Raw genomic sequence first — 55,530 nt, 5'->3', positions numbered from 1 at the left:
CCCTTCCCTTCCCCCGCTTCGATCCCCATAGAGATCAGCCATGACCGACCAGCCTGCGCAAGCCGCCATCGAGATCCGCGACCTGACCAAGGTCTATAAGGGCGGCAAGCGCGCGCTCGACGGGATCAACCTCACCATCCCGCGCGGCCAGATCTATGGCCTGCTCGGCCCCAATGGCGCGGGCAAGTCGACCACGATCAACATCCTCGCCGGCCTCGTCAACAAGACCAGCGGCTCGGCCAGCATCTGGGGCTTCGACATCGACGCCAATCCGCGCAATGCGAAGAACAGCATCGGCATCGTGCCGCAGGAGATCGTCTTCGATCCCTTCTTCACGCCGTTCGAGACGCTGGAGAACCAGGCCGGCTATTATGGCGTGCCCAAGGACAGGCGCCGTTCGATGGAGCTGCTGCGCGCGGTCCATCTGGAGGACAAGGCCAATGCCTATGCCCGCACCCTGTCGGGCGGCATGAAGCGCCGGCTGCTGGTGGCCAAGGCGATGGTCCATTCGCCGCCGATCCTGGTGCTGGACGAACCGACCGCCGGCGTCGACGTGCAGCTGCGCCAGCAGCTCTGGGCCTATGTGAAGGAACTGAACGCGATGGGGGTGACGATCGTCCTCACCACCCATTATCTCGAAGAGGCCGAGGAGCTGTGCGACCGCATCGGCATCATCAACCATGGCCGGGTCATCACCGACAAGCCGACCCGCGAGCTGATCGCGATGGCGCAGGAAAAGGTGGTGCAGGTCACCGTCGACCGCGACATCGTCACCCCGCCGAGCGATCCCAGCTTCGAGAAGGTCGAACTGACCGACGAACGCACCCTCACCATCACCTATATGAAGAACCGCGCCAATGCCGGCCAGGTGCTGAGCGCGGTACAGGCCGGCGGCCTCGCCATCGTCGACGTCGTCACCCGCGACCCCGACCTGGAGGATGTCTTCCTCAACCTGACGGCGGCTGCCTAAAGAGACCCCGTTCGGTTCGAGCCTGTCGAGAACCGGTGCGCAGGGTTCTCGACAAGCTCGAACCGAACGGGATAGGGCAAAAGCCCGGAGAGTGAATATATATGCCCACCATCACCCATGACGTCGTCATCATCGGTTCCGGCGCGGCCGGGCTGACAGCCGCCATCAACCTCGCGCAGGACCGCAAGGTGGTGGTGCTGGCCAAGGGCGCGCTGGATGGCGGATCGACCAACTGGGCGCAGGGCGGCATCGCCGCGGTACTCGATGCGGGTGACAGTTTCGCGGCCCATGTCCATGACACGATGGTCGCCGGTGCCGGCCTCAACGATCAGGACACGGTCGAATTCGTCGTGTCCGAAGCCCCCGCGGCGATCGAGCGGCTGGCGGAACTGGGCGTGCCCTTCAATCCCAACGAAGAAGGGGATGGCGACGAGTTCGGCGAACGCTGGCATTTGACGCGCGAGGGCGGTCACAGCCATCGCCGCATCGTCCATGTCGACGACGCCACCGGCCACGCCGTGCAGGTCGCATTGCTCAAGGCCGCGCGCGCCAATCCCAACATCACCCTGATGGAGGATATGGTCGCGGTCGATCTCATCACCTCGCGCCATGGCGAGCGCTATTCGGGCGATGGCCATGTCTGGGGCGTCTATGCCTTCAACAAGCAGACCGGCCATGTCGACACGATCCTCGGCCGCGCGACCATCCTGTGCACCGGCGGCGCGGGCCGCACCTATCTCTTCTCCACCGCGCCAAGGGGCGCGACCGGCGATGGCATCGCCATGGCCTGGCGCGCGGGCTGCCGCGTGTCGAACATGGAGATGAACCAGTTCCACCCCACCTGCCTCTATAATCTGGAGGTCAAGAATTTCCTGATCACCGAGGCGGTGCGCGGCGAAGGCGGCCACCTGAAGCTCCCGCCCGGCGTGCCGGGCGGCGGCGAGCGCTTCATGCCCCGTTTCGACGCCCGCGCCGAACTGGCGCCGCGCGACGTGGTCGCCCGCGCCATTGACCATGAGATCAAGCGCCTGGGCCTCGACTATGTCCATCTCGACATCAGCCACAAGCCGCCCGAGTTCGTGAAGCAGCATTTCCCGACCATCTATGCCCGGCTGCTCGATCTCGACATCGACATCACCAAGGAACCGATCCCGGTCGTCCCGGCGCAGCATTATACCTGCGGCGGCGTCATCATCGACCTGGACGGCCGCACCGACCTGCCCGGCCTCTATGCCGCTGGCGAAGTGACCGAAAGCGGCCTGCACGGCGCCAATCGCCTCGCCTCCAACTCGCTGCTCGAATGTTTCGTCTTCGGCGAGGCGGCGGCCAAGCATATCCGCGCCCATTGGAACGAACTGCCCGCCCCGCCGCCAATCCGGCCGTGGGACGAAAGCCGCGTCACCAATGGCGACGAAGAGGTCATCGTCCAGCATAACTGGAAGGAAATCCGCCGCTTCATGTGGGACTATGTCGGCATCGTCCGCACCACCAAGCGGCTGGAGCGCGCCCAGCATCGCATCGACCTGCTGTCGAAGGAAGTCGATGAATATTACGGCAATTTCCGCGTGACGCCGGACCTGATCGAACTGCGCAACCTGCTGGAGGTCGCCCGGCTGGTGGTCCGCTCGGCGCTCCATCGCAAGGAAAGCCGGGGCCTCCACTACACGCTCGACTATCCCGAGACGCTGGCGCAAGCCGTCGACACGGTGCTGGCACCCTGACCCAAAAAAGAGGCGCGGCCGGGCAGCCGCGCCTTTGAAGGGAGGAGGAGCAAACGCCAGGGGCGTCGTCTCGCCGACCAAATTAGCGCCGACGCAGGCCGGCGCTTTGATCGAGGTCAAACGCCTTTGAGGAAATTGCCGAGCGCCGCATTGAACCGGGTCGGCTGGTCGGCCATCACGACATGGCCGCTCGGCCCGATCGGCATCAGCTTCGCGTCCTTCTTGGCCGCATAGGCAGCCCGGAAGCGCCGGGTGATCTCGACCGACTGGGCCTGGTCCGTGCCGACGGCATAGACCACCGACATCGGCACCCCGATCCGGCCGAGCTGGGGGCCAAGATCGGTATTGGCCAGGTCACGCAGCGCGGTGGCGATCACCTCCGGATTGCTGCCCTCCGCCCCCGGCGCCTGCGCGACGATCTGGGCGAGATAACGGCGCCCGGCCGCCGTGCCGGTGAAATATTGGCTGAGCTGGTCGGCCAGATAGCCCATGCCATTGGCGGTGCCGCCGACCATCGCCGCCCCGGCGGGTAGCATGTCGACCACCATCACCCGGCTGGCGAGGCCTTTTAGGCCCTGCATCATCGCCAGCGTGCCGCCCATGCTGTGCCCGACCACCGCCGGTCGCCGCAGTCCGGCGGCGGCAATATAGCGGGCGATCTCGTCCGCCACCGGCTGCACCACCGGCCCGCTGCCATTGGCGTCGGCGGCAAGGCCCGCAAAACCGCGGACATGGATCAGATGCCAGCGATAGCCCGGCATCTGCCCCGTCACGCCGTTCCAGATGCCCGGACCGCTGGCAAGGCCGGGGATCAGCAGCACGTCCCGGCCGCTGCCGCGCACCGTCACCGTGATCCGGCGCGAGGCAAAATCCGCCGCCAGTGCCGGCATCGCCCATCCCGCCGCCAGTGCGCCCGCGCCGCAGAGCAGGCTGCGTCGATCCATCAGTCCGTCCGTCATCCGCTCCCTATTGCCGCCCCGCCGCTGAACCGCAACTGAGCGCCGCTCCGCCGTTCAGACTCCTTACATCGCAATTGTGGAATCATTCGTCGCATCGTCCTTGCCTACAATGCGGGTCGCCGCGCCTTGTAACGGCTTGAAGCGCGGGGTTAGTGATGAGTTCGAATGATAGCAGGCGCGTCTCGTCGCGCCTTGTGCTTGCGGTGGTTGCCTTGTCCGCCTGCGTCGGCGCGCCCCCCCAGCCGGGTGCCCAGGCCAGCAGCGCGCGACCGAATAATCCGCCGCGCCAGACGGTGCAGCCCACGACCAACACATGGCCGATCAAGCAGGTCGCCAATCCCCCCGCCCCGTTCAAGGATATCGACCAGCGCGAGCAGCCCTCGCCCGCACTCGTCAGCGTGATCCAGAATCTGGGCCAGAGCTTCCGTGGCAAGGTCGGCATCGCGGTGCGCCGGGTCGGGGCGGACTGGACCGTCGCCTATAATGGCAATGCCCTGTTCCCGCAGCAGAGCGTGTCGAAGCTGTGGGTATCGATGACCTTCCTCGACGCGGTTGATCGCGGCAAGATCCGTCTCGCCGATTCGACCACCATCACGAAGAAGGATCTGACCCTGTTCCACCAGCCGAGCGCGGCGATGGTGGGATCGAGCGGCTGGACCACCACCTATTCCGACCTGATGCGCCGCGCGATGACGCAGAGCGACAATACCGCCAACGACACGCTTCTGCGCGCGGTCGGCGGGCCGGATGCGGTGCGCGGCTATCTGGCGCGCCGCCACATCGCCAATATCCGCTTTGGTCCAGGCGAACGCCTGCTGCAATCGACCACCGCCGGCCTCGACTGGCGGCAGGATTATTCGATCGGCCGCAATTTCTACGCCGCCCGCGCCGCGCTGCCCATGTCGGTGCGGCAGAAGGCGCTCGACAATTATCTCGCCAGCCCGCCCGATGGCGCCGCGCCGGCATCGATCGTGCAGGCGCTGGCCAAGCTGAAGGAAGGCGACATGCTCTCTTCCGCATCGGCACGCGTGCTGATGAACTTCATGGAGGAAGCCAAGACCGGGCCGCAACGGATCAAGGGCGGTGTCCCCCATAGCTGGACCTATATGCACAAGACCGGCACCGGGCAGGATCTGCCGCCGCGATCGACCGGCTATAATGATGTCGGCATCATGACCGCGCCCGACGGCACCAGCTATGCGGTTGCGGTGATGATCGGCAGCACCACCGTGTCGATCCCCGAACGCTGGCAACTGATGCAGGCCGTGTCGCGCGCGGTGGTCGCCAATCATGAGAAGCGCTAGAGCATTTTGAAGAAAATTAGAGCATCCTCCGATTCACCCTAATCGGAGGACGCTCTAAGGGTCAGAAGCGCCTGACGACGCCGACATAGAGTTCTGCATCGGGACTATCGTGGTTGAGGCCCAGATTGCCTCCGAAGTCGAACTGCATGTCGTCGCCCGCCTGCCAGCCCAGCGACAGCCCGGCCAGCGCCTGGGTGGCATGGCCATCGGGATCATCGTCGCGCATCAGCGACGCTTCGATCGATCCGGACAGGCTGTCGCTGATATCGAAGCCCAGCCCGGCGACGCTGCCATAGGCGAGATGCCTGCCGTCACCATCCTCATCGACCGCCGCATCCACTTCCGGCGTTGCCAGCAGGCTGAAACCCTGCCCCAGATCATAGCTGATCGGTACCAGCATCCCGGCGCCCCAGTCGCCATCGCCGATCGCGTCGCCGCCGGTCGGCAGGCTGGCATAGGGCATGACCGCGATCGAGAAGCCCGAACCATCGGGATTGCGCAGATTCTGCCGCAATGCGACGCGCATGTCGCCGATGCCGCTGTCCTTCTCGACCGCGCCGGTTACCCGATCGCGCGTGCGCACATGGCCAAAGGCGGTCCAGCCCAGTTGCGCTTCCAGGCTGTCGGTCAGGCCGATGCGCAGCAGCGCGTCGCCGAAGTTCACAGTGTCGATGCGGTTCTCCGCATCCTGCTCGCGGGTCCAGTCGCCCAGCCCCAGTTCGACCTGTACCTTGCCCGGCGCCATGGTGCAGGGCGGGGTATCAAGCCCCGGCCGGTCGGCGCAGAATTCCCGCTGGTCCTGCGCCCAGGCCGCACCACCCTGCGCCGCCATCGCCATCAGGATCGCCGCGCTCCATGCCCGCATCACATGCCCTCCCCTTCCCAATCTGTTTCCAGCGCAACGAAACGGATAGGAAGCAGCAAATATCCCGCACTGGCCTTTACTGTCCCGCTGCGGCACTAAGTCCCTAAGCCGCGCCCCTTTTCCTCGCTGCTCGACCGCGTGACGCCGCGCACCATCGATGAACTGGAATGCGCGCTGTCGGTGCTGGGCGCGATCCTGCTCGCCCATCTGCTCGGCGCCACCCATGTCTCCTGGGCCGCCTTTGCCGGCTATATGGTGATGCGCGGCCATGCCGCCGAAACATTGGCGCGCGGCGTGCTGCGGATTATCGGTACGGTCGCGGGCGGCCTGATCGCGCTGGGCAGCGCGCCCTTCATTGTCGGCTACTGGCCCGCCGCCGCCGCGGCGCTGGCGCTGATGGGGACGATCAGCCTCTATGCCGCGATCACCTCGCGCCGTTCCTATGCCTGGCTCTTCTTCGGCCTGACCTATGCCATGGTCGTGCTCGACAAGATCGAGCATCCCGCGATCGCCCTGCCCGAATTCGTCCAGACCCGCGTGCTCGAAACGCTCGCCGGTATCGCCGCCAGCCTGATCGTCAGCCTGGCCTCCACCCTGACTCTGCGCCGCCGCTGGCCGGCCAAGCGCACGCCCGCCGCGACCGGCGCGGGCTGGCACGGGGATTCGCTGCGCCACGCGCTGCAAGCCGGCGTGGCGCTGGCGCTGCTGGTGGCGCTCAATGCCTGGATTCCTGTGCCCGCGCTGGCGCAGGGCGCGATCATGATCATGGCGGTGATGCTGCTGCCGGTCACGGGCATCGGGTCGAGCGGCCTCGCCCCGGTCAGCCAGCGCATATTGCAACGGATGATCGGCTGCATCGGCGGCGCCCTGTTCGCGGCCTTCTTCCTGGTCGCGGGTGCCGACAATATGGCGCTGCTGCTCGGCGCCACCGCGATCGGCGTGATGCTGGGCCGGCATCTGGAAAATGGCGATCCGACCCATCGCTATGTCGGCACCCAGTTCACCCTGGCGGTGCTGGTGATGCTGGTGCCCGACCGATATGACCAGCTGGTGCTGGAACCCGGCGTCGAGCGGCTGATGGCGATCTTCATCGGCATGGCCGTGCTGATGCCGGTGCTGCTGGTCGGCCATCTGCTGAGCGGCCGGCGCGCCGACGAAGTGACCGCCCCGGCCAGCGGCGAGAGCGGCGGGGTATAAGCGGCGGCGGGCACTGGAGCGGCGGACCAATCCCCGCTATCCCCTGCCCCATGTCTCAGCAGAATCATCTCTATCTGGTCGACGGCAGCGGCTATATCTTTCGCGCCTATCACCAGCTTCCGCCGCTCACCAACCAGCATGGCCAGCCGGTCGGCGCGGTCTATGGCTATACCACCATGCTGTGGAAGCTGGCCGAGGAACTGGGCAAGGCCGAAGGGCCGACCCATCTGGCCGTCGTGCTGGACAAGGGCAGCCACACCTTCCGCAACGACATGTATGATCAGTATAAGGCGAACCGGCCGCCCGCGCCCGAGGATCTGGTGCCCCAGTTCCCGATGATCCGCGACGCCACCCGCGCCTTCTCGCTTCCCTGCATCGAGGAAGCCGGGTTCGAGGCGGACGACATCATCGCCAGCTACACCCAGGCCGCCGTGCGCGCCGGCTGGCATGTCACCATCGTGAGTTCCGACAAGGATCTGATGCAGCTGATCCAGCCCGGCGTCGACATGTACGACACGATGAAGAATGAGCGGCGGGGCGCCGACTATGTCATGGGCAAGTTCGGCGTGCTGCCCGAGCAACTGGGCGACGTGCTGGCGCTGATGGGCGACAGCGTCGACAATGTGCCGGGCGTGCCGGGCATCGGCCCCAAGACCGCGGCCAAGCTGATCACCGAATATGGCACGCTGGAAGCGGCGCTGGATGCGGCCCCTGCTATGAAGAAGTCGAAGATGCAGGAAAACCTCATCGCCCATGCCGACCTGGCGCGCCTGTCGCGCCGGCTGGTCGCGCTGCATGACAGCATGGACCTGCCAGAGCCGCTGGACGACCTGACCTTGAAGGGCATTCCCAAGGAGCCGTTGCAGGCCTTCCTGTCGCATCACGGCTTCAAGACCCTGCTCAACCGCCTCGGCGCGCCGGCCGCAGCGGTCGCCGTCGCCAGTGCAGCGGCTGCGACCAGCAGCGCCGACGCGCCGCCCCCCGCGGTAATCGAGGTCGAGCATCCGCCGATCGACTGCGCCCTCTATGAAACCGTCACCACGGTCGAGGCGCTGCAGGTCTGGATCGACGAAGCCCGCGCGCTGGGCGTGGTCGCGGTCGATACAGAGACCGATGCGCTCGACAGCATGGAATCGGGCCTGGTCGGCATCAGCCTGTCCACCGGGCCGGGGCGCGCCTGCTACATCCCGCTCGCCCATCGCTCCGCCGACGACATGTTCGGCGAAGTGCCGCAGCAGATCGCGCTCGACGACGCGATCCGCTTGCTCAAGCCCCTGCTCGCCGACGATGCGGTGCTCAAGGTCGGCCATAATATTAAATATGACCTCAACGTCCTCGCCCGCGTCGGGCTGGAGGTGTCGCCGATCGACGATTCGATGGTGATGAGCTTCAACCTCGACGCCGGCAAGTCGCTGGGCGGCCATGGCATGGACGAGGCGGCAAGCGTCCACCTCAATCACACCTGCATCAGCTTCAAGGAGGTGACCGGCACCGGCAAGAAGGCGATCAGCTTCGCCCATGTGCCGCTCGACAAGGCCACCGCCTATGCCGCCGAGGATGCCGAGGTCACCTGGCGCCTGTGGCACAAGCTGTCGGGCCGCCTGCCGGCCGAAGGCGCGACGCGGGTCTACCAGCTGGTCGACCGGCCGCTGATCCCGGTGGTGGCCGGCATGGAACGGCAGGGCATCAAGGTCGACCGCGAAGCCCTGTCCCGCCTGTCGGGTAGCTTCTCCCAGTCGATCGCTGGCCTCGAAGCCGAGATATACGAACTGGCCGGCCATCCCTTCACCATCGGATCGCCGCAGCAATTGGGCGTCGTGCTGTTCGATGAAATGGGCCTCAAAGGGGGCAAGAAGGGCAAGAGCGGCACCTACTCCACCGACGTCACCGTGCTGGAGAAGCTCAAGGCGGAAGGCTCGGCCATTTGCGGACTGGTGCTGGAATGGCGCCAGCTTTCCAAGCTCAAATCGACCTATACCGACGCGCTGCAGCAGCAGATCAACCGCGACACCGGCCGGGTTCATACCAGCTACTCGCTGACCGGCGCCCAGACCGGCCGCCTGTCCTCGACCGACCCCAATCTGCAGAATATCCCGATCCGCACCGAGATCGGCCGGCAGATCCGCCACGCCTTCGTCGCCGAACCCGGCAATGTCATCCTGGCGGCGGACTATAGCCAGATCGAGCTACGCCTGGCCGCGCACATGGCCGACGTGCCCGCGCTCAAGGATGCGTTCGAACAGGGCGAGGATATTCATAACCGCACGGCCATGGAATTGTTCGGTGAGGTCAATCGCGACACGCGCGGCCGCGCCAAGACGATCAATTTCGCGATCCTCTATGGCATTTCGCGCTGGGGCCTGGCCGGCCGGCTGGAAATCAGCGCCGACGAGGCGCAGGACATGATCAGCCGCTATTATGAGCGCTTCCCCGGCATCAGCGTCTATATCAACGAGACGCTGGAAAAGGCACGCGCCAACGGCTTCACCGAAACCCTGTTCGGCCGCAAGACCTGGTTCCCGCGCATCAAGGCGCCGGTCCAGCACGAACGGCAGGGCGCCGAACGCGCCGCGATCAACGCGCCGATCCAGGGCACCAGTGCCGACATCATCAAGCGGGCGATGGCGCGCATGGGCCCGGCGCTCGAAGCCGCCGGCCTGCCGCGCGTGCGCATGCTGTTGCAGGTGCATGACGAACTGGTGTTCGAACTGCCCGAAGCCGATGTCGAGGCCGCCAGCAAGGTGATCCGCCAGGTCATGGAAAGCGCGGCGGAACCGATGCTCAGCCTGTCCGTGCCGCTGGGCGTGGAAATCGGCACCGGTCCGAGTTGGGGCGCGGCGCATTGAGATATACCGCCCTCGCAATGCTTATGATGACCGCCTGTTCAAAAAATTCGGGCGATCCATCAGACGCTGCGAAGCAGGTATATACCGATTCCATCAAAGCTTTGGGTTGCGAGCTTGAGGATGTTAAGGCTGGGGCAGATCCACATCGTGAGGCTGATTTGGCGGCCAAGACCGGCGACAGGCGGTTTCTGGGCATAAACGGGATCACTCTCCTCGTTTCCACGCACAGAATTGGGCAATTGGACTTCGATCGCACATACGGCGAACTCGTCAGGAGAAACGGGATACGTGCGATTGAGGGCACATCCGATGTCTACGGATCGGATCGGCGCTGCTTTCAGTTGGGATCATATGAATATACGAAACATTACAACGAGCGCATGATCGAACTATCTGGTCTGGCGGACAAATGAGATCACCGATCTGGATAGACGGCTTGCAACGTTATTATTCATAGAAAAAGGCCGGCCCCATCGGGACCGGCCTTTTGCTCAATCGAACAGCTCTTCCAGAAAGCTCTTCCGGCGTTTCTTGGGATAGCCGCGCCCGTCGTCGCGATATTCGCGGTCCGGGCGGTAGCTCATCTGCGGCGCGGCGGGCGCCGGGGCCGGGGCCGGCTGGGCGGAACGCTCGATGATCTTGTCGAGTTCACCCCGGTCCAGCCAGACGCCGCGACATTGCGGGCAATAGTCGATCTCCACCCCCTGCCGGTCGCTCATGTGGAGCCCCACATGGCAGACCGGGCAGAGCATGGCCGACACGGTGGCCTGGTCACGCATGCTTATTCGCGCTCGCCGGTCAGGCTCAGCAGCATCTGGAACAGGTTGACGAAGTTGAGGTAGAGCGACAGCGCGCCCATCACCTGCATCTTCTGCGCCACCTCATGGCCGGCATAATAGAAATATTCCGACTTGATGCGCTGCACGTCCCAGGCGGTGAGGCCGGTGAAGACCACCACGCCGATGATCGAGATGACCATCGCCATGGCCGACGAGCCGATGAAGATGTTGATCAGGCTGGCGACGACGATGCCGATCAGGCCCATCATCAGAAAGCTGCCCATCTTGGTCAGGTCACGCTGGGTGGTATAGCCCCAGAGCGCCATGGCGAGGAACATCACCGCCGCCGAGAAGAAGGCCTGGGCGATGCTGCCGCCGGTGAAGACCAGGAAGACGCTGCCCAGCGACACGCCCATCACCGCCGCGAAGGCGTAGAAGGCGGTGCGCGCGCCAGCCGTCGTCATCTTGTCGATGCGGAAGCTGAAGAAGAAGACAAAGGCCAGCGGCGCGAAGATCGCGACCCACTTCAGCGGCGTACCATAGATGGCGGCGGCCAGCGCGGGGGTATTGCCTACCAGGGCGGCGACCAGGCCGGTAATGACCAGGCCGATGCCCATGTTGCGGAAAACGCCGAGCATGTGCGCGCGCAGGCCAGCATCGGTCTGCGCCGTCTGGCTGGCACCATAGCCCGGCATGCGTACGGGATTGTTCACGGCTTCACTCACTCCATCATAAATGTGGTTCGAGTGAGCCCGGTGCGGTCTCCTGCGGCAAAAAGAGGGGGGAATTGCCACAAAACCTGCACCGGGCGCACCCGATGCGGTCCGACATCGCGACCTGGATCAAGGGGGAAGAGATCCATGTCGCCAGAGGGGCCCGGTCCGCACAGCCAATATCGGGTCGCCCGGACGATCGCGCAAGGCGCCACCGCCCAAGCAACAATTTATTACATTTGCCGCGCCGCCCCGACGCTGCGGATGAAGTCCCACACGGCCGATGCGAAGGGCGGCTGCCGCTCGTCCTTCCACTCATCGACATGATCGTACATCCGCGTCACCCCCTCCATCATCGCCGGCGTGGCGATGGCGGTGAAGGGCGCGAGCAGCGCCTGCCATTCGTCATAAAGGGCCCCTGCCGCCGCGCTCGCCGGATCGAGCGGCAGCGCCGCCTCTATCCGGGTGGTGAGGTCAGCCCATTGCGCGCTATAGGCCGCCTGATCGAAATCGGCCGGCATCCTGGGCATCGTCTCGGCAAAGTCGGCCTCGGCCTGGGCGCTGATATAGCGGCCACTGACCGCCTTCCATTCTTCTTGCATGGTCATGCTTTCTCCACTGCGGATCAGCGAGCAAAGGGTCGCGGCATCGAGCGGCTCGCCACGGTCGATGCGGGACAAGGCGGTTTCCAGATGGCTGCGCGCCTGCGCCAGTTCCTGCGCCTGCGCGTCGATCGCCGCGACCTGCGCGCGCAGCAGCGCGCCAAGGTCGATCGGCCGGCCGTCGAACAAAGTCTTGATCTGGGCAAGGCTCAGCCCCGCCCGCTTGAGCGCCAGCAATTCGTGCAGCCGCGCCAACTCGGCCGGGCCGAACAGGCGCCGCCCCGACGCGGTGCGCAGCGGCGCGATCAGCCCGCGCGCCTCATAGAAACGCAGCGCCCGGCTGGTGAGGCCGGTGGCGCGGGCGACGGCGGCAATATCCAGAATCTCGGTCATGCCCCTTGCTACCGCTTGACCCAAGGTCAAGTTCAAGCGCTTTTTTGCGGTGCCCGCCCCGTTGACGATCGCGCCGTCTCGCGACATGGCTGGCGCCATGAGCCAAGACCAGCATAGCGACGCGCCCCTGCGCCTGTTCAACAGCCTGACCCGGTCGATCGAGCCGTTCGCGCCGATCGAGCCCAACCATGCGCGCGTCTATAGCTGCGGCCCGACCGTCTATAATTATGCCCATATCGGCAATCTGCGCGCCTATGTGTTCGTCGACACGCTGCGCCGGACCCTGCTGTGGAAGGGGCTGGACGTCACCCAGATCATCAACATCACCGATGTCGGCCATCTGACGTCGGATGCCGACGCCGGCGACGACAAGATGGAGGCCGCCGCCCGCGCCAGCGCCAAGAGCATCTGGGACATCGCGGCCCATTACACCGAAGCATTCAAGGCCAATATCGCCGACCTCAACATCATGGCGCCCAGCGAATGGACGGTCGCGACCGACTATGTGCCGCAGATGATCGAATTTGCGCAGAAGATCGCCGACGCGCATTGCTACGAACTGGACAGCGGCCTCTATTTCGACAGCAGCACCGTGCCCAATTATGGCGCGCTGGCCGGCGGTCGCGACGATGCTGCCCATGCCCGCATCGATCCGGTGGCGGGCAAGCGCAACGCATCCGACTTCGCGATCTGGCGCAAGTCGCCGCCGGGCGAGCAACGCCAGATGGAATGGGACAGCCCCTGGGGCAAGGGCGCGCCGGGCTGGCACCTGGAATGCTCGGTCATGAGCCAGGCGCGCCTGGGCCAGCCCTTCGACATCCATACCGGCGGCATCGACCATCGCGAGATCCATCATCCCAATGAGATCGCCCAGAACCAAGCCTATTGCGGCTGCACGGATGCGCAGCCCGATTTCACCGGCGCGCGCTGGTGGATGCACAATAATTTCCTGGTCGACCGGCAGGGCAAGATGTCGAAGTCGAAGGGCAGCTTCACCACCCTGTTCAGCCTGGTCGATGCCGGCGTGCATCCGATCGCCTATCGCCTGCTGTGCCTGGGCGCCCATTATCGCAGCGAACTGGAGTTTAGCGCCGATAATCTCGCCGCCGCGCTGACCCGCCTCAAGCGGCTGGTCATGGGCGTCGAGGGGCTGAAAAGCCGGGCCGAGGGCATCACCTGGCAATCAGTGACGCTCGATTATCTGCGTGCCAATCTCCACCCCAAGCTGGTGCCGCTGCTGGAGCAGTTCGACGCCGCGATCGCCGACGACCTGATGACGCCGCGCGCGCTGCCTTTGCTGGAGGAAGCGATCAGCATGAAAAAGGTGCCGGTGGACGAGAAGCTCTGCCTCATCGCCGCGTTCGACCAGGCGCTGGGCCTGCGCCTGCTGGACCTCACCCGCGCCGAGTTGCGGGTGCAGCCCAAGGATGCGCAGATCACGCCGGAAGAGATCGAGGCCGAACTGGAACGCCGCACCGCCGCCCGCGCCGAGAAGGATTTCGCCCTGTCGGACGAGATTCGCGACGCGCTGATCGCGCGCGGGGTCGAGGTTATGGACGGCGATCCGCTGCGCTGGGACTGGCGCCTGACGCTGGCCTGATGGCTTGACGCCGTCCTGGGTTCGACCCAAGACGGTATCGGGTCGAGAAAAGTGGGGCGCATCATGCTGTTTTCCGCGCGCGCGGGCGCGTTTCTGCTGGCCTTGGCCGGCCCCGCGCTGCTGCCCGCTGCCGCCGCCCCGCCGCCTGCCTTCCGCACCGACGATCCGCGCTATGCCCGGCTCTACGCGCTGGAGGACAAGGCCGACGCGCTGTTCGAGAGCGATGATTATGCCCTGTCCATGTCGCAGAAGACGCGCGACGCCTGGACAGCGCTCGAAACGGCGGCATCCCACAGCAAGGTGCAGGGCCAGGCCCATCCGCTGGCGGGCGTCGCGCTCATCAACCTGTCGTCGATGGACCAGATCGACGGCCGCAACCCCGATGCGCTCGCTCATGCGGACCGCGGCCTTGCCCTGCTGTCGCCCTTCCGCGACGCCTATCCGATCTACTGGATGCAGGGCCTGTCGATCAAAGGCTATGTCCAGGTCACGCTGAACCAGATCGGCGCCGGGGTCGAGACGCTGGCTGAAGCAAGCCGCTATATCGACGGCTATTTCGCCCGCACCGATCCCAAGGCGCTGGATGAATCGGCGATGATGCTGAAATCCAACATCGCCTTCGCCCATGCCCAGGCACTGTCCCGGCTTGGCCGCAACAGCGAGGCGGTCGAGGCGCAGCGCCGCAGCATGGAGGCGCGGGTCGCCGCCAGCGGCCAGAACAGCGCGGACGCGGTCGGCGCCTATTATATGTATGCGCAGATGCTCTCGCGCGCGGATCGCGATGCCGAGGCGGAAATCTATGCCCGTCTGGCGGTGGATACCGCGACCGACCATGTCGATCGCAAGCATCCCAATTATGCCCGCGCGCTCGAAGCGCTCGGCCTGCTGCTCTCGCGCACCGGGCGGCGCAACGAAAGCCTCGCCTATCTGGAAGGATCGATCGCGATCAAGCGCGAGACCAGCGGCACGAAGAGCCTGGCCTTTGACTTCGCGCTGCAGAATCTCGGCAATCTGCTGCTGCCGCTGGAACGCTATGACGAGGCCGAACCGCTGTTTCTGGAGGCCGAGCGCGGCTTTCGCGACATCGAAGGTGACACCAGTCCGCAGTCCGCACGCGCGCTGGCCTTTGCCGGCGTCGCCGCTTTCGCCCAGGGACGCAGGGAAGAAGCGATCAGCCGGCTACAGACCGCGCTGGCGCGTGGCCGCACCGGCAGCGCCGAGGATCGCGACATGGGGCAGCGCGTCTATCCCTTTCTGATCCCCGCGCTGATCCAGGCCGGCCGGATGGACGAGGCGCGCGCCGCCGCCGCTGATTTCGACCGGGAGACCCGCCAACTCGACAATCTGCCCGGCTTCGCCATCGCCAATGCCGGCATGCTGTCCGCCTGGGCCAATGGCGGCGACAGCGTCGATGCGGCCTGCCGGCTGATCGCGCTGCTGCGCACCAGCCTCAGCCTGCAGGAGGACGGCGCCCTGACCGAGGATCAGCGCGCCGCGCTGGACAGCGTGCTGGCGATCGCGACACAGGCGCGCGACGCCGGGCTGGCGATGGATGCCATGGCCCTGCTTGCCGGATCAGGCATCGTCCAGGCCAATCATCTGGTCGCGCAGCGGATGGTGGACGACCCCGCACTGGGCAACCGGGTCCGCGCGCTGCAGGACCGGACCCGCGCGCTGCAGGCCGCCGACAGCCTGTTGCTGCAGGCGCTCGCCCGCGACCAGGGCGTCGCCACCGCTCGCGCCAGTCGCGCCACCCTGGCAAAAGAGGTCAATGCCGACCGCACCGCGATCGCCCATGACTTTCCCCGATGGCTGGAGGCGCGCGGCGGCGCCCTGCCCGACCTGGCATCGCTGCAAGCCAATCTGGCGGCGGACGAAGCGCTGCTGGCGGTGACGCCTGCCTTTGACGGCGTCTATATCCTGGCCGTCAGCCGCGAACGGACCGCCATCATCCGGGCGCAGGAAACGCGCGCCGATCTGGTCGGCCGGATCGCGCGACTGCGCGCATCGCTGAGCGCCACCGGCTTCGACCAGGAAGGCGCCCATATCCTCTACACCCAGATCTTCACGCCCGATGTCCAAGCCGCGCTGGGCAAGACGCCGCGCCTGCGGGTCGTACCGACCGGCGCTTTCGCCGCCCTGCCCTTTGCCATGCTGCCGCAAAAGCCGGTGCAGCATATCGACCGCAACACCCCCTGGCTGATCCGGCGCTATGCGTTGCGGATCGACAGCGGCTTCCGCCCCGTCGTGCCGCAAAAGCTGGCGGCGCAGGATGACCGGATGCTGGGCATCGGCGCGCCCCTGCCCTTTTCGCAGGAAACGCAGGCGATCGCCCTGAAGCCGCGCGGCGACGGCGCGGCCACGCTGGCGCAATTGCCGCCCCTGCCCGGATCGGCCGAGGAATTGCAATCGGTTGCGCGCTATTTCGGCCCCGATCATGCCCGGTTGCTGATCGGCGCGAACGCCAGCGAGGCGATCCTGCGCTCCAGCGACCTGCGCCCCTATTCGGTCATGCTGTTCGCCACCCATGGTCTGGTCGGCGGCCAGATGGAGGGACTGGACGAACCGGCCCTGCTGCTGTCGCCCCCCGACACGGATTCCGGCAATGACGGGATACTGACGGCATCGGAAGTGGCGCAGATGCGGATCGGCGCCGACTGGGTGATCCTGTCGGCGTGCAACACCGCCGCCGGCAGCAGCGCCCAGGCCCAGACCTATTCCGGCCTGGCCCAGGCGTTCCGTTATGCCGGCGCCGGCGCCCTGCTGGTGTCGCACTGGCCGGTGCGGGACGATGCCGGCACCTTCATCACGGTCGAGACGGTCAAGGCCAACCGGCGCGGCGCCTATCGCGGCGTGGCGTTGCAACGGGCGATGCTGAAGCTGATCCGGTCCGGCAAGCCGGACGCGGTGCAGCCCTATGTCTGGGCGCCCTTCATCCTCGTGGGGCAATAGCCGCTTGCGGATCGACCCGGTTGGCGAGCGGACGACCGGCGGCGAAATCGCTGATATTGGCCATCGTCGTCTCGGCAATGCTCGCCAGCGCCTCTTCGGTCAGGAATGCCTGATGCCCGGTGACCAGCACATTGGGGAAGGTCAGCAGTCGTTGGAACAGATCATCCTCGATAATCTCGTTGGACAGATCCTCGAAGAACAGGTCGGCCTCCTGCTCATAGACGTCGAGCGCGACACCGCCGATCTTGCGTGACTTGAGCCCCGCCACCAGCGCCTGCGTGTCGATCAGAGCACCGCGGCTGGTATTGACGATAACCAGCCCATCGCGCGCCCGGCCGATCGCGTCGGCATTGATGATATGGCGCGTATCGGGGGTGAGCGGGCAATGGAGCGAGACGATGTCGACCTGTTCCAGCAGGTCGCGCGGCGGCACATAGCGCACGCCCATCGCCAGCAGGTCGGGATCTTCGATCACATCGCTTGCCAGCACCTCGCAGCCAAAGCCCAGCTTCAGCGTGCGGGCGACCAGCGCGCCGATCCGCCCGGTGCCGATCACGCCCGCCACCCGGCCATGGAGGTTGCGGCCGATCAGCCCGTCGAGCGCAAAATTATTTTCCCGCACCCGCGCCCAGGCGCGATGGATGCGCCGGTCGAGCGCCATCAGCAACGCGACGGTGAATTCCGCAACCGCATGGGGTGAATAGGCCGGCACCCGCACCACCGTCAGCCCCAGTTCCGCCGCCGCGACCAGATCGACATTATTATAGCCGGCACAGCGCAGCGCGATCAGCCGCGTGCCGCCGGCCGCCAGCTTGGCCAGAACGGCCGCGTCCAGCCGGTCGTTGACGAACACGCAGACCGCCTCGAACCCTTCGCCCAGGCTCGCGGTATCCGCGTCCAGACGGGGTTCCAGGAAATGCAGTTCATGTCCCTGATTGGCGGCCGACAGGAAATGCCGGTCATAGCCCTTGGTGCCGAAGATCGCGATGCGCATGGCGCCATAGTGCCCGCCCGCCCGCCATCGTCAAGCCGCGGCATATACTGAGCCAGTCCGTTTCACATGTCGGCCAGTCCGGTTGGACAGGCTATCGCAAAGACGGCACTTTGCGTCGCATCCTCAACGATCCGATATGAGTGCCCCGCCCCCATGTTTGCGCTTCTGCTGGCGATCGCCGCCGCGTCATCGAGCAAGGTTCCGCCGCCACCGCCCGCATCGGACGAAGGCGGCATCTACATGTTCGAGACCGGCACCAGCCTGCTCGCAAAATGCCGCAACAAGGCGCCGGAATATAAGCTGGCCTGCACCGCATATATCGCCGGGGCGACCGACGGCATCCGCAAGGAGATGTTCCTGGGCCGCGCCCGCACCGTCTGCTGGCCCAAGCGGATGGCGGCCGAGGATGTAAAAAGCACCGTGGTCGCCTATCTGGAGCGCTACCCCGATCAGCGTGGTGCTGCGGCGTCGGCGCTGGTCAGCATCGCCCTCAACGATCGCTATCCCTGCCAGAAATAAAGCCGCTCGATCAGTCTGATCGATAGTATCCTTGCGCAAAGAGGCGCCGCAACCGCTATGAACTTGCCCTGCCGGGCGGTTGCGCGTAGATGCGGCCCCTATTTTTTTGACGTGAAGGAGACTCGACGTGGCGGCGAAGTGGACGCCGGAAAGCTGGCGGGAGCATAAGGGCATCCAGATGCCCTTTTATCGGGACCAGGAGGCGCTTGCCTCGGTAGAGGCCCAGCTTGGCCAGTTTCCGCCCCTCGTCTTTGCGGGCGAGGCACGGAATCTGAAGGCCGATCTTGGCCGCGTCGCGAACGGCGAAGCCTTCCTGCTGCAGGGCGGCGACTGCGCCGAGAGCTTTGCCGAGTTCCATCCGAACAATATCCGCGACACGTTCCGCGTGCTGCTGCAGATGGCGGTCGTCCTGACTTTCGCCTCGAAGCTGCCGGTGGTGAAGGTCGGCCGCATGGCGGGCCAGTTCGCAAAGCCCCGCTCGGCCGATACCGAGACGATCGGCGGCGTGGAACTGCCCAGCTATCGCGGCGACAATGTCAACGACATCGCCTTCACGCCCGAGGCGCGCGAGCCCGATCCGCAGCGGATGATCCGCGCCTATAACCAGTCGGCGGCGACGCTGAACCTGGTGCGCGCCTTCTCGACCGGCGGCTATGCCAGCCTCGACCGGGTGCATGGCTGGATGCTCGATTTCATGGGTCGCAGCCCCTGGGCCGCGAAGTTCGAGGCGATGGCCGACCAGATCGGCCAGGCGCTCGACTTTATGCGTGCCTGTGGCCTGGACGCGGATAGCGTGCCCCAGCTTGGCGGCACCAGCTTCTACACCAGCCATGAGGCGCTGCTGCTGCCGTTCGAACAGGCGCTGACCCGTCAGGACAGCCTGACCGGCGACTGGTATGACACCTCGGCGCACATGCTGTGGATCGGCGACCGCACCCGCTTCGAAGGGTCGTCGCATGTCGAATATCTGCGCGGCATCGGCAACCCGATCGGCATGAAGTGCGGCCCGACCTTGGAGCCGGACGAATTGCTGCGCCTGCTCGACCTGTTGAACCCGAAGCGGGAAGCCGGGCGTATCACGCTCATCACCCGCTATGGCCATGACAAGATCGAGGCCGGCCTGCCCAAGCTGGTGCGCGCGGTGAAGCGCGAGGGTCATTCGGTGGTCTGGTCCTGCGACCCGATGCACGGCAATGTCATCAAGGCGGCCAATGGCTACAAGACGCGGCCGTTCGACCGCATCCTGGCCGAAGTGCGCGGCTTCTTTGCCGTGCATCGCGCCGAAGGGACGTTTGGCGGCGGCATCCATGCCGAAATGACCGGCCAGAATGTGACCGAATGCACCGGCGGTGCGATCGCGATCACCGACGAAGGCCTGGCCGATCGCTATCACACCCATTGCGATCCCCGCCTCAACGCGGCGCAGAGCCTGGAACTGGCTTTCCTGCTGGCAGAAATGCTGAACGAGGAACTGAAGGAACGCCGCGCCGCGGCCTGACGAAAAAGGAACCGGCCCCTCCGAATCGCAAGGAGGGGCCGGTCCAGCCGGCCTCTGCCCCCTGTTCAGCCGGGATCCGCGATCGGATCGAACTCCAGATGCAGGTGCCGCAGCGCCCGCAATATATAGGTGGGCTCATAGTCGAAGCGCAGCGCCTCACCTGACCCGTGATGGGCCGGAGACAGGCGGATATTGCCCATCCGCGCCAATAGCCGTTCGATGCTGACCGCCACCTCGCGCCGGGCGAGCGGCGCGCCGATGCAGGTATGCGCCCCCCGGCCAAAGGCCAGATGCTCCTTGGCACGCGGCCGATCCATGTCGAACTGCGCCGGATTGTCGAAACGGCGCGGATCGCGATTGGCCGCCATGTGCGACATCAGGATCGTCGTCCCCGCCTTGATCTCGACCCCGCCCAGCTCCGTCGTCCGCGTGCAGATACGCCCCCCGCTCTTCACCGACCCGTCATAGCGCAGCACTTCCTCCAGGAAATTGGGGATACGCTTGGGGTCGGCACGCAACTGCGCCTGGATATCCGGCCGGATCGCGATGATGCGGAAGGCGTTGGCCAGCAGCCGGTTGGTCGTGTCCTGCCCCGCGCCGAACAGGAAGGCCGCCATCGCCGTCAGATCGACCAGGGTCGGGCTCGTCCCATCCGGGAACTTCGCCAGCGCCAGCGTCGTCAATATGTCCTTCTTCCCCGTGTCCGCGCCCAGCAGCCTGCGCACCGGCAGCACCGCCGGATGGTTCAGGAAGCGGCGCCAGGCGATGTAGCGGAACATATGCTTGCCAAGGCCGACCAGCGGATTGTGCTTCAGATCCTCGGGCGATCCGTCGATCTGGGCCGGCACCGCCCCTTCCAGCAGGACGCGGAAGGCCGCACGCTCCTTGGCCGGGATGCCCAGCAGGTCGGCGATCACCAGCGTCGCATAGGGGCCGCCATATTGGCGCACCAGATCGACCTTACCATCGGCGGCAAACTCGTCGATCAGGCTGTCGGCGGTCGCATAGAGGGATGGCTCCAGCGCCTTCAACCGACTGGGTGTGAACAGGCTGCCGATCACCGATCGCAGCTTGGCATGGCGGGTGCCGCTTTCCGTCACGATCTGGTCGGCAAAGGCGATCTTGGGCCGCGCCGCCTCCAGTTCCGCCGCGATGTCGTCGCCCTGCGGCGTGAAGGGCAATTCCGTCATCGGCCCGGTCACGGCGTTGATGCTGGAAAAATGCTCGGTATCGAGCATCACCTGCACCGTTTCCTCATAGCCCGTCACCGCCACCACATTGCGATGGGGCAGCCGCGTCACCGGCCCCTGGGCGCGCAGAAAGTCGAAATAGGCATGGGGATCATCAACCAGATCCACATCCTTGTAGAAGTCCGCCGTGGCGTAATCGCGCATGATCCTCACCCATTTATGATATACATTGGATCATATCATCCGCCCTGCCGCTGTCAACGACGGCAAAATGGTAAAGCAAATCGCAGGGCTTTCGCGCTAGGACAGCGCCATGCATGGGTCGGCACCACAGGAAAGCAGCATGATCGGGGCGGGTCGCTATCGCCGCGACATTGACGGGCTGCGCGCCATCGCCATCCTGCCGGTGCTGCTCTTCCATGCCCATGTGCCCGGCTTTTCCGGCGGCTATGTCGGCGTCGACATCTTCTTCGTGATCTCCGGCTTCCTCATCACCGGCATCATCGCGCGCGAGGTGGATGAACAGCGCTTCTCGCTCGTCCATTTCTACGAACGCCGCTTCCGCCGGATCATGCCGGCGCTCAGCCTGATGATCCTGGCCGTGCTGGCGGCGGCCTGCTGGCTCTATCTGCCCGGCGATATCGAGGGCGTGCCGAAATCCGCGCTCGCCGCCACGCTGTTCTCCTCCAACCTCTGGTTCTTCACCGACACCGGCTATTTCGCCGGCGGCGCCGACGTGAAACCGCTGCTCCACAGCTGGTCGCTGGCGGTGGAGGAGCAATTCTACATCGGCTTCCCGATCCTGCTGATGCTGGTCGCACGCTTTGCCGCCCGCTGGCGCAGCCTGATCGTCGGCGCGATCACCGCACTCTCGCTGACACTGGCGATCGCACTTCAGCGCGACACCAGCGGCTTCACCTTCTACCTGCTGCCGACCCGCGCCTGGGAATTATTTGCGGGGGCCTTGCTGGCGCTCGGCGCCATACCCGCCGCGCGCCCGCGCTGGCTGCGGGAGGCGCTTGCGTGGAGTGGCCTTCTATCTGTCGCCTTCGCCGTCATCTTCTACACCCGCGAGACCATCTTCCCCGGCATCACCGCCCTGCCCCCTGTGCTGGGCGCGGCGCTGTTGCTGCACAGCGCGCCGGGCACCAGCGTCGGGCGCCTGCTCAGCCTGCGCCTTTTCGTCGGCGTGGGCCTCATCTCCTATTCCCTCTATCTGTGGCACTGGCCGCTGATCGTCTTCACCGAATATGCGACCGATGCGGCCCTGACCGGATCGACGGCCATCGCAGTCGTGACAGCTTCCTTCATCGCCGCCATCCTCTCTTGGCGCTTCATCGAGCGTCCCTTCCGCGATGCCCGCCGCATCCCCGCCCGGCGCATCTTCCAGTTCACCGGCGGCGCCATGTCGCTACTCTGCCTCCTGTCGCTGACGCTGCTGGCGATGGGCGGCTGGCCGCAGCGCTTTGTGCCCCAGGTGCTGCAGCTCGCCGCCGGCCGCACCGACATCAGCCCCGCGCGCAAGGCCTGCCACGACACATTCGCCCGCGGTGCCCAGCCCTGCATTCTCGGCGCCAAGGTCCGACCCGATGCCCTGCTCTGGGGCGACAGCCATGGCGTGGAAATGGCCTATGCCCTGTCGCTCAAGGCCAGGGCGGAAGGCCGCGCCCTGATCGAGCGCACCACCTCCAGTTGCCCGCCGGTGCTGGGCTATGACGCGCCCAAGGATGCCCGCTGCGCTCGCGCCAACCAGGCCGCCTTTGCCGCCATCCGTGCCGATCCGGGCATCCGCCGCATCTATCTCGCCGCCTTCTGGGCCAATGGCGAATTTGACGATCCCGCCTTCGTCGCGAAACTCGACGCCACCATCCATGCGCTTCGCGCCGAAGGACGGCAGGTCATCCTGATCGGACCGGTCCCACCCCAGCCTTTCGACGTGCCACGCCATCTGGCCCATCTCGCTCGAGCTGGACAACTGGACCAGGCGCAGGGTGTGGACCGCGCTACGATCGAGGCCCGCACCCGCAATCTGCGCGCGCTGTTTGCCCGTTGGCAGGCACGGGGGGTGACGCTGATCGATCCGATGGCGCGGCTATGCGATGCCCGCCGCTGCGCCATCATCCATGATAGCAAGCCGCTCTATTTCGATTCCCATCATCTGAGTGTCGCCGGCGCCCGGCTGGTGATGAACGACTAAATCATTCCGCCGCCATCGCGTAGCTGCGCGGCAGTTCGTTCGCCAGCGCCTCGGCAATCGCTGCCACCACGCCCTGCATCCGCGTCAGTCCCGGTCCCGGCCGGTCGAGCGTGACGTCGAGATAGAGGGCACGGTCCACCTCCAGCTGCAGCGCATGGAAATCGCGCTCCGGCCGGCCATGCCGCTCGATCAGATGGTCGCCGGCATAGGGATGGTTCTGCGAGGTCAGCACGCCATGCCCGGCCGCGACATCGGCCGCCAGCATCATCAGCCGTGTCGCGGCGCTGCGGCCGAAGCGATCGCCCAGCACCAGCGCCGGGGCAGCCTGCCCGGCGGCCGGCGGCGGCAGCGGCGGCATCGAATGCAGGTCGATCAGGATGGCATGGCCATGCCGTTCCCGCGCCGCCGTCATCATCTGTGCCAGCCGGGCATGATAGGGCCGATGCACCGTCTCGATCCGCCGCCGCGCTTCCTCCCAGGGGATGGGCCGCTGCCACAATTCCAGGGCGCCGGGCAGGCGACGGGGAATGAGGCCCAGCCCGCCGCGCAGTTTGGCGCTGCTCTGCAGCGGTTGGTCGCGGGGCAGACCGGTCACCATCACCGGATCCAGCTCCCGCTCATGCCGGTTGAGGTCGATCATCGCGCGCGGCGCGCGGGCGACCAGCACGCTATAGCCCCGCGCGACCAGCGGCCCCGCCAGCATGTCGGCCCAGCGATCCTCCAGCCGGCGCAGCACCTCCGGCCGCACCCGCGCCAGAGCGAGCAATTCAGGGGAATAGTCGCGCCCGGCATGGGGCACGGACACAATCAGCGGACCATTGGGAAGAGCAGGACCATGAAGATCATAGGCCGCCGTCGATTCGGTTGGCGGACACGTACCAAAATGATCCAACGCCATTCCTTTCACCGGCCGGGGAAAAATTTGGTCGGCTGGATAATCTTTAATCCTTGTCGCATATATCCAAACGGCTTGCCAGTCTGTGGGCAAGGCAAGGGGCGCCGCGGAAGACGGCTTACAGGAAATTTGGGGTCAATGGTTCGAATCCTGCTGGCGGAAGATGATGACAGCATGCGCGCCTATCTGGCGCGGGCGCTGGAAAAGTCGGGTTATGAGGTGGTGGCGGTCGCCACCGGCACCCAGGCCGTGCCGCATATCGAATCGGATCGGTTCGACCTGCTGCTGACCGACATCGTCATGCCCGAGATGGACGGCATCGAACTGGCGCAGCACACCGCCAATGTCGCGCCCCAGACCCGCATCATGTTCATCACCGGCTTTGCCGCCGTGACGCTGAAAGCCGGCAAGGCGGTGCCGCAGGCGAAGGTGCTGTCGAAGCCCTTCCACCTGCGCGACCTGGTGCTGGAAGTCGAACGGATGTTCGGCAGCGAGACGCTGACCGGCCTTAGCTGAGCGCTTCGGCCGCAACCTCCTCCGCGCCCTGCCCCAGCGGCGGCAGCGGCTTGCCCGCCATGGCCGCCGCGAAGCGCTCGCGATCCAGGCCCTTTTCCCAGACCGACACCACCACCGTCGCCACCGCATTGCCGACGAAGTTGGTGAGGCTGCGGCATTCGCTCATGAAGCGATCGACGCCCAGGATCAGGGTCATGCCCGCGACCGGCACCGACGGCACGATCGACAGGGTGGCGGCCAGGGTGATGAAGCCTGCGCCGGTCACGCCCGCTGCGCCCTTGGAAGACAGCATCGCCACCAGCAGCAGCAATATCTGCTCCTCCAGGCTCAGATGCACATTGGTCGCCTGCGCGATGAACAGCGCCGCCAGGGTCATGTAGATATTGGTGCCGTCGAGGTTGAAGCTGTAGCCGGTCGGCACGACCAGCCCGACCACCGACTTGCGGCACCCGGCCTGCTCCATCTTCTCGATCAGGCTGGGCAGCGCCGCTTCCGACGAGGAGGTGCCCAGCACCAGCAGCAGTTCGGCGCGCAGATAGCGGATCAGGTGCAGGATGTTGAAGCCGGCGAACCAGGCGACCGTCCCCAGCACGACGAGCACGAACAGCAGCGAGGTGAGGTAGAAGGTCGCGACCAGCCCGGCGAGGTTGGCGAGCGTCCCGACGCCATATTTGGCCACGGTGAAGGCCATCGCGCCGAACGCGCCGAAGGGCGCCGCCTTCATCAGGAAGGATACCAGCTTGAAGATGGCGAGGCTGGCCGATTCCAGCACCGTCATCAGCGGCTCGGCCTTCTCCCCGATCATGCTGAGCGCGATGCCGAACAGGATCGCGACGAACAGCACCTGCAGGATATTATGCCCGTCGGCCACCGCCGACACCAGGGTCGCGGGAATGACGTTCAGGAGGAAGGCGACCAGCGTGCGATCATGCGCCTGCTGCGCATAATCGGCGATCTTGCTGGCATCCAGGGTCGCCGGATCGATGTTGAGCCCGGCGCCAGGCTGCACGACATTGGCGATGATCAGGCCGACGATCAGCGCCAGGGTGGAGAAGGTCAGGAAATAGGCAAAGGCCTTGGCCGCGACCCGGCCGATCGCGCCAAGTTCCTTCATACCGGCGATACCAGTGACGATCGTCAGGAAGATGACCGGCGCGATGATCATCCGCACCAGCGCGATGAAGGCATCGCCCAGCGGCTTCATCGCCTCGCCCGTCGCCGGGAAATAATGGCCGAGCAGCACGCCCAGCGCGATCGCCACCAGCACCTGGAAATAGAGATGGCGATAGAAGGGGAGCGGCCGAACCGGTTCCGTCGGCGTCGATGGCGTAGGCAACATGATGTTTTTGCGTCCCCCCTTATTTGCACCGCAGCATATGGCCTCCCCACCCCCTGTCCAGCGGGTTGGAAAAGTTTCTACAAAAAAGTGTCATTTAGCGCTTGCGCGAGTCACCGCCCCCCGTTATTGGCCCCCTCCACGGCGGGCGTGTAGCTCAGTGGTAGAGCACTGTGTTGACATCGCAGGGGTCGCAAGTTCAATCCTTGCCACGCCCACCATGGAAAACCCCGGCAAGTCAGTGACTTACCGGGGTTTTTCTATGCCCGCATTGGGATGATGACGGCGCCGCCTCCGGTGTCCTTCCGGTGGAACGCCCCCGGTGCCAGCCTCTCTATCTCATCGATCAGTTGCTCAAGGGCGCGGGTGCAATCGGCCAGATAGGCCGGATCAAAGGCCGCATAGAGGTCTGTCACGCTGTCTATGCGGCGGTGCCCTAATTGAAGCTCCAGTTGCTCGCTAGGAACCTTGCGCGCCGGATCGCGCAGCAGCTGCGCCACCGATCGGCGGATCAGCTTCTGACCATTCTCGCCATCCTTGGGCCAGCCCAGCTTTTCGCACATGGTGTCGAACGCGCTGCGTATGTTGCCGCTTTTCACGAACAGCCCTTCGCACCCGTCCATATGCAAGGCGAACTGGCGGGGCGCGATGATGGTGGCGCGATACTTCTTCGTCTGCCGGCGGCCGATCGGGTTCAGGTGCAGCACACGGCTGGCGCTATCCCATTGCCGGCGCTTGGGATCGGTCGAGATATCATAGACCGCATCCGGGCGCGCGGCGGTGCAGACGCTGGCGATCAGCCACTGATGCAGCGCCTTGCGCTTCTGCGGAAACTGCGGGTCGATCGCATATTCGAATGCGGCGGCCAGTTCCTTCACCGTCAGGCGGCGGCGCGGCGTCCTGTTCAGTTCCTTGGTCTGGATCGGGCGGAACTGAACAGGCCGGGCCACGTCGCCGCGATCGTGCGCGGCGGTGATGGCTGCGGCCAAGGCGATGACGCTATTTTCGATGGTCGACGGCGCGCGCGGCTCTTCGCGGACACGGCCGCTGGTGAAGATTACGGGCTGCTTGGCCGCCCAATCGCGGAAGCCCTGCACCCATGTCTCATTAACCTGGCGGCATCGGATGTTGGGGCTGGGCAGCGTGCCGATATAGTCGACCACATGGGCAAGGCGGGCCTCAAGGATTTTGTCATCCTTGAGCGCCAGATAGTCGACGATCGCCTTGGTGACGAAGTAGCTGGCGTCTTCCGCGTTGCGGCGCTGGCCGCAGGTGGGGCAGATCGCCGCCCCTTCCGTATTCTGGAGGTAGTGGCGGTCTAGTGCGCGCTTCGCCTGCGCGTCATCTGCTGTGCCCGTCGAAAGGCTTCTGAGCCGTCCTCGGTCGGGGTCATACCAGAAGATGGCGAGGTTGGGGGATCGAAGGGTGCCGTCTCGCTTGCGGTCCCAATCGAGCCAGTAGGCACCGCGCTGATAAACTCCCTGCGCCTTTGCGCGTCTCGGCATCGTGCATCTTCTTTCTGTATGGCGGCTGCTGCCTGCTGGATCGCATCATTACCGCCGTGCAGGAAGAACAAGTCAAGATCGGCGTCGGTCAGGCGGATGCCCCTGCCCTTGTCGCGGGCGCGCGACAGGCGGCGGGCGAGGTCGGAAACGGCGTTCATGCGGCGGCCCTTTCGGGATGCTCTGGCACCGGCTGGTCCAGCACGTAGAGCAAGGTGAACTGAATTGCATATTGCAGATCGCGCAGGCCGCGCACCTTTCCGGGCAGCTTATAGAAAGCTTCCGGCGCCTTCCGCAGGGTGGCCGCGATACTCTCGACCATGATCTGCTTATGCTCGACCGGCCAATGGATCGGCCGGCGCTCGCCATTCAGGATGTGCGCGAAATGCTCGATGTTGGACCAGATGATTTCATCATCACGCGCGGTGGGGCTGTCCTGCCTGCCCGCGCGCTCCCATGCCACCTTGCGGCGGGCGCGTTCCTCGCGGGCGATCTGGACCAGTTGGAAGGGTGCGGGCCGGGTCATTGCACAGTCTCGTGCGTGAAACGTCCGTGGCGATCGAGCGCGGGCGGCTGGTCGGGCAACCGATTTATGTCAGTGTGGCCGAACGGATCGAGGCAGCGCCAGATGCTATCGCGCGCATCGAACCGAAACCACTTGCCGCCCGCGCGACCATCACGATAGTCATTCCAGAGGAACAGCAAGTCGCCTTCAAGCTTAGGGTGCGCTTTGTCGGTAACGACTGCACCATCTCGCCATACCGGCCTTGGATCAGGGCGCATCAAATCCAAAAGGTCATCCATCGCTTGCATCCCCCGGAAGGCCGCAGGTGCATGGGACCGCATGAGCATCCTTTAGAGACCCGCCATCATCGTCCCGGCACACGCGTGAGGCGAAGGCTTCTGCGGCCTTGTCGAGCTGGCGCAGGGTGTCGTGGCCGGCCTGCTGCTCATCGACGCTTTCGCGTCCATATTCATCAAGCACTTCCCGCGCAGCCACGACCAGAGCCGCGACATCGGCGGAAACTGCCGGCGCGGACATGCGGCGGGCCTCGCGGATCAACACTGCGGCCCACTGCTGCGCGTCTTCGGTCAGCTCCTGCCATTCTGGGGCGGCATGGACGCGCAGCACCGGATTGCTGTCGACAATGGCATGGGCAAGGCGAAGCTCTTCCTGGGTAGGAAGCGGCGTCCGCCCGACGCCGGCAGGCGCGGCAAGGTTGAGCATGGCGACAATGCCCTGCGCCTCCGGTTCCGACAGGAAGCGCTGATCTTCGTCCAGATCGTCGGCGGCGGCGCGGCAAATATACCAGCGGCCGTCGGGTATCATGAACGCACGCGCCTCATATTGCGGAGGCATCCGCACGATGTGGCGCGGATCGAGATAGTCGAGAATGCGGGTATAGAAGAGCGCTTCCTCTGCATCGTCGGGGCCACCCTGGGCGTCGATCGACAGGCGGAACGCATCGGCCAGCTTTTCGCCGACCGAAACCGCAAAGGCAGTGTCGCCCAGCTGGTTGCCTTCGCGGGCGAAGGTCAGCAGCTCGTGAGCGGCCTCGCTCGCGCAGCTTGCCGCCGCGATCGCCTTGGACCGGGTGTCCGGCACAGCGATGCCGAAGCCGCATTCGCAGATGATGCTGTCGCGGCCCGCGCAATCGCGGGTCGACCAGTTGCGGTCGCAATTGGGGCAGCAAAGGATGAGCTTAGACATGCTTGGCCTCCAGTTCAGCGACGCGGGCGCGCAGCTGCGTGTTATCGTGGTGCAGGGCGCTGAGCCGCGTGCGGTAGCTGGTGTTGCTGCGGCACAGGCGGCGGACATCGTTGGCGCGCTTGCGTTCGGCGATCCCGTCCAGATAGGACGCGACGCCCATAGCGGTGTTAACGGCGGTGACGGCCCGGCTGTCCATGTCAGTCGATCCTTTCGAAGCCGGTGTCGGTCAGGCGGGAAAAGCCGGTGCTGGTCATTTCGACATCGCCCAGCTTCTTCACGGTGTGGGCCGGGCCGGGCACCGGCTTGCGCCAGGGCGGGCGGTAGCGGGTCGCCGGGCGGCGATCTGCAAGGGTGCGGCGGGCCATGTCAGGCGGCGCCTTCGGCTTTAGCGATGGCGGCCTTGGCGGCCTCCAGACGCTGCTGTGCGATGCCGATCCAATCGGCGTCGTTATAGTCCGCCCCCGTATCGACGTCCTGCTCAAGCGCGCCTAGCGCGCCCTTCAGCGCGGCAAGCAGTTCCGGCGCAGCGGCGATCAGGCGGGCGTTGGCGTCGAAGATGGGGTCGCTGAGCGCGGGCCGATCGGAAACCGGGAGCGCAACGACCGCCCCATCCGCACCGATGATCCCGGTCCATGTCACGCTGGCGCGATAGTCGTTTACGGCTTTCCAGTCGCCTGCGCAGGTCTGCATCCACGGTCCTGGAGTGTGGGTAGCGGCCATCATTGCACCGCCTTTTGTTCGGGGTGCCATGCCGGCGCATGCGACGCCTCGCCAATCGCAAGCCGCGCGCTCTTGATGTCGACGACCCGGACTTCGGCCTCTGGCCAGTCGAGACGAATGGCGCGGTCGATGTCGCGTAGATCGCTGGTGGTCAGCACTAGCCGGTTGTCGGCCGGAATTTCGTGCTGCCTGGCATCCCAGCAATCCACGACGTGGGTGGCGCCGTAGGCGCGCGCAAAGGCAGCCTTGTGGAAGGTCTTGCCGCTGCGCATGGGGCCATGAATTATCGTGATCATGCCGCCACCGCCTTCGCCGTGCGGCGATAGACCGGGCTGAGGGTCGGGCCGGTGCCGGCCCAGCCAGCCTTGTGCCAGCCCAAACCGCGCATGATCTCGACCAGGTGATAATTGTCGCGGATGCGGGGCACATTGCCGGCAGCGTGGGCGGCGGCTAGATGGTGGCCCAGATCGCGCAGCACGACTTCGTTGCTGTCGCGCAGATGGCGGGCGACATGGAGGGCAAGGCGCTTGGTGTCACGGCCGATGCCCTTGACGGCGTGAATGCCGTCACTGTCGACAATGTTGGCGTCGACCAGATCGGCCACGGCCTCGCGGCGGCGGCCCTGTGCGCCCGCCCCTTCGCGGACGATCAGCGCGGTGGCGCCATTGTCGAACAGCTGGCGGATCGTCCAGCGCAGGCCCTTCGACAGCACGACGCTGCCGGGAAACGGAAACTCGATAGGCGCATGAAGCATGATTGCCTCCCGTTGAGTGAACGGGAGGGGAATATTATGAGACAAATCTCATTGTCAATGAGATAATGAGATTTGTCTCATTGATCAGATGCCATGCAGTTCCGCAGGCGGGATAACCCGATGAATTTCCGCGACGTTCGCCTTGGCGACCTTGAAGGTAATGTCAGGGGTGTATTGGCGCAGATAGTAGAACTCCGCGGTCCGCCGCTCCAATCGCTTCACCATGGCGCGCACGACATGCTCGCCGCCATCACCATCTGGCGCGGTCAATTGCAACACAACATGATCGCCGATCGCTGGGGTTCTGGTAGGGTCGACAAAAATCGGCTCGCCGTCGAAATAGCGCGGCTCCATAGACGTTCCGACCACAAACAGCGCGTAGATCGTACGCTTTTCCGCAATGCCGATCGGTCGGCGGATATGGTCGATGACATCCCCAGGCATAAGGGTCGTAGTTTCCACGCACGTTCCAGGCGCGTCAAGATCGGGCGTAAAATCAGCGCCTTCCGCCGTGCCCCATACGGGAACATCCATGGGATTGCTGCGATGGCGATAGTGGCTGTTAGGCGCGTGAACTACATTTGCGGCAGGCAGCTCATCAGATTGCGCGCCAAGCAGGCCATGAAATTCCGACATGCTAACGCGAATTGCGGCCAACAGTTTTTCGATCGTATCGATGCGAGGCCGCGTACCCTTCGCCTTCATATCTTGGAAAAGGCTGCTGTTGACCTTAGCGGCGCGCGCCCAGCCAGCCTCCGTCAAGTTGGGAGGCATGAGCTGCATCAAAGCATCATAATATTGGCGGCCAGAGGGCTTGTTCATAGAAAGTGGTATATCGCAAGCCAGCAATGAGACATCACCATGAGATAAAACTGATTTTAGGGATTGCTTGCTGAGATAAATCTCATTATCCAGTCGCATCATGACGATCCCCACCGACGAAGAGCTGCTAGAGCAGATTGAGGCATTCCTCGACGCCACTGGCATGTCGCCGACACGCCTGGGCCTCGACGCCACCGGCGAAGGTGGCTTGATCAAATCGATCCGAGACGGTCGCTCGATCACGCTTCGCACTGGCCGTCGCATCCTCGACTTTATGGATGGATATTGCGCGAGCGACGGGGCGTCACCCCATAGCGCGCCCAAAGATATCGGGCAGGCCGCCTGATATGGCGCGGGGGGCGGAAAATCTGGGGCCGGCAGATATCGCGATCAGCGAGGCCACGGCAGATGCAGTGCATGCAGCCGGACGGCAGGTCTATGTCAGCCGCATGCTGGAGCGCAGCCAGTCCACGGTTGCGCAGTGGGGCAATAGCGAAGTCGCTGAGTTCATTCCGCTGCGCCTGGTGCCGGTGGTGGAGAATATGTCCGCCGGTCAGGATGGCTGGCCGCATATCACCCGCGCGCTGGCGAAGATGCAGGGTTTCGAGCTGTTCCGCCTGCCCGCGCCGGAAGGCGAGGCGATGGATTGGCTGGCCCAGATCGGCATCCTGTCGACCGAAGGGGCGGATATCACCCGCAAAATCTGCACGGCGATGGGCGACCGCATGGTGTGCGCCCACGATGTGCAGCGGCTGGGCATGATCGAGGATGCGGAACAGCTGGTCAGCGTGGCGGTCGCCATTTTGGCCCGGCTGCGCGCGGTGGCGGGGGAATGACGTTCATGAAGCCGGAACAATTTCGCAGCTGGGCCGAACGCGCGCAGCCGGGTGAAGACGTGGTCTATGCCGAAGGCGTCCGCCCCGGCGACGCGATCGGCGCCACGGTGCGTGGGCTGCACGATGCGGGACTGGTCGCGATGACCAGCAAGCGGGTCGATGGCCGGTTGCGCTTCATCGCGCAGCGCCTGCCCGATCCGCGCCCGTCGCAGCTTCGCGCCCGACAGGTGCCGCAGCGTGGCCGGTTCCAGCTGGCGGCCAATGACGGCGCGATGACGACGCGGGCGGTGCTGCGCATCCTGCAACAGGCGGCAGCGCGCGGCCTGCCCTGCCCCACCAATGAGGAACTGGCCAAACGGGTCGGCCTGAATGGCAAGGAAGCGGCGTCCTATCGCGTCCGCCGCCTAGTGCAGCTGGGCAAGATCAGCGTGGAAGAGCCTTCGCCGCTGGAGCGGCGGGTGGTGACCATCCTGGCCACCGGCAAGCAGACACAAAGGGCGATGCTGTGACCGCCGCCCTTACCCCTTTCAAATCCGTCGCCTTCGGGTCGCACGACGGAACGGGCGCGGCGCCCAGCCCTGTGGCAGCCGCGCCCGCCAAACACTGAGGCGGCGCGGCGGTGGAGCGGGACGGGACCGACATGGCGACCAGCCTGACACCCGGTGAGCTCTATCGCCGCGCGCGCCGGATCGAGGCGCTGGCCCGGATCATCATGGATTGCACCACGCGCGGTTCCCGCAGCGCCGACAGCGCGCGGGCCAGCCAGTTGCTCAAGGAAATCGGCGCCATTGCCGGGGAAGGAAGCGAATGATGGGTATCCTGACCAAACAGGCCTTCGGCCGCCTGCCGGTGCCGAAGATCGACGCCGAACCGCTGCGCGTGGTGCGCATCCCCTGCCCCCGGTGTGGCACCGTCAATTGCGCTGACCATAGCGCGAGCGCGCTGACCTCGCGGGTGGTGACGCCGGCATTTTGGCGAGGTGCCTGACAGGATCGACGGGGCTTGCAGGCCCCGCCGTGGCCGCAAACGTCAGCGGCTCGATACAGGCGTGACCAGTCGGAGAGGCGGCGATTTTCTAGATAGAGAGGTACAATCATGGACGATCTGAAATTCAAGCTGGGCCAGCATGTTCGCCTGAAAACGAGCGACGAAGAAGGCCATGTGGTGGGCCGCGCGGAATATGAGGCGTCCGAACCGTCCTATTATATCCGCTATCGCGGCGGCGACGGTCGCCAGATCGAGGCGTGGTGGGGCGAAAGTGCCCTGACCGAAGCCTAAAATCATGTTGCCCTGGGCACGGCAGGAAAAGGCCCATTTCCCCGCAATTTGTAACCTTTGCCTGATTTCCGGGAACACTCGCCTTGTCTCTGCCCTCCCCCATTGCTGATCGCGTTGCGCGTCTGCGGGCGCGGGTGAGTATCGCCACGGTCATCGGTGCCGCCGTCAAGTTGGGCAAGGGTAACAAGCCGCGCGGCAAATGCCCCTTTCACGGATCGAAATCCGATAGCTTCGCGGTCGATGTCGATGGCTGGCGCGCCAAGTGCTGGGGCTGTGGCTGGTCGGGCGACGCGATCAAGTTCGTGCAGGATCATTACAGCCTGACCTTTGCCGAAGCCCTTGCCCGTCTGGAGTGTGGCCATACCGCCGATCTGGAGGCCGCGCCCCGCCGTCGCGAAAAGCAGAGTGTCCCGACGCGCGAGGTTGAAGTGATCGAGTCCATCGCGCTGGGCCGGCACCTTTGGAAGATCGGCCGCTATGATCCCGATGCGGTGCGCACCTATCTGATCGCGCGCGGGGTGCCGGCGTCGATCCTGACTGACCGACGCCTGTGTGATTTTCGCTTTGTCGGGCTGGGGCCGATCGTGCCCTGGCGCGTGGATCGCGGCCCCGACAGTGTGCCGCAGGCGCCCGCAATCGTGGCGCTGGTGCGCGGCCTGCCGGCATCTGGGCTTGGCCCCGGTCCCGAACATGATCTGGATGATTGGGCGCCGATCGGCGTCCATGTCACCTGGCTGCGGCCCGATTTGCGCGACAAGATGGTGCGCGAGCGCCGCGACGGTTCGAAATATCCCGCCCGCAAGATGCTGGGGCCGGTCGGCCATGGCGGCGTCTGGTTGCCTGGCGCTGATTATGGCCTGCCCTCACAGGTCGGTCTGTATGTCGGCGAAGGCAATGAGACTGTGCTGTCGGGCATGGCCATTTGTGGCGCCACCGACGACGATTGGGGTCTGGCGGCGCTGAGCCTTGGCAATCTGCAAGGGCCTGAGCCACGCATTCGCGGTGCAATCCCCTTGTTCGATCCGCGCCCCAGCATCGAGCGGCCACCGCTGCGCTTCGCCCATCGCGGGCGTGTCACCGGATTGATCGACGCCGACATGGCGCCCCTGCGCGGTCCCATAGACCGGGCGACGGGCGCCCATGTCGGCGAAAAGCTGATCGAAAAGAAGAATGGGCCGATCGTGCATCGCGAGCTGACCAGCGGCGAGCGATCGGAATTGTGCGGGACGCTGTTCGTGCGCGCCTGGCGCGCGATCGGCGCCGATGCGCGCGCCGTGCGGCCGCCCATGGGTCAAGATTTCAATGATGCTGCTAGGGAAGGAAGGATATGAGCGACCTTGGCGAAGGCCAGAGCAAGACATTGCTGCTGGGCCTCATCCGTCGTGGCAAGGCCATTCAGGACGAAATCAAGGATTTGCAGGCCGATCTGAGCGAGGTTTGCAAAGAGGGGAAGGTTGCCGGCTTCGACGGGACGAAGATCCGCGAAGTCATCAGCTGGCTATGCAAGGTCGACAAGCATGGCCGGGAAAAGGTGGATGAGGCGGAAGCGATTTTCGACCTGTACCGCAGCGTGGCCGATGGGGGCGCGGTCAAGCTGGATGAAATGATGGACAGTGCGCGCGACCGCGCGTTGCTCGCCATCTTCGCCCCTGAAGATCAGGCAGAAAAGAAGCTGACCAAGCGGCGCCAGACCATGCGGTCGGCGCTTGCGATGGCGCAGGCAGCGAAGGCGGCGCGTTCCTCATGACCAAGAAGACCATCATTCCCATTACCGTGGCCGACCCGCTGGTTACCGCGTGGCTCGACACGTCCGATTTCGGCAACGGCAAGCGCATTGTTGCCGTTGCCGCAGGCCGCCTGCTGTGGATCGAGGATTTGCAGGCCTTTGCCCATTATGATGGCACCCGCTGGTCGCTGGAGCGTGGCGCGATCGAGGCGCAGAAGATCGCTCACAAGGTTATCGAGCATATCGACGCGGAAGCGACGGCTTTGGGCGAAATCGCGGAGAATGCGATAGCCCTACGCGAGCGCGTCGGCGCCTGGTGTACGCCTGAGCTTGCTCAGAAACGGGTCGAAACCCTCCGTGGTCACGCCGTCCGATCGGGCAGCGCCGGCATGACATCGGGCATGCTCAAGCAGGCGCGATCCTTCCTGACCGCGATGCTGGCGGACTTCGACACGGATGAGCTGATCTACAACACGCTCAACTGCACGCTGCGATTTGTCGAGGTGGACAAGAAGTGGACGGTCAAAGCGCACCCCCATGATCCCAACGACATGCTGATGCAGGTCGCCAACGTCATTTATGATCCGAAGGCGACCGCCACCTTCTGGACTGAGCGTCTGGAAATGCTGACGCCTGATCCCGAGCAGCTGGCCGCGTTCAAGCCGCTCTATGGCTATTCGCTGACCGGCCTTAGCTCTGACCAGTCCTTCTATGTCCATCAGGGCAAGGGCGGCGACGGCAAGTCCATGACGCATATGGCCCTGGCCGATCTGCATGGCGACTATTACCGGCATGCAGGGATCAAGACTTTCCTGCAAGGCCGGGACGGCGGCGGCGCTGAGCATCGGTCGGACCTTGTGCGCCTGCGCGGTGATATCCGCTTTGTTACCAGCGACGAGCCTAAGAAATCATCGGTTTGGGACGGCGAGACGATCAAGCAAATCACCGGTAGCTTCGTCACCGCGCGCGGGGCGAATGAGCGGACGGAAATCACCTTCAAACCGCGCTTCAAGCTGTTCATCGAATGCAACATCATCCCGCGCGCGCCCAGCGACGACAAGGGCTTCCGGCGCCGGTTCAAGCTGTTCATGTGGTCGGTGTCGCTGGATGAGACGCCAGCGGGCGCCATGCAGCCCGACGAAGTGCTGCGGAGATTGAAAGAGGAAAAGTCAGGCATCCTCAATTGGTTGATCGATGGCGCCTTGGAATGGCTGACCACGCGCAGCATCCCGCAGCCCAGCGCCATGAGCGATGCCCTGGCCGATTTCTGGGCTGACTCTTCGCCGCTGTTGGACTGGATGGCCGAATGGTGTGACACGTCCGACAAAGCTGCGATGGAGCCAGCAAAGCGGCTGCATGACCATTTCAAGCAGTGGTGCGAGGATGCAGGCATTGAGCATGTCCTGAACCCCACCGCCTTCGGCCGTGCCCTGCGCGACAAGCATCATGGCGTCTATAAGGACGGACGTGGCACCCGGTGGCGCAAAGGTATCCGCCTGCGCGAGCAGCCGCACTATGGCCATCGTTCAGCCCCGCCCGCAGCCGCTGGGTCTTTGCCCCCTGTGGGGGAAGCCAGCGCCGAACCCGCCGTAGGTGACGTGACGGCCGACGATTGCGTGCCGCCCTTTGACGGGGATGACGCGTGATGGCCAGCGCCCACCCGAATTGCTGCCTACTAGATGTAGTGACGGCGGGTTACGGCGGGTTGGTCCAAACCGTCCGTATGCGCAGGCCCGGCGGCTTTGATCCGGCCTGTCAGGGGGTGCGCGAGGCGCGGCGGCGGTTGCATCAAGGCGGTCACACGGCGGGTTAGCCGGTCGCATACGGCGGGTTGGTGGCAAACCCTCCGTTAGTAAAAGCCACGGTTTTATGCGGGTTACGGATAGTTACGGCGGGTCCGGCGGGTTTGATCCGGTCCCGATCTATGTGCGGGTGCGTGGGTGCGCACGGCACATCAGGTTGTAACTATCCGTCTATCCGTACTCTCCAAGGATACAAGATATGGTTCATCAAATTGATATGGGGGGACAACCCAACTTCTACAGCTTCGCGCTGGTTGAAGAGCGCTTGGTCGAAGCGATGCGGCTGTGGTGGCACGTCAGCGGGGGCTGGTGGCCGTTCGCCAGTGATGGGCCGTGGCACCTGATCGCCACCGACGACAGCTGGGATTGGGATAGCGATCGGTGGGCGGATGCGCCGATGCCGAAGCTGCCTCTCTCTCGCGAGCAAATGCGCCGCCGTGATGAAGCGACTGCATGGCTACGCCATGCGCCTGAGCGGGACCGCCGGCTTGTCGTCCTGGCTGTCACCGCCTTGGCCGCAGGCCGCAAGCGGGTGCCGTGGCGGTCGCTTCTTCGGCCGATGCGGATGCGGCGCGGCGCTGATGGCCTGCGGATGCGCTACGGGCGCGCAGTCAATGCGATCTGCGTTGCGCTGAACGCCGCAGAAATCCGCGCATAGAGACGGTGCAAGGGGTAGAATGTGATGGCATCGAAATATTGTTTGTTCGTCTCTGCGTCCAAATCAGCTATCCAGTTGATACGCTGGTGGCGGGCCTATGGGCGCGGCGCGGGCGTGGACCTCTCCAACCTGATGACGCCTCGCCCTGCCCATGCAGCGCGGGGCGTCGTCATTTGCGACCGCGTCGCGATAGGGGATGGACCGCGCCGGGGCTGCGACCGCGTCGCAAGTGCCAGCAATGAAATTGCGCGGGCGGGCGCGGCGCGACAGAATATTGCGCCCACCCCCCTTTGGGTCCTCCCCGGCTCGCGAGCCTATACGGGGGCCGAAGGCGTTCGGTCTGCCAGCGCGCAGAATTTTTTGACAAGCTTTTGTTTTTCTTTGGGTTTCGGTCGCTGATGCTGGGGAACCTCGCCGATCTGGTGGCCACTGGCCTCGCTTCCGAACCGACGCTGCGCAAGTGGCTGAAAGATCAGCGCGACTGCGACTGGCTGAAAAAGCGCGGCTCCAATGGCGATGCCTATGAAATCGACATTGCCGGGGCCATCGCCGCATGGCGCGCCAAGGAAAATGATAAGGTCGAAGCCGAAAGGCAGAAGAGCGAAATTCTTGGCCAGATGGCCATGGACCTTGGCCTGGCGCCGCCGTCCGGCCCGACCCTATCGATTGCCGACCGCAAGGCGCTGATCGATGAAGAGATTGCCGCGACGAAGCTGGGCCAGCTGCGCCGCGAACTGGTGTCGGTGGCGTTGGTCGAAGCCGCCTTTGGCGACATCCTCGCCCGCTATGCGCAGCGCGCCGCCACCTTCACGGCACGGCTTGCCAAGAAGATCGACCTGACGCGCGAGCAGCTGACCGCGATCGAGACACTACGCGCGGCGGACCAATCGTGGTTCGCCGACCAAATGGAGCATTGGGGCAAGGATATTGTCGATGATAGCGGCGATACCGGCTCCACGATGGAAGCTTCCCCCGCCCACGACGGGCGCTGATGTCCTTCGTCGGCAGGCGCACAACGTCCGACCGAAGCTGAAAACTAGCGTCAGCCTGTGGGCCATCGACAATCGGGCTTATGATCCGTCGACCCTGCCATGGCAGACGGAAATCATGGATGCCCTTTCCGACCCGGAAGTCGCGGAAGTGGGCATGATCAAGCCCAGCCAGTGCGGCGGCACGGAAATCGGTTTGGCCTGGCTGGGCTGGATCGTGGACACAGACCCGTCTGATAGTCTGGTCTGTCAGCCCGACCAGAACATGGCCGGCATCTTTTCGAAGACGCGCCTGGCGCCAATGATCGATGAGACGCCTTCGGTAAAGCGCAAGCTGAAACCTTCGCCCGATGCCAATGCGATCCACCTGAAACTGTTTCAGGGCATGACGATGGCGGCGGTCTGGCCGGTGCCGTCGCAATTCACCCAGCGGCCGGTGCGCTATGGCTGGCTGGACGATTATGACCAGTATGACGAAGATATTGGCGCGTCGAAGGACAAGGGCGGTCAGGGCAGTGGCATCGCCCTGCTGGAGGGCCGCAATACATCGCACGAAGGCCGCGACAAGAAGTTCGTCTCGTCTTCGCCCGCGCGTGAAGATGGCGGCGGCGTAGAGGCCTTTGTCGAGGGCGGGACCGACGAACGATTGCAGCCCGTCTGCCCGTCCTGCGGCGACCGCTGGGAAATCGACATCCTGACCGATCTGCATTTCGATCGGAAGGGATCGGCCGATGATGCGGAGGCCAGCGCATGGGTGACATGTGCCAATGGGTGCGTGTTGCAGCCGAACGATCGCCGCGCTGTGCTGGACAGTCTGGCCGATCTGCCGGGCAGAGGATTTGTGGCCGCGAACCCGACCGCGAGCAAGCGGCGCCGTTCCTTCCGCGTCGACGGGCTGATGGCTCTGACCAGCTGGCCCAAGCTAGCGCGACTGTGGCGGGAAGCGATGCTGGCGTGGGAGCTGCGGCAGGACGAAAGCGATCTGCGGACGTTCTACAATACCAAAGGCGGCAAAAATTACCGGTCGCAGGCGAGCGGCGAAAAGCCGATAGCGTCCGCCGATCTGCGCAAGCGTTTGACGATGGGCTGGCGCCTGGGGACAGTCCCGCGCGGCCCAACAGTGCTGAACCTGATTATCGACGTTCAGCATGATCGCTTCGAATGCGGGGTGGTCGGCTATGGCCGCGATGGTGAGCGCTGGTTGATAGACCGCTTTGCGATCGACGTGATGGACGACGGGCTGACGCAAGTTTCGCCGTTCATCCATACCGAGCATTGGAAAGTGCTGCTGCCGCTGTTCGACCGGAAATATCCGATGGTCGATGAAGGTGGTGCCGTCGTGGGTCACGCGCCGATCCTGTCGGTCACCGTCGATACCGGCGGTTCGGACAAGAAGGGGGACCAGGCTACGGCGGGAGCGAAATGGTTCTGGAATGCGGCCCGCGCGCTGGGCGTCCACCCGTCGCGGATCACGCTGGTGAAGGGCGGTTCCAACCGCGACGGCAAGAAGCTGATGCCGCCCGGCGAATTTGCCGACCAGAAGGTCAAGGGCGGTGCCAAACGCAATAGCGCCCGGCTCTGGTTGCCCAACGTCCACAAGATCAAGAACATCATCGACGCGAAATTGCGGCGGCAGAAGCCGGGGCCTGGCTATATCCATCTTCCCGGCGGCGAGTTTGTCGACGGGACTGACCAGCGCATATTCGGCCTGACCGATGAGCATCTGGACGAAATCACGGCCGAAGAGCTGAAGAAGGGCAAATGGGAGAAGCTGCGCGCTCGCAATGAGACGCTGGATATCCTTGTCTATGCCGAAGCCGCGATCCTGAAACCGCCTTTTGCACAAAGCCGTAACGATATGCGGTGGGTGCCAAAGGATTTCCGCATCATCTGGCCCGCGCAGGGCGTCATCGTCCTGCCTGCGCCTGCCGCCAACGACCCGACACCGGCCCCGACGATGGAGCCGGTGGCGGTCAACGCACCACCGCCGCCGCCAAAACCAGCGCGGAGCCGCCCGGCTCCACGCCGATCGGGTGGCTGGATGAACCGACTAGGAAGCCGCTAGACCATGATCAATCGTCTGACCGACGCCCTGCCCGCGATGCCGTCGAGCATAGTGGCGGGCGACAGCCTGCGCGTGGTCCGCGCCGATCTGGGCGCCACCTATCCGGCGTCCGATGGGTATAGCGCCACGTTCATCTTTGTGCCGGAACGTGGCGGGTCGGCGGTCACGATCGACGGGGAAGCGAGCAGCGGGGGATGGCTGCTATATGCTACCGGATCGGTGACCGCCGATTGGCCCGCTGGTGATTGGCGCTGGTCGGTAAAGGTCGAGAGCGAGGACGGCCGCTTCACTGCTGAAAATGGCAGCATGCGCGTTCTGCCGGACCCGGCATCGGCAGCAGACACGCGCAGCCATGCGCGCAAGACGCTCGATGCCCTGGAAGCCGTGATTGAGGGCCGGGCATCGAAGACGGATATGGAAACCACGCTGGCTGACGGGCGCCAGATCAAGCGCATCAGCCATGATGAGCTGGTGAAAATGCGGAAAACCTATGCTGGGCTGGTCGCCGCCGAAGAGCGCAAGCGCGGGCGCGGCGGCCCAGCCCGCATATTGGTGAGCCTGTAATGCGCATTTTCGGCCTTCAGATCGGGCGCGACACGGCGCCGCAGGATACGGCCCCGGCCATGCCCCGTCGCCAGCGGATTGCGCGCGGTGGATATGCGCGACGTGGATTTCAGGCCGGTGTGACCGATCGCCTGACCAGCAAATGGACCACCACCGACGAAACGGTGAACATGGCCCTGCTGAACCATTTGCGTCCGATGCGGGCGCGTAGCCGCGATTTTGGCCGAAACAATGAATATGGCCGCAAGTTTCTATCGCTGGTCCGCACCCATATCATCGGCCCGGCGGGTTTCACGCTGAAAGTCGACTGCCGCCGCCCCGATGGGACGCCGGACCAGCAGGACAGCAAGCGCATTGCCCGCGCCTATAAGAAGTGGGGCAAGCGCGGCAATTTCGATGTGACCGGCCGGCTGAGCGAAACGCAGTTCGACGCCTTGGCCATCACCATGATCGCGCGGGATGGTGAAGTGCTGATCCGCATGGTGGAAGGTCGCGACCGTGGCCTGCACCGCTTCCAGCTTCAGCTGCTGTCCGGCCATCTGCTCGACGAAGGCCATAATATGGACCTAGCGAACGGGCACCGCATCCGCATGGGCGTGGAGTTCGACGCCTGGATGAAGCCTGTCGCCTATCATCTGCGGATCATGAGCGGCAGCGCGGACATGCATGGCACCGCCAGCCAGCGCTATGAGCGCGTCAGCGCTAACGAAATCATGCATCTGTTCGTCGCGGAGGAAATCGACCAGTGGCGCGGCATCCCGTGGGCCTATGTAGCCTTGCGCGATGCCAAGCATCTGGACCAGTTCGACGAAGCGGCGCTGGTCGCGGCGAATGTTGGCGCCGCCAAGATGGGCTTTTTCCAGCAGAAAGACCCTGAGGCCGGCCCCCCGATGCAGCGCGAGGGCGAAGACGATGGCGACGGCTACACCGATCAGCAGGACTTCGTTACGGCGGCCGAACCGGGGACGTTCGATGTCATCCCAGACGGCTATGAGCTGAAGGAATATGACCCGACCTATCCCAATGAGGTCTATGATCCCTTCACCCGCAATGTTCTGCGGCGGCTGTCGACCGGCCTGCTGGTCGCCAATCACAGCCTGACCGGCGATCTGACACAGGTGAATTTCAGTTCCATTCGCGCCGGGACGCTGGATGAGCGCGACATGTGGAAGATGCTTCAGGGCTTCTATGCGGAAGCGAAGGAGGTCATTTTCGGCCGCTGGCTGGGTCTTTCGATGATCTATGATCCGGACCTGAAGGCCCTGCCCTACAGCAAGTTCGACAAGTTCAACGCGCCGGTGTTTTTCGGCCGCCGTTGGGATTGGGTCGATCCCAAGAATGACGCTGCTGCCGATCGCGAGGCGGTCGCGCTGGAGGTGCGCAGCCGGGCGGAAATCATCCGCGAGCGCGGCCGCGACCCGGATGAGGTCTGGGCCGAACTGGACAGCGAAAAGGAACGGGGCATGGCGACGCCACATGCTGGCGGCGGCGGCAACAGCAATGCGGGCACGGCATCCGCCGCCGCCTGATTTCAGGAGACAGTCATGAGTAAAGTTGCCCTCGCCCTGCTGGCGGGAACGATGATGGCTGGCCCGCAGATGCGGGACAGCGAACCCGACCAGACGTTGCGTCGGGATATGCAATTCACCCTGCGGGCCGAAGCGATCGACGTGGAGGCCCGCACCGTCGAACTGAGCTTCTCCAGCGAAGAGCCATATGAGCGCTGGTGGGGCACCGAAATTCTGGATCACGCCGATACCGCAATCCGCCTTGGCCGGCTGAACGGTGGCGGCGCGCTCCTGATGGACCACAATAGCCGCGATCAGGTGGGTGTTGTGGAACGTGCCTGGATTTCAGGCAGGAAAGGCCGCGCGACTGTCCGGTTTGGACGATCGGCCCGCGCGCAGGAGGTCTTTCAGGATGTCCAAGACGGCATCCGCAAACTGGTCAGTGTGGGTTATCGCATCGTCGAAATGGTGTTGGCGCAGCGTGACGGCGACAATGCGACCTACCGGGTAACCGATTGGGAGCCATACGAAATCAGTCTGGTTTCGATCCCTGCTGACACAACCGTTGGCGTCGGCCGCGAAGGCGAGCCGCCCGCTTTTGATCCACGTTCCCTTGTTCAAGAGGAAGATGACGACATGAATTTTGGCACCCGTAATGCGGGCGGTGGTGCTGCTGCGCCTGCCGCCGTCGCTGCTGCACCCGCTGCCTCGGCAGTCACCGAACATCGCTCGGCTACGGCCGCATCCACCAGCGCGTCGAGCGCCCAGACGGTGGACATCGCGGCAATCGCCGCCGCCGAACGCGACCGCTCCAACCATATCCGTGCCATGGCTGCGCGGCTCAACTGCCGCGAGCTGGGCGAAGCTGCGGTCAATGACGGCCGTTCGATCGACCAGTTCATCCGCGATTTCGAAGCGCAGGCGGGCAACGCGACCCCGATCCGTACCGCCGAAACGCCGCTGATCGGCATGGGCGAGAATGACGTGCGCAGCTTCAGCTTCGTGCGCCTGATGAACGCTTTGGCGAACCCCACCGACGCGCAGGCTCAGCGGGCCGCTGGTTTCGAACTGGAATGTTCGGCCGCCGCTTTGCAGCGTGGCCATGCTTCGGCGAAGGCCGGGGCGCTGCGCATCCCGCTGGACGTTCTGCGCGCCGACATCAACGGCGAGGCCCGCGACCTGAATGTGACCACCGCCACTGCCGGCGGCCACACTGTCGCGACCGAACTGCTGGCGGGCAGCTTCATCGAACTGCTGCGCAATGCGATGGCGCTGACTGGCCTTGGCGTCCGCATCCTGGGCGACCTGAACGGCAATCTGGCCATTCCGCGCCAGACCGGCGGCGCCACCGCCTACTGGGTCGGCGAAGGTGCATCGCCGACCGAAAGCCAGCAGGCCTTTGATCAGGTGGCTCTGTCGCCGAAAACCGTCGCGGCCTTCACTGACATGACCCGCCAGCTGCTCATGCAGTCGTCGATCGACGTGGAGTCCTTCGTGCGTCAGGATTTGGCGCTCTCGATCGCGCTCGCCCTTGACCTAGCCGGCGTGAATGGTTCGGGATCGGCCAATCAGCCGCGCGGCCTGCTCAACACCACCGGCATCGGATCCGTCATCGGTGGCGCCAATGGTGCGGCGCCGACCTGGGAGCATGTCGTCAAGCTGGAAACGGCGGTCGCCAATGCCAATGCCGAGCTTGGCAGCCTCGGCTACCTGACCAACACCAAGGTTCGCGGCAAGCTGAAGCTGACCCAGAAGTTCGCCGGCACCAATGGCGATCCGGTCTGGGAACGCGGCAACGAGATGAACGGCTATCGCGCCGCCGTCTCCAATCAGGTTCCGTCGAACCTGACCAAGGGCACTTCCACCAATTGCTCGCCGATCATCTACGGCAATTGGGCCGACATGCTGATCGGCATGTGGGGCGGCCTGGACGTGCTGGTGAACCCCTACATTCTGTCGGGCACCGGTTCGGTTCGCATCGAAGCCTTCCAGTCGGCCGACATTGCCGTCCGCCATGCGGAGAGCTTCGCCGTCATGGGCGATGCCCTGACCGACTAATCCATCCTCCAGCGAGGGCCGGGCATCCCGTCCGGCCCGTAGGGAAACAGCATCATGACCGTGAAAAAGCTATATGCTCAGCGTCCCGTCGGGATCGATGGCAAGCATTTCGACCTGGGCGAAGAAGTGAAGGACGTTGCGTCCGAACAGATCAAGATCGCCGAAAGGCAGGGATCGGTGGGGCCGGACAAGCCGGACACCCCGCCCCCACCGGAAAAAAAGGACTGATCGCGCCACTAGGCACGATGTCAGCGCGGGCGCTGGTGGCTACGACCACCGGCGCCCTTCTTATTTGAAGGGCATTTTCCATGAAGAGCATCACGCTTCATACCGCCGAACTCGACAATGGTGCGACCCGGCGCGAAGCTGGCGTCAGCATCGGCGTCGGCAAGGCCAAGGATCAGATCGACATCGATCGGGCCAAGGCGCTGGTCGCCAACGGTGGCGCCGTCGAAGACGCGGTCGCCACGAAATGACCGAATTTTCGGACGCGGCGGCCGACCTGCATTCGGCCTTTGCCGATCCGATCATCTACACCGGTGCCGGGCTGGATGGCGCGACCATCACCGGCACCAAATATGATGTTGTCGCCGATGCCTTTCAGGGCGCCGGCAACACCGCCCGGCGCGTATGGTTCGAAGTCCAGCAGAGCGACCTGCCGCAGGCACCTGCCAAGCGCAACGCCATCCAGCACAGCGACCCCATGACCGGCGCCACCACCAATTGGGCCGTCATCGACATCACGCGCCGCGATGACATCGGTGCCTTTGACCTGACGGTTGAAAAGGCATGAGCGTTCGCGAAACCATCTTTGCCGCGATCGAGGAAGCGCTAGGCCCCACCGGCGCCGCCGAAATCGAGCGGATGCCTTCAAGCGATCCGGCGTCCTTCCCGGCCCTGCACATCATGGACGACGGCCAAGGCCAGCTGGAGGGCGAAGCCAGCGCGACCCGCTATGGCATGGCAATTTCGATCGAAGGCTATGTTGAAGGGTCTGGCGGCAGCGCCATGCATACGGCCCTCAACACCCTGCATGCGGCAACGGTCGGTGCCATCATTGGCCTGATCCCGACCGTCGACGTGATCGAAGATATTCAGGAGGGCGATTTGCGCATGGCCGTCGCGCCGCTGGCCAGCGCCGCCCGCCTCGCCTTCAGCCAAGACTTCACCATCACCTTCGCCACCCGGCGCGGGCAACCTTAACGACCCAAGGAGCAAGACATGGGTGATCCCGTAATCCGCCCCGACAATGCGGTGGCGATGTTCAAGATCGAAACCACCGAAGGTGTCGACGCCGTTCCCACGGCGGCCGATGCCTTCCCGTTCGAAACCGGCCAGCAGTTCAATAGCCCCTTCACCACCGAAGACTCCAGCGAAGTGACCGGTTCCTTCGTCGCGGGTGCGCCGACCGTGATCGGTCAGCCCGCCGAAATCACCTTCCGTTGCAAGATGAAGGGCGCTAACGCGGCCTATTCCGCTAGCGTGAAGCCGCCCCATCATGCCTTGCTGGTTGCCGCCGGCAAGAAAGCCCTGTTCACCGCAGCCATCGCCGCTGCTGCCGTCACTGCCGTGGCCGGTGGGACCGCGACGCTTGCGGCCGCCTTCGCCGCCACTGCCCAAGCCTATCGCGGGATGCCACTCAAGCTGTCGGGCGGGCCGGGCGCCGGGCGCACCACCTTCATCACCGACTATACGGCGGCGCGGGTGGCAACCCTTGCTGACAGCTTCAATCCGGTGCTGACCACGGCGACGCAGGCCGAAATCCTGCCCAACTGGACCTATGCCGGGACCAGCCCCAAGGATCAGGCCGCGCGACTGACCGACCAGCCCAGCGGCACGCTCTACCTCAACGAAGACGGCGTCCTGCGCAAATATATCGCCTGTCGCGTGAGCCTGACGGATTGGGGCGGCGATACCGCCAAGTCCGGCTTCTTCACCTTCCGCATCACCGGCATCTATGCCGGCAAGGTCGACGCGACCATGCCGGACGCTGCCGTGCCCCTGCATAGCGGCCCGATCCTGGCGATGGGTGTCAGCGGCGTCGATCCCGCTTTTCTGGTCAATCGTCAGCAGCTTCCTATTTCGTCCTGGTCGATCGCGGAGAATACGACGCAGGAAAACCCGGAAGACCCCAACACCAGCTATGGTTTCGGCGCTTCGCAGCTCGGCCGTCGCGTGCCCGAACTGCGGTGCGATCCGCTCGCCACGCTGGTCGCCACGCGCAATGTCGAGGCGGATATTGCGGCGATGTCCCAATATCCCGCGCTGATCCGCGCTATCGGCGGCGCCTACAACCGCTGGGCCATCACGATGCCGCTGGCGCAGCCCGTTGCGGCCGACAGCGGCACGCGCGGTTCGCTGCGGTCGGAAGATACCCGCTTCCGCCTGCTCAGCCCCGGTCGCGACGCCCAGGCGCGCGACGGCGACTCGATCCTCTGTTTCTGGTAAGGCCCATGTCGATCATCATCGCATCCACCGCCACATCTGCGGCTGAACCCTTCACGCCGAAATGGCTGGAGGGCACGCCCGGCGCCCCGACCTTTTACATTCGCGCGGGCGACATCATCGAACGCCAGCTGATGGAGGCTGAGCTATCCGGCCCTGCCTATAATGCCGGTGAAATCTGGCCATGGGAAAAGCATGGCGCCCTGATCGACGGTATCAGCGCCTTTGCCGGGGAAGACACCGCCCACCTGATCGCACTTGCCGAAACGGCGGCGAAAGGCGAGCTGGTCGACCCCGCCGAAATCCAGCTGTTGCAGCAGGTGACCCAGACGATTGCCCAGCATTTCCCGGCCTATCGGGCGCTGGTCGAGCGTGAGGAACGGCGCCGGGCGATCCTGCCCATGGTCGCATTCTGCCGCTATTGCGTGGATTGGGAGAATGTCGAGGGTCGACCGGTGCGGGGCATCAATGGGCAGATCGACCCGGCGACGCTGACAACGATCGAACCGCTGCTGCTACGCGTCGCCGGCATGGAGGCCTATGACCGGCAATATGGGCTTAGCGCCCGAAAAAACTCCGATGCGCCCTTGAAGTCCGGCGACGACCAAGAGACTTCGCCTTCGGCCGAACCTTCGGGGACGGATGGATCATCGCCGGGGAGCGATACGGAGAAAACCCCCGCCTGACCCTGCCCGCCTGGGCGCTCTTCACCGTCGACCTGTGGTTGCGGTGTCGAGCGCGCGGCGGCGCCCTAGGCGGGGGCACCCCGATAATGCCGGGGCCGGGTGGCTATGGCCAGCAGCCTGCCGCGCTGATGGACGCCTTTGACCTGCTGGAAATGATGGTGAGCGAGAAAGACGATGCCGGCACTTGAACTATCCGTCGACCGGACTGACCTCGATCGTCGCAGTGATGCCATCATCACCGCCATGTTGCTGGCCGGCACCCGATCCATCCACGCCAGCACGAAATGGCTGGAGCGCCGCCTGGAGGATCAGACCAGGCGTTCGGTAAAGGGGCGCCTATGGCGCGCGTGGAAATCCGACGCCTATCCCGCGCAGGGCCGCCCGGCCTATGCGCCGGAAGGTCAGGTCTATGTCAACGGCGGTAAGCGCTCCATCGGTGCGATGGCCTATTGGACCAAGCCCGGCATCAACAAGAAGGCGTCGGGCGAATGGCTGGCGCTCCCGACGCCGGAAGCCGGCGTGCTGGGGCGCAACCGCAATATCACGCCGGGCGAATGGGAGCGCCGCAACGGCGTCCGTCTGGAATATGTTCATGGCAAGGATGGCAAGCCGTCGCGCCTGGTGGCCGAACATGTGATGTTCGGCGCCAATGGCATCGGCGTCCGCGTCCCGACGAAAAAGCGGCTGCGCAATCAGCGCTATATCAATCGGGACGGAAGCCCGGCGCGAGTGCAGTCGGTCACCATCTTCGTGCTGATCCCGTTCCAGCGCTTTGCCAACAAGGTGGCGGTCGATCCGATCGTGCGGCAGGCGGAGGCCTATCTCGCCAAGGATTACCGCGAGCGCACAACGGCAGTGGGGCGAAGGTTCAGCGCCTAATCCGCCAATGCGGCGATCTAGCTTTCTGGAAGCTCTGACATTTTTTGGTCGGAACTGTAGCCTGCGCGAATGCACATTTTTGATGCAACGCTACCCATTTTTGGATCATTCGAAAGAATTGGCGTTCCGATCACAACCAATTTATTTTCTTTCGACGTGCTATATATCAGATAGTATTGCTGCCATCCCGTGAATGCTCCAACCGCGTTTTTAGCATTCACCCAACCACAATAGCTGGCTTCACTTGCCATCTTCGGCCAACGAAACCGGGCGCTAGCAGCATCCAATAATACATCTTCAAATGCGTTCTTTATAGAAGCTTGCTCCTGAGCTGTTGGAACACTCAAAGATGCAGCAAGGATCGCAATCAGCATTTTAGCCCCCGTTCAAACGGGCCGAACGTTATCGCCGAGCCGATACAGAGTCTAGGTAGCGATCGGTTAGATTTTCTCACGCCGTCCGACAGGGCGGCTTTTTTTTGGAGCCGTCATGGTCGACATCCTTGCCCGCCTGAAAATTCGGGCGGAAGAATTTTCGCGCGGATCGAAGGCTGCTTTCGGAGATTTCGAACGCGAAGCCGCTTCGGCTGGGGAACGTGCGTCAGCCGGCTTTGGACAGCGGTTTTCCGTGGGGCTGGCAGGATTGATGACCGGCGCTGCTGCAACAGCCGCGTTTACAATCGGCAAGCAGGCGCTGGATCAGGCGAAGGATTTAAAACAGCAGAGCCAGCAACTTGGCGTTTCGACCGATGCGCTACAGGAATATCGATACGCAGCGGAACAGGTCGGGGTAACTCAGGCCGATCTAAGTGGCAGCATGGGCGACCTGCTGATGAAGATCGCGGACGCAAGGTCCGGTAGCAAAGATGCCGGCGAGGCCTTCAAGGACCTTGGCATCGACGTGACCACTGCATCGGGATCTGCGAAAAATACGTCGGACGTGATGGCTGAACTGATCGCGCGCCTGAACGGCATTGCCGACCCGATCGAACGGGCGCGCGCGAAATCCGCGATTTTCGGCGACAGCTGGCGTCAAATCGATCCGCTCCTTTCTGCCGGTGCGGCGCGCGTAAATAGTTTGCGGGAGGCTGCACACCAGTTTGGTGTCGTAATCTCGGAAGACGCAATCCAGAACGCAGACGTAACAGCGCAAAAATTGTCGCAGGTCCGACAAGTGCTTGAGGCCAAAATGGCTACGGTGGTTCTGGAAAATACCGATGCAATCATGGGCTTGGCCAATGCGTTGGGCTGGGCTGCGGACAAGGCATCGTGGTTCTTCAAGACGATGCAGGGTGTTGAGCGGATCAAGCGTGACGAAGGTTGGGCCGCTGGCTTCTTCGCCAGTCCCGCGCGGCAGGAAGTTGCGGCCGATCCCGTGCGATATCTTCAGTCTCGCACGGCTGATCTGCAAAAAGCAAACAGCGAAGTTGAACGTCTGGCCGCACGGCGAGACAACAGCCGGGCTGGACAACAGGCTCGGAACCAAGCGGTAGAGCGCCAGCAGGAAGCGCTCCGGCTGATGCGGGTAGCGCAGCAGGAACTTGCTTGGATGCGCGTCAAGCCTCAATTCGCTGCTACACCCACCGCGAAGCCTTCTGTTGAAACACCGGCAAAATCAAGCGGGGGCGGATCGAGTCGTGCGGCAAGCTCTGGCAAGTCCGACGCCGATCGCGAGCTGGAAAAGCAGAATGATGCCGAACAGCGGCTTCGCGAAAGCCTGGAAGAGACGATCGAGCGTCAGCGCGACAGTCAGCAGCTGGCTGATCTGCGCGCGCGTGGCCTCGATCGGCAGGCTGACCTTCAGGAAGCGATGCTGGAAATCCAGCGCCAGTTCCCCGGACTGGAGGGCACGACGAATACAGAGGCGGCGAAGCTGCTGGGTATCCGCGAAGAGCAGGTGGCGCCACTGCGCGAGCAGTATGAGCTGCTGAAGGAAATCCGCACGGCCGAAGTCGATCGGGATGCGGATGCCGCAGAAGCCAAGGCGCGTGTCGAGAATGAGCGCAAGGCACAGGAAGAGATCGACCGCCTGCGCGAGGAAGCAGACGAACGTCAGCGTCGGTCGATCGAGGATTTGTCGCGGCTCTATTATGACCTGTTCTCTGGCCATAGCAGCGATATCTGGCGGGATTTCAAACGCGAAGGCATGGAGGTCATGGCGACGCTGGCGGCGCAATGGACCATCGCGCAATTCTCCGGTCGCCCCTTCGATCCTCTGACGGCTCTGAACACGGCCACCAGCACCATGGGCTTTGGCGGACCGGCAAGCGCCATCCTGTCGGCGCTGACCAACGGTGGCGGGCGCGCCAGCGGCCTCGCTGAGCAGGCGGCCGCCGAAGGTGGAGACGCGGGGCAGATTGCGGCGGCGGCCGGCCTGGCCAAGCAGTTCGGTGCGACCAGTGGTCTGAGCGGGATCGCAGCCGGCGCAGCGTCGGTGCTGGGTCCGCTGGCCATGGCATCCGCCGCCAACAGCATGATCGGTGAAATTTTCGGTTTCAAGGGTGGCCCGCTGGGCGTGCTGACCGGCCCCATTTCGAACCTGATCAATCCTAGTCGGTCAGCAGGTGCCACCATCACCGGCCTGGACAACGTGTCGATCGGCGGCAAAGACAAGAAGCAATATGGCGTTGCCAGCGGACTGGCCGACAGTGTGCTGTCTGGCCTGAAGGATTTGGCCGACCAGCTGGGCGGCAGTGTCGGAAGCTTCCGCACCACGATCGGCATCCGCGACGGCGACTATCGCGTCAATCCGACCGGATCGTCGCTGAAGACGAAGAATGGCGCAGTCGAATTTGACGACGATGTCGAAGGCGCCATTGCCTATGCCATTGCCGACGCGGTGTCGGATGGCGCGATCATGGGTATATCGGAGGCGAGCAAGCGCCTTCTGACTTCGGGCGCCGACCTGTCTGAGGCGATCCAGAAAGCGGCCGCGATCGAGGCAATCCCCAAGGCGTTGCAGGCGCGTCTAGACCCTGTCGGCTACGCGATCGAGCAGCTGAACGACAAATGGGACGACACCTGGGCTGCGTTGAAAGAAGGCGCTGCCACCGCTGAGCAGATGGCAGAAGCGCAGCAGCTCTATAATCTGGAGCTGGAAGAGGTGAAGAGCAGCACCGCCAGCGCCGCCCAAAGCCTGAAGGACTATCTGAAGGCGATGGATGCGGGATCGTCTTCGCCGTTGTCGCTGCGCGATCAGGAAAAGGCGGCCTATGATGAATTGGCCGTCTATCTCGACAAGATTGGCAAAGGCCAGTCGATCGACCAGAGCGCCTATCTGGATGCGGCCCAGACCTGGCTGGATATCGAGCGCCAGCTATACGGGTCGACATCCAAATATTTCGATGCCTTTGACGCCATTCAGGCGGCGACCAGTTCGGCAATATCCTCGATCGAGAATGTCAGCTCCATTGCCGGCGCATCGGACCAGCTGGCGAAGGAAACCGCATCGGCGGCCAAGACGACGGCCACCAGCACCACCACAATGGCGGCAGACACGTCCAACATGGTCATATTGCTGCAACAGCAACTGGCCGCCAGTCAGGCGCTGTTGAAGGCCTTGGGTGCGAGCGATGGCTCCACTTTCACTGGCACGTCCCGGAACTACTGATGCCCGCCCTTCCCGCTGATATCGCCGCAGCCCTGCGGCCACAGATCGTCGTGTCCAACGAAGATGCGGCAATCAAGACGCGCTTTCCTTCCGCTCGGAACAACAGCGATCAGCCTGCCGAAGGCTTTTTCGATCTGCGGGCCGATGCAGAAGCGGCCGGTGCCCAGCGCCGGGCGCTGATCGGCACCGTGCGTCGCCGCTTCACCGTGAAGGTCGATGACATGCTGCTGATCGTGGACGGCGCAATCCCCACGCATCGGCTGATCGACACTGAACAGGGCGTCGACGCCGACATGATGGTCAGCCGGATCGAAGTCGATCTGGAAGACGAGCAAACCAATGTGGAATATTTCGGATGAGCAATGCAGTGATCGTGAAGCCGCTGGCCTTTTCGTCTGCCAGCGCCAGCTCCACGGCGGCCGGTAGCGACCCTGCCTATGTCGGCAATGATCATATGGGCGTCGTGTGGAAAAGTGCCACGGGTGCCGCCAGTCAGACGCTGACGATCGACATGGGCGCCAATGTCACGATCGACAGCATCCTGCTGTTGGGCTGCACCGGCGCCAAGTCCAGCTGGACGCTGAAGGTGGAGGCGGCCACGGCTGCGCAGGGCGCGACCTTCCCGGCCGGATCATGGGCGGGCGCTGCCCTGCCCTTCCTGGCCGGCAGCGCCATGCCGGTGTCTGGCCGTGGCCGATCGGTCTGGTTTGCGCCCGCATCGCCGCCGCCGGCTTCGCGCTATTGGCGCCTGACTATCGCCGGGCTGGCCAATGCCGCCGCGACGGTCGCGCGTCTGGTCATGGGCCGCAAAATCCAGCTTCAGCGCAATTTCCAGTTCGGTGCCGCCTTTGGTGTCCGCGACATGAGCAATGTCGATTTTTCCGTTCGCGGGGTGCTGTTGCGCCGTCGCGGCGTGAAGCTGCGGTCTGTCGCCGTCACCTTCGGCGCCGTCTTCAAGGATGAGGTCGAAGCCGTCGTGCATCCGCTGATCGAGGAAATCGGCATCAGCGAGCCTGTCGCCCTGATCACCGATCCCGACGATGATGCGCAGCGACAGAACCGCATCTGGTTCGGCCCGCTGGTGGGCGATCTGGGCACCGTCTGGGCGAAACCCGGCGGCTTCGAATGGCGCGCCAGCCTGATCGGACTGAACGCATGAAGGCGTGGCTGATCCAGATTGACGCCTATGACGGCGCCTCCGCCACCACGGTGCGCATGGCCAGCCATGACGATGACCGGCTGTGCCATCTCGACGGGCAGACCTGGTGGCCCGTGATCGCGAAGCTGCCGACGCTGCGCTATGACTTCTTCGACGGCAGCTTTGACGGCGGCTCGATCACGTCGCCGTCCGGCACGCTGGAAGCGAATATCGAGGCGATCCCGTCTCTTCCTCGCCTAGCTATCCATGACGCGCGTATCCGCATCTGGGGCGGCGAGCTGGGCGACGCATTCTCAAGCTTCGTGCTGACATTCGACGGGCGCGTGAAGGAACAGCCTTCTGTCGACGGCGGCGCCATGTCGATCAGCTTTGGCGCGGATGATAGCTGGCTGGATCAGCCGATGCTGGCGACCTATGCCGGCACTGGCGCGGCGGAAGGCGGCACTGATCTGGAGGGCCAGGTCAAGACGCTGGCGCTTGGCGCGCCGCGCTTCGTCCCGGCCACTTTGGTCGATGCCGTCGACAATATCTATCAGCTGTCCGGCTATGGGACGCTCAACGGGTTTGAAGTGGCCTTTGAGCGACTGAACCGCTTTGGCGCTCCTTCGGCCAATGCGGCGAATTTCGCGGCCCTTAAAAGCGGTGCTGTGACGCGCGGGCAGTGGGCGACGTGCCGGGCGCAGGGCTTCGTCAAATTTGGCGCGCCGCCCGAAGGCCTGCTGTCCTTCCACATTCAGGGCGATGCCGTGGGCGGCTGGAGCCGTCTGCCCGGCGATATCATCCGCCGTATCGCCACGATCGCGGGTGGCGCTGCCCGCCTGTCGGCAGCGGACGTGGCCGCCCTGAATACTGCTCGCCCCTGGCCGCTCTCGATCGTCGTGAATGCCCAGACCACTGCGCGCGAGCTGATCCAGCGCGTCGCCATGTCCGTCAACGCCGTCGCCTATGTCGATTGGCTGGGCGTATTGCGCCTGTCGGCGATCGGCATTGGCGCTGCCAGCATGACGATTGCTGCCGATGGCAGCAGTCTGCCGCCCGTTGCCGATGTCCAGCAGGTCGAAACCAGCGCTCCTTACTGGAAGATTGTCCAGGGCGCGGCGGTCACCTGGCAGGTCCATGGGCTGAACGACATCGCCTTCAGCGCACCGCTGAACCCGCGTGGCCCTTACGACCCTGACGAAACCTATCGTGAAGGCGACATGGTCACGCTGCCGAATGGCTCGCAATGGCTGTTCGTCGGCACCACGCCCGCGAGGGGGTCGGCCCCGGCGGACAATAATCCGAACTGGTTTCGCCTGTCCGACGCCATTACCGCCGGCAATATCACTTATGAAGATGGAACCCCGGTCGAGGAACTGAAGCCGGCTGAGCCTGGCGCCACCAATGGCGCCAGCGCTGCGGAAAAGGATCAGCTGGCCCAGCTCGAAGCCGACACTGCCACCGCCCAGACCAATATCGCCGCCGCGCAAGCACAGATCGCGGCGATTGAAGGTGCCGTGTCGGCCGATCTGGCGGCCATCACTGCGGCTGTTGCCTCGCTTGATGGCGAGATTGATGGCGTCCGCCAGGCGATCGAGGGTCTGGACGCTTCGGTAACGGGTTCGCTGGCAACGCTTAATCAGGCGGTTGGATCGCTCAATGATGAAGTCGATATCGTCCGTCATTCGATCGACGATCTGAGCGCGTCGGTAACGAGCGATCTTGCTACCATCA

Annotated in this window: 58 protein-coding genes and 1 tRNA gene; 39 read left to right on the top strand and 20 right to left on the bottom strand. The window is 64.4% G+C overall.

Annotated features, from left to right (window positions below; genetic code table 11):
* Positions 1-40 precede the first annotated feature (40 nt).
* Both AC13EK_RS19350 and nadB read left to right on the top strand, forming a co-directional pair.
* Positions 41-970: an ABC transporter ATP-binding protein gene (locus tag AC13EK_RS19350; RefSeq protein ID WP_037507732.1), complete on the top strand. Its 930-nt coding sequence runs from the start codon at positions 41-43 to the stop codon at positions 968-970.
* Positions 971-1,071: 101 nt separating this feature from the next.
* Positions 1,072-2,691, top strand: coding sequence for an L-aspartate oxidase (gene nadB, locus AC13EK_RS19345; protein WP_069335758.1), 1,620 nt, complete (start codon positions 1,072-1,074; stop codon positions 2,689-2,691).
* Between the two features lie 116 nt (positions 2,692-2,807).
* On the opposite strand, the gene AC13EK_RS19340 is transcribed toward nadB, so the two are convergent.
* On the bottom strand, positions 2,808-3,650 hold the full coding sequence (locus AC13EK_RS19340; RefSeq protein WP_069335757.1) for an alpha/beta fold hydrolase: 843 nt from the start codon (positions 3,648-3,650) through the stop codon (positions 2,808-2,810).
* Positions 3,651-3,805: 155 nt separating this feature from the next.
* Between AC13EK_RS19340 and AC13EK_RS19335 the strand changes: the two genes are divergently transcribed.
* Positions 3,806-4,954: a serine hydrolase gene (locus tag AC13EK_RS19335; protein ID WP_069335756.1), complete on the top strand. Its 1,149-nt coding sequence runs from the start codon at positions 3,806-3,808 to the stop codon at positions 4,952-4,954.
* 61 nt (positions 4,955-5,015) lie between these two features.
* On the opposite strand, the gene AC13EK_RS19330 is transcribed toward AC13EK_RS19335, so the two are convergent.
* The gene (locus AC13EK_RS19330) at positions 5,016-5,819 is read right to left on the bottom strand and encodes a transporter (protein ID WP_069335755.1); all 804 of its coding nucleotides are present in this window, start codon (positions 5,817-5,819) and stop codon (positions 5,016-5,018) included.
* A 138-nt stretch (positions 5,820-5,957) separates the two neighbouring features.
* On the opposite strand from AC13EK_RS19330, the gene AC13EK_RS19325 reads away from it, so the two are divergent.
* Genes AC13EK_RS19325 through AC13EK_RS19315 form a run of 3 tightly spaced genes read left to right on the top strand, consistent with a single transcriptional unit; the run spans position 5,958 to position 10,275 of the window.
* Positions 5,958-7,016 carry an FUSC family protein gene (locus tag AC13EK_RS19325; RefSeq protein ID WP_234791917.1) on the top strand — a complete coding sequence of 353 codons (1,059 nt, stop codon included), beginning with the start codon at positions 5,958-5,960 and terminating at the stop codon, positions 7,014-7,016.
* A gap of 50 nt (positions 7,017-7,066) precedes the next feature.
* Positions 7,067-9,862 carry a DNA polymerase I gene (gene polA / locus AC13EK_RS19320; RefSeq protein ID WP_069335753.1) on the top strand — a complete coding sequence of 932 codons (2,796 nt, stop codon included), beginning with the start codon at positions 7,067-7,069 and terminating at the stop codon, positions 9,860-9,862.
* Between the two features lie 17 nt (positions 9,863-9,879).
* Entirely contained in the window at positions 9,880-10,275 is a 396-nt protein-coding gene (locus AC13EK_RS19315) for a hypothetical protein (RefSeq protein WP_284113870.1), read from the top strand.
* 78 nt (positions 10,276-10,353) lie between these two features.
* On the opposite strand, the gene AC13EK_RS19310 is transcribed toward AC13EK_RS19315, so the two are convergent.
* The 3 genes from AC13EK_RS19310 to AC13EK_RS19300 form a co-directional block, all read right to left on the bottom strand.
* Positions 10,354-10,641, bottom strand: coding sequence for a TFIIB-type zinc ribbon-containing protein (locus AC13EK_RS19310; protein ID WP_069335751.1), 288 nt, complete (start codon positions 10,639-10,641; stop codon positions 10,354-10,356).
* Positions 10,642-10,643: 2 nt separating this feature from the next.
* Entirely contained in the window at positions 10,644-11,336 is a 693-nt protein-coding gene (locus tag AC13EK_RS19305; protein WP_069335750.1) for a Bax inhibitor-1/YccA family protein, read from the bottom strand.
* Positions 11,337-11,587: 251 nt separating this feature from the next.
* Complete coding sequence (locus AC13EK_RS19300) at positions 11,588-12,349, bottom strand: MerR family transcriptional regulator (protein WP_069335749.1); 762 nt, start codon at positions 12,347-12,349, stop codon at positions 11,588-11,590.
* 97 nt (positions 12,350-12,446) lie between these two features.
* Between AC13EK_RS19300 and cysS the strand changes: the two genes are divergently transcribed.
* Positions 12,447-13,949 (top strand): cysteine--tRNA ligase, encoded by a 1,503-nt coding sequence (gene cysS / locus AC13EK_RS19295; protein WP_419183505.1) that lies wholly within the window; start codon positions 12,447-12,449, stop codon positions 13,947-13,949.
* Between the two features lie 63 nt (positions 13,950-14,012).
* A complete protein-coding gene (locus tag AC13EK_RS19290; protein ID WP_069335747.1) occupies positions 14,013-16,901 on the top strand; it encodes a CHAT domain-containing protein in 2,889 nt (962 codons plus the stop codon).
* On the opposite strand, the gene AC13EK_RS19285 is transcribed toward AC13EK_RS19290, so the two are convergent.
* Positions 16,882-17,895 (bottom strand): 2-hydroxyacid dehydrogenase, encoded by a 1,014-nt coding sequence (locus AC13EK_RS19285; protein WP_069335746.1) that lies wholly within the window; start codon positions 17,893-17,895, stop codon positions 16,882-16,884. The two genes, AC13EK_RS19290 and AC13EK_RS19285, sit on opposite strands and share 20 nt — an antisense overlap.
* Positions 17,896-18,048: 153 nt before the next feature.
* Here AC13EK_RS19285 and AC13EK_RS19280 point away from each other — a divergent pair, with 153 nt between their 5' ends.
* Both AC13EK_RS19280 and AC13EK_RS19275 read left to right on the top strand, forming a co-directional pair.
* Positions 18,049-18,414, top strand: coding sequence for a Rap1a/Tai family immunity protein (locus AC13EK_RS19280; RefSeq protein WP_017502598.1), 366 nt, complete (start codon positions 18,049-18,051; stop codon positions 18,412-18,414).
* Between the two features lie 127 nt (positions 18,415-18,541).
* Positions 18,542-19,912: a class II 3-deoxy-7-phosphoheptulonate synthase gene (locus tag AC13EK_RS19275; RefSeq protein ID WP_004208138.1), complete on the top strand. Its 1,371-nt coding sequence runs from the start codon at positions 18,542-18,544 to the stop codon at positions 19,910-19,912.
* A 65-nt stretch (positions 19,913-19,977) separates the two neighbouring features.
* Here AC13EK_RS19275 and AC13EK_RS19270 read toward each other — a convergent pair whose 3' ends face one another.
* Positions 19,978-21,306, bottom strand: a complete 1,329-nt coding sequence (locus AC13EK_RS19270) for a cytochrome P450 (protein WP_069335745.1) — start codon at positions 21,304-21,306, stop codon at positions 19,978-19,980.
* A 139-nt stretch (positions 21,307-21,445) separates the two neighbouring features.
* Between AC13EK_RS19270 and AC13EK_RS19265 the strand changes: the two genes are divergently transcribed.
* On the top strand, positions 21,446-23,299 hold the full coding sequence (locus tag AC13EK_RS19265) for an acyltransferase family protein (RefSeq protein WP_069335744.1): 1,854 nt from the start codon (positions 21,446-21,448) through the stop codon (positions 23,297-23,299).
* Position 23,300: 1 nt separating this feature from the next.
* Here AC13EK_RS19265 and AC13EK_RS19260 read toward each other — a convergent pair whose 3' ends face one another.
* The gene (locus AC13EK_RS19260; RefSeq protein WP_037507717.1) at positions 23,301-24,197 is read right to left on the bottom strand and encodes an N-formylglutamate amidohydrolase; all 897 of its coding nucleotides are present in this window, start codon (positions 24,195-24,197) and stop codon (positions 23,301-23,303) included.
* A gap of 135 nt (positions 24,198-24,332) precedes the next feature.
* Here AC13EK_RS19260 and cpdR point away from each other — a divergent pair, with 135 nt between their 5' ends.
* Positions 24,333-24,710, top strand: coding sequence for a cell cycle two-component system response regulator CpdR (gene cpdR / locus AC13EK_RS19255; protein WP_004208143.1), 378 nt, complete (start codon positions 24,333-24,335; stop codon positions 24,708-24,710).
* Here the strand turns inward: cpdR and AC13EK_RS19250 are convergent.
* Positions 24,703-26,049 carry a dicarboxylate/amino acid:cation symporter gene (locus AC13EK_RS19250; RefSeq protein WP_069335743.1) on the bottom strand — a complete coding sequence of 449 codons (1,347 nt, stop codon included), beginning with the start codon at positions 26,047-26,049 and terminating at the stop codon, positions 24,703-24,705. The genes cpdR and AC13EK_RS19250 overlap by 8 nt on opposite strands.
* A 143-nt stretch (positions 26,050-26,192) precedes the next feature.
* On the opposite strand from AC13EK_RS19250, the gene AC13EK_RS19245 reads away from it, so the two are divergent.
* Positions 26,193-26,267: transfer RNA gene (locus tag AC13EK_RS19245), tRNA-Val, on the top strand.
* 39 nt (positions 26,268-26,306) lie between these two features.
* On the opposite strand, the gene AC13EK_RS19240 is transcribed toward AC13EK_RS19245, so the two are convergent.
* The 10 genes from AC13EK_RS19240 to AC13EK_RS19195 all read right to left on the bottom strand — a co-directional run bounded on the left by AC13EK_RS19240 (position 26,307) and on the right by AC13EK_RS19195 (position 31,657).
* Positions 26,307-27,551 carry a hypothetical protein gene (locus AC13EK_RS19240; RefSeq protein ID WP_483022360.1) on the bottom strand — a complete coding sequence of 415 codons (1,245 nt, stop codon included), beginning with the start codon at positions 27,549-27,551 and terminating at the stop codon, positions 26,307-26,309.
* Between the two features lie 154 nt (positions 27,552-27,705).
* Entirely contained in the window at positions 27,706-28,074 is a 369-nt protein-coding gene (locus AC13EK_RS19235) for a hypothetical protein (protein ID WP_483022359.1), read from the bottom strand.
* Positions 28,071-28,352: a hypothetical protein gene (locus AC13EK_RS19230; protein ID WP_483022358.1), complete on the bottom strand. Its 282-nt coding sequence runs from the start codon at positions 28,350-28,352 to the stop codon at positions 28,071-28,073. The genes AC13EK_RS19235 and AC13EK_RS19230 overlap by 4 nt, the downstream gene beginning before the upstream one ends.
* Positions 28,345-29,259 (bottom strand): hypothetical protein, encoded by a 915-nt coding sequence (locus tag AC13EK_RS19225; RefSeq protein ID WP_483022357.1) that lies wholly within the window; start codon positions 29,257-29,259, stop codon positions 28,345-28,347. The genes AC13EK_RS19230 and AC13EK_RS19225 overlap by 8 nt, the downstream gene beginning before the upstream one ends.
* Positions 29,252-29,419: a hypothetical protein gene (locus tag AC13EK_RS19220; protein WP_483022356.1), complete on the bottom strand. Its 168-nt coding sequence runs from the start codon at positions 29,417-29,419 to the stop codon at positions 29,252-29,254. Before AC13EK_RS19220 ends, AC13EK_RS19225 begins: the two co-directional genes overlap by 8 nt.
* A 37-nt stretch (positions 29,420-29,456) precedes the next feature.
* On the bottom strand, positions 29,457-29,624 hold the full coding sequence (locus tag AC13EK_RS19215; RefSeq protein WP_313326122.1) for a hypothetical protein: 168 nt from the start codon (positions 29,622-29,624) through the stop codon (positions 29,457-29,459).
* A 1-nt stretch (position 29,625) separates the two neighbouring features.
* A complete protein-coding gene (locus AC13EK_RS19210) occupies positions 29,626-29,949 on the bottom strand; it encodes a hypothetical protein (RefSeq protein ID WP_483022355.1) in 324 nt (107 codons plus the stop codon).
* Between the two features lie 29 nt (positions 29,950-29,978).
* The gene (locus tag AC13EK_RS19205; RefSeq protein ID WP_483022354.1) at positions 29,979-30,251 is read right to left on the bottom strand and encodes a hypothetical protein; all 273 of its coding nucleotides are present in this window, start codon (positions 30,249-30,251) and stop codon (positions 29,979-29,981) included.
* Between the two features lie 20 nt (positions 30,252-30,271).
* On the bottom strand, positions 30,272-30,733 hold the full coding sequence (locus AC13EK_RS19200; protein ID WP_483022353.1) for a hypothetical protein: 462 nt from the start codon (positions 30,731-30,733) through the stop codon (positions 30,272-30,274).
* Between the two features lie 84 nt (positions 30,734-30,817).
* Positions 30,818-31,657: a S24 family peptidase gene (locus AC13EK_RS19195; protein WP_483022352.1), complete on the bottom strand. Its 840-nt coding sequence runs from the start codon at positions 31,655-31,657 to the stop codon at positions 30,818-30,820.
* Between AC13EK_RS19195 and AC13EK_RS19190 the strand changes: the two genes are divergently transcribed.
* The 22 genes from AC13EK_RS19190 to AC13EK_RS19085 all read left to right on the top strand — a co-directional run bounded on the left by AC13EK_RS19190 (position 31,656) and on the right by AC13EK_RS19085 (position 49,049).
* Positions 31,656-31,901: a hypothetical protein gene (locus AC13EK_RS19190; RefSeq protein ID WP_483022351.1), complete on the top strand. Its 246-nt coding sequence runs from the start codon at positions 31,656-31,658 to the stop codon at positions 31,899-31,901. The genes AC13EK_RS19195 and AC13EK_RS19190 overlap by 2 nt on opposite strands.
* 1 nt (position 31,902) lies before the next feature.
* The gene (locus tag AC13EK_RS19185) at positions 31,903-32,391 is read left to right on the top strand and encodes a hypothetical protein (protein ID WP_483022350.1); all 489 of its coding nucleotides are present in this window, start codon (positions 31,903-31,905) and stop codon (positions 32,389-32,391) included.
* Positions 32,392-32,396: 5 nt separating this feature from the next.
* Complete coding sequence (locus AC13EK_RS19180) at positions 32,397-32,900, top strand: winged helix-turn-helix domain-containing protein (RefSeq protein WP_483022349.1); 504 nt, start codon at positions 32,397-32,399, stop codon at positions 32,898-32,900.
* 110 nt (positions 32,901-33,010) lie between these two features.
* Complete coding sequence (locus tag AC13EK_RS19175) at positions 33,011-33,202, top strand: hypothetical protein (protein ID WP_483022348.1); 192 nt, start codon at positions 33,011-33,013, stop codon at positions 33,200-33,202.
* Entirely contained in the window at positions 33,199-33,378 is a 180-nt protein-coding gene (locus tag AC13EK_RS19170) for a hypothetical protein (RefSeq protein ID WP_483022347.1), read from the top strand. The genes AC13EK_RS19175 and AC13EK_RS19170 overlap by 4 nt, the downstream gene beginning before the upstream one ends.
* 108 nt (positions 33,379-33,486) lie before the next feature.
* The gene (locus AC13EK_RS19165) at positions 33,487-33,669 is read left to right on the top strand and encodes a hypothetical protein (RefSeq protein ID WP_125986301.1); all 183 of its coding nucleotides are present in this window, start codon (positions 33,487-33,489) and stop codon (positions 33,667-33,669) included.
* An 83-nt stretch (positions 33,670-33,752) separates the two neighbouring features.
* Positions 33,753-35,000, top strand: a complete 1,248-nt coding sequence (locus AC13EK_RS19160) for a CHC2 zinc finger domain-containing protein (protein ID WP_483022346.1) — start codon at positions 33,753-33,755, stop codon at positions 34,998-35,000.
* 29 nt (positions 35,001-35,029) lie between these two features.
* Positions 35,030-35,416, top strand: coding sequence for a GapR family DNA-binding domain-containing protein (locus tag AC13EK_RS19155; RefSeq protein WP_313737220.1), 387 nt, complete (start codon positions 35,030-35,032; stop codon positions 35,414-35,416).
* Entirely contained in the window at positions 35,413-37,041 is a 1,629-nt protein-coding gene (locus AC13EK_RS19150) for a DNA primase family protein (protein WP_483022345.1), read from the top strand. The genes AC13EK_RS19155 and AC13EK_RS19150 overlap by 4 nt, the downstream gene beginning before the upstream one ends.
* A 355-nt stretch (positions 37,042-37,396) precedes the next feature.
* Positions 37,397-37,855 (top strand): hypothetical protein, encoded by a 459-nt coding sequence (locus tag AC13EK_RS19145; protein WP_483022344.1) that lies wholly within the window; start codon positions 37,397-37,399, stop codon positions 37,853-37,855.
* 398 nt (positions 37,856-38,253) lie between these two features.
* Positions 38,254-38,847, top strand: coding sequence for a hypothetical protein (locus AC13EK_RS19140; RefSeq protein WP_483022343.1), 594 nt, complete (start codon positions 38,254-38,256; stop codon positions 38,845-38,847).
* Positions 38,789-40,909 (top strand): terminase gpA endonuclease subunit, encoded by a 2,121-nt coding sequence (locus tag AC13EK_RS19135; protein WP_483022342.1) that lies wholly within the window; start codon positions 38,789-38,791, stop codon positions 40,907-40,909. The genes AC13EK_RS19140 and AC13EK_RS19135 overlap by 59 nt, the downstream gene beginning before the upstream one ends.
* A 3-nt stretch (positions 40,910-40,912) precedes the next feature.
* A complete protein-coding gene (locus AC13EK_RS19130; protein ID WP_483022341.1) occupies positions 40,913-41,473 on the top strand; it encodes a hypothetical protein in 561 nt (186 codons plus the stop codon).
* Positions 41,473-43,002: a phage portal protein gene (locus tag AC13EK_RS19125; RefSeq protein ID WP_483022340.1), complete on the top strand. Its 1,530-nt coding sequence runs from the start codon at positions 41,473-41,475 to the stop codon at positions 43,000-43,002. The genes AC13EK_RS19130 and AC13EK_RS19125 overlap by 1 nt, the downstream gene beginning before the upstream one ends.
* Positions 43,003-43,017: 15 nt before the next feature.
* Positions 43,018-45,039 (top strand): phage major capsid protein, encoded by a 2,022-nt coding sequence (locus AC13EK_RS19120; RefSeq protein ID WP_483022339.1) that lies wholly within the window; start codon positions 43,018-43,020, stop codon positions 45,037-45,039.
* Positions 45,040-45,093: 54 nt separating this feature from the next.
* Positions 45,094-45,267 (top strand): hypothetical protein, encoded by a 174-nt coding sequence (locus AC13EK_RS19115; protein WP_313737214.1) that lies wholly within the window; start codon positions 45,094-45,096, stop codon positions 45,265-45,267.
* A gap of 80 nt (positions 45,268-45,347) precedes the next feature.
* Positions 45,348-45,515, top strand: a complete 168-nt coding sequence (locus AC13EK_RS19110; protein WP_483022338.1) for a hypothetical protein — start codon at positions 45,348-45,350, stop codon at positions 45,513-45,515.
* Entirely contained in the window at positions 45,512-45,832 is a 321-nt protein-coding gene (locus tag AC13EK_RS19105; RefSeq protein WP_483022337.1) for a hypothetical protein, read from the top strand. Before AC13EK_RS19110 ends, AC13EK_RS19105 begins: the two co-directional genes overlap by 4 nt.
* A complete protein-coding gene (locus AC13EK_RS19100) occupies positions 45,829-46,242 on the top strand; it encodes a hypothetical protein (protein ID WP_483022336.1) in 414 nt (137 codons plus the stop codon). The genes AC13EK_RS19105 and AC13EK_RS19100 overlap by 4 nt, the downstream gene beginning before the upstream one ends.
* 18 nt (positions 46,243-46,260) lie before the next feature.
* Positions 46,261-47,487, top strand: coding sequence for a hypothetical protein (locus tag AC13EK_RS19095; protein WP_483022335.1), 1,227 nt, complete (start codon positions 46,261-46,263; stop codon positions 47,485-47,487).
* Between the two features lie 5 nt (positions 47,488-47,492).
* Entirely contained in the window at positions 47,493-48,170 is a 678-nt protein-coding gene (locus AC13EK_RS19090) for a hypothetical protein (RefSeq protein ID WP_483022334.1), read from the top strand.
* 174 nt (positions 48,171-48,344) lie between these two features.
* Positions 48,345-49,049, top strand: coding sequence for a DUF6441 family protein (locus tag AC13EK_RS19085; RefSeq protein WP_483022333.1), 705 nt, complete (start codon positions 48,345-48,347; stop codon positions 49,047-49,049).
* Between the two features lie 17 nt (positions 49,050-49,066).
* Here the strand turns inward: AC13EK_RS19085 and AC13EK_RS19080 are convergent, their stop codons facing one another.
* A complete protein-coding gene (locus AC13EK_RS19080; protein ID WP_483022332.1) occupies positions 49,067-49,423 on the bottom strand; it encodes a hypothetical protein in 357 nt (118 codons plus the stop codon).
* Positions 49,424-49,538: 115 nt separating this feature from the next.
* On the opposite strand from AC13EK_RS19080, the gene AC13EK_RS19075 reads away from it, so the two are divergent.
* From AC13EK_RS19075 to AC13EK_RS19060, 4 genes are all read left to right on the top strand, one after another.
* A complete protein-coding gene (locus tag AC13EK_RS19075; RefSeq protein ID WP_483022331.1) occupies positions 49,539-52,658 on the top strand; it encodes a coiled-coil domain-containing protein in 3,120 nt (1,039 codons plus the stop codon).
* On the top strand, positions 52,658-53,017 hold the full coding sequence (locus AC13EK_RS19070; RefSeq protein ID WP_122927931.1) for a hypothetical protein: 360 nt from the start codon (positions 52,658-52,660) through the stop codon (positions 53,015-53,017). Before AC13EK_RS19075 ends, AC13EK_RS19070 begins: the two co-directional genes overlap by 1 nt.
* Positions 53,014-53,817, top strand: a complete 804-nt coding sequence (locus AC13EK_RS19065) for a hypothetical protein (protein WP_483022330.1) — start codon at positions 53,014-53,016, stop codon at positions 53,815-53,817. Before AC13EK_RS19070 ends, AC13EK_RS19065 begins: the two co-directional genes overlap by 4 nt.
* A partial coding sequence (locus AC13EK_RS19060) for a hypothetical protein (RefSeq protein WP_483022329.1) occupies positions 53,814-55,530 on the top strand: 1,717 nt, incomplete at its 3' end. The genes AC13EK_RS19065 and AC13EK_RS19060, both read left to right, overlap by 4 nt.

The sequence above is a fragment of the Sphingobium sp. L-44 genome (genome assembly GCF_056859495.1).
The sequence above is the reverse complement of the archived record's forward strand: the minus strand, read 5'-3'. Positions and strand labels throughout refer to the sequence as shown.

What these genes read in the sequence shown, in the direction of transcription:
- AC13EK_RS19100 (WP_483022336.1), top strand. Translation starts at nt 45,829, where the DNA reads ATGAGCGTTCGCGAAACCATCTTTGCCGCGATCGAGGAAGCGCTAGGC.
- AC13EK_RS19075 (WP_483022331.1), top strand. Translation starts at nt 49,539, where the DNA reads ATGGTCGACATCCTTGCCCGCCTGAAAATTCGGGCGGAAGAATTTTCG.
- AC13EK_RS19285 (WP_069335746.1), bottom strand. Translation starts at nt 17,895, where the DNA reads ATGCGCATCGCGATCTTCGGCACCAAGGGCTATGACCGGCATTTCCTG.
- AC13EK_RS19070 (WP_122927931.1), top strand. Translation starts at nt 52,658, where the DNA reads ATGCCCGCCCTTCCCGCTGATATCGCCGCAGCCCTGCGGCCACAGATC.
- AC13EK_RS19130 (WP_483022341.1), top strand. Translation starts at nt 40,913, where the DNA reads ATGATCAATCGTCTGACCGACGCCCTGCCCGCGATGCCGTCGAGCATA.
- AC13EK_RS19240 (WP_483022360.1), bottom strand. Translation starts at nt 27,551, where the DNA reads ATGCCGAGACGCGCAAAGGCGCAGGGAGTTTATCAGCGCGGTGCCTAC.
- AC13EK_RS19260 (WP_037507717.1), bottom strand. Translation starts at nt 24,197, where the DNA reads ATGGCGTTGGATCATTTTGGTACGTGTCCGCCAACCGAATCGACGGCG.
- AC13EK_RS19180 (WP_483022349.1), top strand. Translation starts at nt 32,397, where the DNA reads ATGAAGCCGGAACAATTTCGCAGCTGGGCCGAACGCGCGCAGCCGGGT.
- AC13EK_RS19125 (WP_483022340.1), top strand. Translation starts at nt 41,473, where the DNA reads ATGCGCATTTTCGGCCTTCAGATCGGGCGCGACACGGCGCCGCAGGAT.
- AC13EK_RS19140 (WP_483022343.1), top strand. Translation starts at nt 38,254, where the DNA reads ATGCTGGGGAACCTCGCCGATCTGGTGGCCACTGGCCTCGCTTCCGAA.
- AC13EK_RS19095 (WP_483022335.1), top strand. Translation starts at nt 46,261, where the DNA reads ATGGGTGATCCCGTAATCCGCCCCGACAATGCGGTGGCGATGTTCAAG.
- AC13EK_RS19085 (WP_483022333.1), top strand. Translation starts at nt 48,345, where the DNA reads ATGCCGGCACTTGAACTATCCGTCGACCGGACTGACCTCGATCGTCGC.
- AC13EK_RS19065 (WP_483022330.1), top strand. Translation starts at nt 53,014, where the DNA reads ATGAGCAATGCAGTGATCGTGAAGCCGCTGGCCTTTTCGTCTGCCAGC.
- cysS (WP_419183505.1), top strand. Translation starts at nt 12,447, where the DNA reads ATGAGCCAAGACCAGCATAGCGACGCGCCCCTGCGCCTGTTCAACAGC.
- AC13EK_RS19080 (WP_483022332.1), bottom strand. Translation starts at nt 49,423, where the DNA reads ATGCTGATTGCGATCCTTGCTGCATCTTTGAGTGTTCCAACAGCTCAG.
- AC13EK_RS19280 (WP_017502598.1), top strand. Translation starts at nt 18,049, where the DNA reads ATGTTTGCGCTTCTGCTGGCGATCGCCGCCGCGTCATCGAGCAAGGTT.
- AC13EK_RS19120 (WP_483022339.1), top strand. Translation starts at nt 43,018, where the DNA reads ATGAGTAAAGTTGCCCTCGCCCTGCTGGCGGGAACGATGATGGCTGGC.
- AC13EK_RS19110 (WP_483022338.1), top strand. Translation starts at nt 45,348, where the DNA reads ATGAAGAGCATCACGCTTCATACCGCCGAACTCGACAATGGTGCGACC.
- AC13EK_RS19290 (WP_069335747.1), top strand. Translation starts at nt 14,013, where the DNA reads ATGCTGTTTTCCGCGCGCGCGGGCGCGTTTCTGCTGGCCTTGGCCGGC.
- AC13EK_RS19305 (WP_069335750.1), bottom strand. Translation starts at nt 11,336, where the DNA reads ATGCCGGGCTATGGTGCCAGCCAGACGGCGCAGACCGATGCTGGCCTG.
- AC13EK_RS19165 (WP_125986301.1), top strand. Translation starts at nt 33,487, where the DNA reads ATGGACGATCTGAAATTCAAGCTGGGCCAGCATGTTCGCCTGAAAACG.
- AC13EK_RS19200 (WP_483022353.1), bottom strand. Translation starts at nt 30,733, where the DNA reads ATGCTTCATGCGCCTATCGAGTTTCCGTTTCCCGGCAGCGTCGTGCTG.
- AC13EK_RS19350 (WP_037507732.1), top strand. Translation starts at nt 41, where the DNA reads ATGACCGACCAGCCTGCGCAAGCCGCCATCGAGATCCGCGACCTGACC.
- AC13EK_RS19250 (WP_069335743.1), bottom strand. Translation starts at nt 26,049, where the DNA reads ATGTTGCCTACGCCATCGACGCCGACGGAACCGGTTCGGCCGCTCCCC.
- AC13EK_RS19145 (WP_483022344.1), top strand. Translation starts at nt 37,397, where the DNA reads ATGGTTCATCAAATTGATATGGGGGGACAACCCAACTTCTACAGCTTC.
- AC13EK_RS19265 (WP_069335744.1), top strand. Translation starts at nt 21,446, where the DNA reads ATGATCGGGGCGGGTCGCTATCGCCGCGACATTGACGGGCTGCGCGCC.
- AC13EK_RS19340 (WP_069335757.1), bottom strand. Translation starts at nt 3,650, where the DNA reads ATGACGGACGGACTGATGGATCGACGCAGCCTGCTCTGCGGCGCGGGC.
- AC13EK_RS19195 (WP_483022352.1), bottom strand. Translation starts at nt 31,657, where the DNA reads ATGATGCGACTGGATAATGAGATTTATCTCAGCAAGCAATCCCTAAAA.
- AC13EK_RS19150 (WP_483022345.1), top strand. Translation starts at nt 35,413, where the DNA reads ATGACCAAGAAGACCATCATTCCCATTACCGTGGCCGACCCGCTGGTT.
- AC13EK_RS19205 (WP_483022354.1), bottom strand. Translation starts at nt 30,251, where the DNA reads ATGCGCAGCGGCAAGACCTTCCACAAGGCTGCCTTTGCGCGCGCCTAC.
- AC13EK_RS19170 (WP_483022347.1), top strand. Translation starts at nt 33,199, where the DNA reads ATGATGGGTATCCTGACCAAACAGGCCTTCGGCCGCCTGCCGGTGCCG.
- AC13EK_RS19270 (WP_069335745.1), bottom strand. Translation starts at nt 21,306, where the DNA reads ATGCGCGATTACGCCACGGCGGACTTCTACAAGGATGTGGATCTGGTT.
- AC13EK_RS19215 (WP_313326122.1), bottom strand. Translation starts at nt 29,624, where the DNA reads ATGGCCCGCCGCACCCTTGCAGATCGCCGCCCGGCGACCCGCTACCGC.
- AC13EK_RS19185 (WP_483022350.1), top strand. Translation starts at nt 31,903, where the DNA reads ATGGCGCGGGGGGCGGAAAATCTGGGGCCGGCAGATATCGCGATCAGC.
- polA (WP_069335753.1), top strand. Translation starts at nt 7,067, where the DNA reads ATGTCTCAGCAGAATCATCTCTATCTGGTCGACGGCAGCGGCTATATC.
- nadB (WP_069335758.1), top strand. Translation starts at nt 1,072, where the DNA reads ATGCCCACCATCACCCATGACGTCGTCATCATCGGTTCCGGCGCGGCC.
- AC13EK_RS19135 (WP_483022342.1), top strand. Translation starts at nt 38,789, where the DNA reads ATGATAGCGGCGATACCGGCTCCACGATGGAAGCTTCCCCCGCCCACG.
- AC13EK_RS19230 (WP_483022358.1), bottom strand. Translation starts at nt 28,352, where the DNA reads ATGGATGACCTTTTGGATTTGATGCGCCCTGATCCAAGGCCGGTATGG.
- AC13EK_RS19115 (WP_313737214.1), top strand. Translation starts at nt 45,094, where the DNA reads ATGACCGTGAAAAAGCTATATGCTCAGCGTCCCGTCGGGATCGATGGC.
- AC13EK_RS19315 (WP_284113870.1), top strand. Translation starts at nt 9,880, where the DNA reads ATGCTTATGATGACCGCCTGTTCAAAAAATTCGGGCGATCCATCAGAC.
- AC13EK_RS19300 (WP_069335749.1), bottom strand. Translation starts at nt 12,349, where the DNA reads ATGACCGAGATTCTGGATATTGCCGCCGTCGCCCGCGCCACCGGCCTC.
- AC13EK_RS19210 (WP_483022355.1), bottom strand. Translation starts at nt 29,949, where the DNA reads ATGCAGACCTGCGCAGGCGACTGGAAAGCCGTAAACGACTATCGCGCC.
- AC13EK_RS19090 (WP_483022334.1), top strand. Translation starts at nt 47,493, where the DNA reads ATGTCGATCATCATCGCATCCACCGCCACATCTGCGGCTGAACCCTTC.
- AC13EK_RS19220 (WP_483022356.1), bottom strand. Translation starts at nt 29,419, where the DNA reads ATGGGCGTCGCGTCCTATCTGGACGGGATCGCCGAACGCAAGCGCGCC.
- AC13EK_RS19190 (WP_483022351.1), top strand. Translation starts at nt 31,656, where the DNA reads ATGACGATCCCCACCGACGAAGAGCTGCTAGAGCAGATTGAGGCATTC.
- cpdR (WP_004208143.1), top strand. Translation starts at nt 24,333, where the DNA reads ATGGTTCGAATCCTGCTGGCGGAAGATGATGACAGCATGCGCGCCTAT.
- AC13EK_RS19310 (WP_069335751.1), bottom strand. Translation starts at nt 10,641, where the DNA reads ATGCGTGACCAGGCCACCGTGTCGGCCATGCTCTGCCCGGTCTGCCAT.
- AC13EK_RS19235 (WP_483022359.1), bottom strand. Translation starts at nt 28,074, where the DNA reads ATGACCCGGCCCGCACCCTTCCAACTGGTCCAGATCGCCCGCGAGGAA.
- AC13EK_RS19105 (WP_483022337.1), top strand. Translation starts at nt 45,512, where the DNA reads ATGACCGAATTTTCGGACGCGGCGGCCGACCTGCATTCGGCCTTTGCC.
- AC13EK_RS19330 (WP_069335755.1), bottom strand. Translation starts at nt 5,819, where the DNA reads ATGCGGGCATGGAGCGCGGCGATCCTGATGGCGATGGCGGCGCAGGGT.
- AC13EK_RS19335 (WP_069335756.1), top strand. Translation starts at nt 3,806, where the DNA reads ATGAGTTCGAATGATAGCAGGCGCGTCTCGTCGCGCCTTGTGCTTGCG.
- AC13EK_RS19225 (WP_483022357.1), bottom strand. Translation starts at nt 29,259, where the DNA reads ATGTCTAAGCTCATCCTTTGCTGCCCCAATTGCGACCGCAACTGGTCG.